This window comes from Maribacter huludaoensis (assembly GCF_029350945.1).
Taxonomy (GTDB): domain Bacteria; phylum Bacteroidota; class Bacteroidia; order Flavobacteriales; family Flavobacteriaceae; genus Maribacter; species Maribacter huludaoensis.
The window spans coordinates 816,718-874,388 of sequence record NZ_JARKMS010000002.1; the positions used below are offsets into that span (position 1 = coordinate 816,718).

Sequence of the window (57,671 nt, forward strand, 5' to 3'; positions counted from 1 at the left end):
GAACACGACCTAATTCATAATCAACATAACTGATACACGCTAAATATGCCTGTACTATTTTCTTCCACTCTCCGTTTTCTTTTGCCCAATTTGTAGTAGGCATCATAGGTAAATCGTTTATTTGAAGCCCTACAGGTGGTATGTCATCTAGATCGTTTGCCTTGTATGGAGGTGTTTTAATATCGTCTAAAGGATATAGATCAAACCATTTTTGTGGTACGTATAAGGGTACATGTACCCTTAAAAACCCTAGACCCATAAAAAATGGTTTCTCATATTTCTTATGTAACCGATCAATAACCCAATCAACGGATTTGTGGTCTGGCATTAGTGTGTCATTCTCAGGAAAGGCGCCCCAATCTGTGCTAGTTCTACCATATTTTTTTCTGTCTGCCGCACCAAATCCATCCCAAACAAATCTTTTTTCTGGATAGGGCCCAAAGCCTTTTACACGACCTCCAGATTCATTAAAAGTACTGTCTGGAGCATGTATGTGAAATAACTTACCAATCCCCATGGTGTGGTACCCGTGGTTTTCAAAGTACTCTTGTAGAAATGTAATATCTTTTGTGGTAGGATTTCCTTCTCGTCGAATTTCATTATCCGGAGTCATCCCGTAAATTCCTGTGGTAGAAGGTCTTAATCCTGTCATTAATGATGCTCTTGATGGGCCGCATAATGGTGCTTGACAATGCGCATCTGTGAAGGAAACTCCCATGGCTGCAAGCCTATCTATATTTGGTGTTTTTGCAGGGCCGTCAAAACTACCTATCATCGTATTTAGATCGTCTACGGCTATAAAAAGAATATTTGGCTGCTTTTCTTCTAAAGTATCTGTACGATTTTTTTTCTCGTGACAAGAAGGTAGTAGCATTGTACCCAATATCAAAAAAACATAGTTATAAATTTTCATTTATCTAGTTTGTAAGGTGCCGTAAATTTATAAGTGCCCGGTTGAACTTCAATTTCAACATAATTATCAGTGGTGCTCAATAACTTAATTTTTTTAATTTCTTTTAGTGGTTGATTATTGATCAAAATATCATTATTTCCGGATTTTGGTACCGTAATATTTGCCGTTGTGTTTGGCGGTATTTGAGTTTCCATTTTAAGTTGATTATTGGAAATTTCCCAAGAATTTGATACCGTGCCAAATGGAGTTTGCAAAGTTGCCGAGGCATTGGTTAAGTAATCTGAGTTGGGTAAAGGGGCAATTTTTATGACTTTGTAACCAGCCTTTAAGGGTGATATACCTGCAATTCTTTCATACATCCACTCACCGATAGCACCATAGGCGTAATGATTTAAACTGTTCATGTTCTGTGGATTGAATCCTTCTTCTTTGCTATAACTGTTCCAACGTTCCCAAATAGTTGTAGCACCTTGATTAATAGAGTAGAACCATGACGGGTACGTTTCGTTAAAAAGTAATTTGTACATCATATCTATCTCGCCGGTTTCATCTAAAACTTTTGATAATAGTGGGGTTCCTAGAAATCCTGTGCGTAAATGATCATCAGCTTTAGAGATTTCTTCCATTAAATACTTTTTGGCATTTACTATTTTGTCTTCGGATAGCAAATCAAAAGCCAAGGCCAACAAATAAGATGTTTGTGTAGATGATACTCCCTTAACTTTGCCGCTTTCGTCAAAAAAAGTGTTTTCAAATGATTTGGCTACTGTTTTATATATCTCTTCATATTTTTTTTGTTCTTCTATTCTCCCTAATACGGCAGCACTTTTAGAAGCAAGTTTTGCCGAATGGGCATAAAAAGCAGTGCCAATAAGATTAAGTGAAGTGTCTCCTCTATTGTCACCGTTTTCTGGATAGGGCTGTAGCCAGTCTGAAAAAGACATCATATTGGAAATATTGTCTTTTGATTTCAGTTTATGATATTTTAACCATTCTTCCATCATTTCAAAATTATCTTCCAATATGCTCTTGTCACCTGTACGCATATAAATTTTCCAAGGAATAATGGTACAAACATCACCCCAACCGGAACTACCAATTTTGTTGCCACGTGCATCTGGCACTGTCCAAGGGATACCTCCATTTTCAAACTGAGCTTCTTGAACACTTTGTAACCAGCTTGCCCAAAATTTATAGACATCGGCATTGAACATAGATGTTGGTCCAAAAACTTGGGCATCACCTGTCCACCCTAAACGTTCATCACGTTGAGGACAATCTGTAGGAATATCAAAGAAATTACCTCTTAACCCCCAGACAATATTATTTTGTAGTTGGTTTAATTTGTCACTAGATGATGTAAACGTACCATTGTCGTCAAAATCTGAATATTGTACAATACCTTTTACCCAATCTTTGTTAGGTTGTTTAGATGTATCAAATCCACTTAATTCAATATATCTGAAACCATGAAAAGTAAATTTGGGCATATACTCAATTTCACCATCTTTGGCAGCAATGTAATAATCTGTTGATTTTGCCGAACGATAATTTTTTGTATAAAAATTGCCCTCTGGTGATAACATTTCAGCAAACCTAATTTTTAGTGTATCACCCTTTTTCATAGGCACATTTACATGCGGTACGCCAACCATATTCTGCTTTAAATCAAAAATTACGGTATCATCTCTTTTTGTCATTTCTTTTGGGTTCAGCGCTATTTTTGCTTTTACCGTTGTGTGTCTTTTTGGTTCTAAAGCAATGTGGTGGTCAAGGTTCATGGTTTCTACACTGTGCCATTTATCATCAGCAAATTCATTGGTAGTCCAATTGGGCATTTCCAAATTGGCATTGTAAATTTCACCATCATATATTTCAGAAAATTGAATTGGTCCGTTGGTTGTTCCTTTCCAACTATCATCTGAAATAATGATTTTTTTAGAACCATCTTCCATATTGATTTCTAATTGACATAGAATTTTAGGTGAAATAGAATTGTCCCATGGTGTTTTTCCCCACAGTAACCTACCGGAATACCAACCGGATGCCAGCTCCACGCCAATAGTATTTTGATCAGTTTTTATTAAGTTGGTAACATCATAGGTTAATGTTTCAATTCTTTTATCATATGTAGTAAACCCTGGAGACATTACATCAGTACTTACATTTTTACCATTTACAGAAACATCAAAAACCCCCTTGGCGGTGATATACAACCTAGCGGATGAAATTGTATTTGTCAGCTTAAATTGTTTTCTCAGATATTGCGGTTTATGAATAAGTACGTTGTCACGACCACGTATGCTATCTTTTGCAGTGTTTAGTCCTATCCACTTTGCTTGCCAATCACTATTGTTAAGTAATCCTAATTCAAGATTTTGAATTTCACTCCAGTCAGAATCTTGGTCCGCTTGATTCCAGTATTTTATTTGCCAATATGCTTTTTGACGTGAATTTAGTGGGGCTCCTTGGTATTTTACCCAATTAGATTGGTCCGTTAGTTGTTTTTTTGAATCCCACAAATCTGCTTGGTCCGGTAATAAGTCTGGTCTACTGGCAACTACAATTCTATAGGCAGATTGTGCAGTAATAGCCTCATCAACTGGTAGTTTCCAAGAAAAAGTAGGTTCGTTATCATAAAAACCTAAAGGGTTTTTAAAACCTTCAGAAATTATTAAGTTCTGTGCGGCCGTTAAGTTATGCTTTTCATTACATGCCGTATGGCAGATTACCACCACACAAATGAATGCTTGAACAATATGTTTAGATATCAAGTTATAATGCATTTTATTTAAAATTATATAGATTAAGATACTTGAATTGTTATTTCCAATTCATTAGTATTAACCTTGAATACCGCCATGATAGGAATTGCTTCTGCTCCAGGAACCATATTGAAAATACGATTTTTAGGAGTTTCTTTTATTACAAGTGCTGCGCTGGAAGTTATACTTACCACGCCTTCTGGTTTATTCACTATGATTTCATTAGAGCTAACTTGTGTAATCACTTCATTAGATGGAGAAATTATAGGTAAAACAAATGTTGTCTTATTGGTAATTTTTTTATCTGTTTTTGCGATAACCCGTACGTTGTTTTCTGAAACGTGATAGCTTAAATTAAAATCAGAGGCTGTTTCTTGAACAACATCATTATTATGGTCCTTTAAGGTGCATTGAGCATCTACGCTTATTTTTCCGTTGGTATCTTTGGAAGTAATAATTGCTGTACGGTCAAATATATTAGAATACCATTTGCCATTGAGCCTTGTTTCTACTCTAGGTGTAAATGGAAAATCTTCTCCTGGGTTGGGTTGTTGATTTAATGATTCTACCAATTTGTATTCTGCCATACTTGCAGCTAATAAAAGACCAACTTTATTATGGTATAATAGGGACATTGCCCCACCTGTGGCTTGGCGGTAATGACCGTCTTTATAAATTGCATCATATGCAGTAATGGTTCCCCTCCAATCTCCACGGGCAAATAGGGTAGTATCAATTTCTTTATAGTGTTTTATGCCGTTGGCGATACTTCTAGGTAACGGGGTAGAGGTACTTATTTTTGGTAGGTTATCCCAGTTATCCAATAGATGTGCCAATGGCTTACTATGGGCAAAAGTATGATGTATACAAGGTTTTATGCCATGTGAAACATAGTGCAACCCGCCATGTAGCAATCCGTTATTGGTACACCTTTTTAATAGTTTTGTGTATTTTACCGCTGCCGTACCCAATGCCGGATTTCTATCTGCCATTAAGACCAAAGCAGGTTGGCTACCATCACAAGTTCTGCTTCCCCAATACGTCCATTTAAACATACGGGTGCCCCATCCATTGTCCCAACCACCGTCAGGTAGCATAAATTCTAAATGTGTGCTTAACGATTTATCCAGTAGTTCAAGTAACTCTTTATCATTTTCATGTACGGCATATAGAACAATATTATTTAAGGACTCCTCTACATTATACCCTAAATCAATACCAGGTAATTTTTTAGCACTTAGTTTGTGAGCACTTGGTTTAATTTCTCCGTAAAGAAAGTGATTAGGATTGGTAAAATATGGTTTTATTGCATGCGCAAGTTCTTTGCTGCGGGTAATGTATTCCTGTTTATTGAGCATCTTACCAATAAGGTTCAATGCATATATGGTGGTTGCCCCGTAGTTAACATTGGTGACATCCATTGAAGGAAACTTTTTGTATACAAAATCTGCGGCTTTTGCTAATCTATCTGTCCATTGTTGACGTCGGTCGCTATCAAGAAGATCACCGTGATAATGTAATGCTTCTGCAAGCGATATGGCTCCAAAAACCGTGATTCCGTTCCATGATTTTGGATTTAGATCATTAGACCACGCTCCACTAGGTAATGTAACATTTTTTGCCCACTCCATTACTGCAATACCTGATTCTAGATATTTTTTATCACCTGTATATTTTGCCATTGCAAGTAGAGGGTAAACGGCATCCATCATTCTACCATGTACTTTATTACAAGCAGGGCATATAAACATACCATGTGTTTTGGGATCACTAGGATTCATGACCTGCGTTTGTATAAGGCCATTGCACCAATCTCTCAGTAAATTGAATGTAAGTGTTCTAAATTCTGTTGAATGTGGTTGCGGGGACGAATTCTCTTTGCATGAATTTAAAAAGGTTGTAAATGGTAATGTTAAACCTACACCGCCCATGGCAGATAGTTGAATGAATTTTTTTCTTTTCATGCTATTAAATTTGACTCCATTAAGAAGAAACGGAAAAAGCCATCGGTCTTTTCACAAGTATAACCGAGTTTTAGAGAAAAGGCATCCTGTACTGTACTGAGACAAATGTTTAAAGATTTTTTAAAACTATATAATCTATTTTTATATGATCATCTGTAAAAAAAAGATGTTCAAAGCCATATTACTTACATAGTAAAGTCATGGTTACTACTAAGACCAAAGTCAGAGGCTGATGCGAGGAGTATATGTTAGGCATATCTACCCAAAAGGATAAACCTTTTTTAATTAAACCATGAATGACATTTAAATCAATTGCTCATTCACTTAAACGGCAATGTCATCTTCTAAGGTTTTATTTTCGTTGTTGGCTACGGACCTAGACCAAATTGCAAGTCCAAAGGTAAGAACGCCCAATCTGCCTATAAACATCAATAGAATAATAGTGATTTTACCAACGGAGCTCAAGTCTCCTGTTATTCCCATACTGATACCTACGGTTCCTAGGGCAGAAGCAACTTCAAATAGTATTTTATCTAAACTAAATTCCTCTGAGAAGGTGAGAATAAATAATCCTAAAAAAATTAGCGAGGTATAAAAAATAAAAGAGGAGGTTGCAATATATAGACGTTCAAATGGGATTGTTCTACCCCAAAAAGTAATCTGATGACTACCCCTTAATCGACTTTTAATTATGGCAAATACGGCAGTAAGTGTAGTTATTTTTAATCCACCGGCGGTTCCTGAGGGTGATGCGCCTATGTACATCAAAAAAACGGTAGCTATTAATATAGGAGTGGAAAAATTTCCAAAATCCAAAGTATTGAAGCCAACCGTGGTCATAGCGGACATTGCTTGAAAAAAGGCTGCATATATTCTGGTTGATCCGTTTAAAGTAGTAATCGTAGACTCGTAAAAATAAAAGAATAGGAAAGCAATACTTAATAGAATTGATAAGCCTATTAGAATTATTTTGGTTGTAAAGCTAAGCTTATGTGTTTTGTTTTTGATTAAAAGAACAAAATCGGTCACCACAATAAACCCGAGTGAGCCACCAATGGCCAAGAAAGAAATTATAAAGTTTATGAAGCCATTGCCCATGTACTCTGTGAAACCTGAATTAAAAAGACTAAAACCTGCAGTGCAAAATGCACTTATGCTATGAAATATGGCATTCCAAAGAGCTTGGGGAGTTTCCATTCCATCTATTCTAAAGGCTATAAAAAATAAAATGGTTCCTATTAGCTCCATAATAGAAGTATAAATAATTACCGATTTTAAAAAGTCTTTTATTTTAATAGAAGTGGGTAAGGTAAATTCAGAGTTTAAAATGGCCTTATGCCATCTAGTTATTCTTTTAGTAGTTGATAGTAGCATGAATGTAGTAAAGGTGAGATAGCCAATACCACCTAATTGAAATAACAACATAATTATAAATTGACCTCCAAAATTGTAGCTGTCAAAAATACTGATAGTGACCAAACCTGTAGTGGATACTGCTGATGTTGCTATAAATAGATTATCTAGAAATGATGTTGAGGTTTTCTGAAAAATAGGTAAGGATAGTAAAAGAAAGCCTGCAACTATATAAGTCAAAAAACCATAAAATAAGTTCTGCTGTGGAGAGTGTCTTAGTTTAAATTTGAGGTATTTATTATTCCATTTCTTTAAGTATTCCATGTCATCTAAGCTAAATGTTAGGCAAGTTATAAAATTTTATTATCTGCCAATTAATAGATAGTTTATTTAAAATTTAGATCACCATATGGTATTTATGATGTTTTGATGGATTTGATATTTTAGGTTTTGTAATATGGTATTGAGTTCTGTATTGTTTTGGAGTATACTTTTTAATATGAAGTCTTTATTGTTTTAATTACAGCTAATGTACTTTAACTTGAATTGCCATTTTTATCATTTTCTGGAGTATAAAAAGAAAATGTTTGTAAAATGACCAAATTTATTTAGAAGGTGACACTTTAATTGAAAGCAAAAAACCCTGCAAATTTTAATTTGCAGGGTTTTTATTTTCAGTGACCTCGACAGGATTCAAACCTGTAACCTCTTGAGCCGTAATCAAGTGCGCTATTCAGTTGCGCCACGAGGCCTTTTTAATTTTTCCCTTAACGGGGTGCAAATATATTTCTTTTTACATTTACCACAAAATAAAGAACATAATATTAAATGGATTTTAAAAGCTTTATTAGAGATGTGCCAGATTTTCCTAAAGAAGGAATCATTTTTAAGGACATAACCTTATTACTTCAAAACCCTAAGGCACTTAATGAAACTGCAAATGCTTTATATGATTTGCTTGATGGCCAAAATATTAACAAAGTCGTTGCAATGGAAAGCAGGGGATTTGTTTTTGGTCCTTTGTTGGCTCAAAAGCTTGGTGCAGGATTTGTACCTGTGCGCAAACCAGGTAAGTTGCCATCTGCTACTTTAAGTGAGACTTATAATTTAGAATATGGTACAAATACTTTAGAAATTCATACGGACAGTATACAAAAAGGTGACAAGGTATTGGTGCATGATGATGTGCTGGCAACCGGTGGTACCGCTAAAGCTACTTGTAATTTAATAGAAAGGCTAGGCGGGGAAATTGTACAATGTAATTTTTTAATAGAACTTACCTTTTTAAAAGGCAGCTCTAAAATAAATGAGTACGCAATAAAATCTTTGGTCAAATATTAATCTAATGCTTTTTTGGTGATAAAATAGCGCCAGCCAATAAGAGCTAATTGTAGTTTGCTAGCTTTAGATAAATCTAACTGCTGTTTACTGAAAGAAGGTAAGATAGCTTTGTTCAGCTTCGCTATTAATTTGTAGAACTTCTTTTTCAATTTTACTTTTTTATAAAAATACACAAATAACTTAACGCGTGATCAAGTCGTTAAGTTCGCATATGTATTTGGACAAAAAAGTCTAATGATAGATTAAGGTTACGATTATACTCAATATTAAGACAACAAGCAGTTTTATAATAGATATCATGTGTTAAGGTTTTAGTGGTTCGTACTTTTGTTTGATTGTTTTTGAAAGATATCATTGTAGTCGTGTTCTGACAAATGAAATCTGTTAAAATAATGCATTTGACTGCTAATGTGTAAGTGTTTCAATGCTATGTGTTATAATTGATAATCCTTTGTCTATAAATTTGTTTGATTATGTAAGTTTGTATGGTGTTTTAGATAGTGGTATGTTATTAATGAAGGCTGTTTTTGAACATAATATGAAAACTGTAGACTAAAAAAATAAAGAAATAGAAGGAAAATTAGCATTCCGTTCTACTTTAAAAAAAATATTCACTTTTTTAAGGAATCTAGAATCAATGTATGGTTAGTGATAATTTATGATTGCATATGATATCAATTGTCATATGTTGTCACATATGTTCTGTATATATTTGCCAAAATTCATTTCATGCAAGATTTCTTATTTATTGTTGGAGGGTTAGTATTGCTCATAGCAGGTGGTAACTGGCTGTTAAAAGCTGCGGTCGATTTATCATTAAAACTTAAAATTCCCAAAATAGTTATAGGAATGACGGTGGTGTCCTTTGCTACATCTGCCCCGGAGTTAATTGTAAGTATCAATGCCGCTTTAGATGGTTTTCCTGATTTAGCTCTTGGTAATGTAGTTGGCTCAAATATCGCCAATCTAGGTCTGGTGTTGGCTATTACTATTTTGCTAAGTCCTATAGATGTTAGTAAGAGTTTTTACACTACAGATTGGCCTGTAATGATGATAGCTTCTTTATTGTTCTTCTTCTTTATTTATTTTGATGGAGAAATTCAGCAGTATGAAGGTATTGTTATGGTGGTGTTTCTGTTTTTGTTCTTAGTATATCTATTGCGTTTTCAAAAGCCAGCTGTAATAGATGAAGAGGATGAGCCAGATGTTATTTTGCCAACCTATAAGACCGCATTGTTTTTAGGATTGGGGGGCGGAGCGCTATGGGGTGGTTCTGAGTTGTTAATTAATGGGGCTGTTGGTTTGGCTACCTTATTTGGTGTTAGTGAGCGTGTAATAGCAATTACGATAGTTTCCGTAGGTACCAGTATTCCTGAACTGGCGGCATCTATAATTGCGGTAATAAAAAAGGAAAAAGCTATTTCATTGGGAAACCTTATAGGTTCTAATATTTTCAATATTCTTGCGGTATTAGGTATAACCTCTATTATTACCCCAATATCCGTAATGGACGAAGGTCTTTTAACAAATGATATTTTTTGGATGTTAGGCATATCTTTCCTTATTCTTCCGTTGGTCTTTATTCCAAAGGGATTGCGATTGGGTTGGAGGGATGGCCTAATCTTGGTAAGTGTTTATTTAGCCTTTATATATGTGACTATTGGATAGGCATGGTAATTTAAAATTTATAAATAAAAAACGCCTTGAATATATTTCAAGGCGTTTTAGTATAATCAACAATTAATTTGGTACTTAGATTTTTGCAGACTTAACTGTCTTGATAATTCTAGCTGCAATTTTGTATGGATCACCGTTAGAAGCTGGTCTTCTATCTTCTAGCCATCCTTTATATCCTTTTTCAACAGCAATCAATGGAATACGGATAGATGCACCTCTATCTGAGATACCCCATGAGAAATCATTAATTGAAGCTGTTTCATGTAAGCCTGTTAAACGTTGGTCGTTAAATTCACCATAAACAGCAATATGTTCTTTTACGTATGGTCTAAAAGACTCACAGATTGCAGCATAAACTTCTTTACTACCACTAGTTCTTAATGCAGTGTTAGAGAAGTTGGCGTGCATACCTGATCCATTCCAATCCATATCTTTTCCTAATGGCTTTGGGTGGTAATCTATGTAGTAACCATATTTTTCAGTTAATCTGTCAAGTAAATATCTAGCGATCCAGATTTCATCACCTGCTTTCTTAGCCCCTTTTGCAAACAATTGAAACTCCCATTGTCCAGAAGCAACTTCTTGGTTAATACCTTCAAAGTTTAGACCGGCGTCTATACATAGATCGGCGTGCTCTTCAACTAAACCTCTACCGTGTGTATTTTTACCACCAACAGAGCAGTAATACATACCTTGTGGAGCAGGGTAACCACCAATAGGGAAACCTAATGGTAATTGTGTTTTGGTATCCATAATGAAATATTCTTGCTCAAAACCGAACCAGAAATCTTCATCTTCGTCATCAATAGTAGATCTACCGTTAGAAACATGAGGTGTTCCATCGGCATTCATTACTTCGGTCATTACTAAATAACCATTAATTCTAGCAGGGTCTGGGTAAATTGCTACAGGTACTAACAAACAATCTGAAGACCCACCTTCGGCTTGTCTTGTAGAAGATCCGTCAAAAGACCAGTTGCCTAATTCTTCAAGAGTTCCTTTAAAATCTTCATGCTCTTCAACCTTGGTTTTGCTTCGCATGTTTTGAGTTGGAAAGTATCCATCTAACCAGATGTATTCTAATTTAATTTTGGCCATAATATGTTCGTTATTTTTTAATAAAAGACAAACAAAAATATGTTTTTTATCAATCTGTATGAATTTTTGAGGGTGTTAATGTGTAAAAATTAAATTTTTTGTTATCTACCCCTATTTTTTATCGGGTATTTTGTCATATTTATATTTATTGATCGTAATTTTGTCAAATTAACAATGTATTTATATATGAAGTCATCACGTTTTGCTGCTATTAATGCAAGTCAGAAAAGAAATAGTATTGCTGTTGAAGAGAAGGGAAGACGTTCCGATTTGTTCGGTATCAATGTGTTCAATGAAAAAAAAATGTTGCAATACTTAACGAAGGACGCTCTTGAAAGTTTAAAGGGTGCTATGGTGTCGGGATCTAAGATCGATCGTAAAATTGCAGATCAGGTAGCAGAGGCCATTAAAGGCTGGGCCATTACAATGGGCGCTACACACTATACACATTGGTTTCAGCCATTAACAGGGTCTACTGCGGAGAAACACGATGCATTTTTTGACCTTTTACCAGATGGTACTGCATTGGAAAAATTTGGTGGCGGACAATTAGTGCAGCAAGAACCGGATGCTTCTAGTTTTCCGAGCGGTGGAATTAGAAATACGTTTGAAGCTAGGGGATATACTGCATGGGATCCTTCTTCACCTGCTTTTATTTATGGCACTACTTTATGTATACCTACCATTTTTGTATCCTATACAGGTGAAGCCTTGGACAATAAAGCTCCATTGTTAAGAGCTTTGGGGGCTGTTGATGAGGCTGCTACCGCCGTTGCCAAGTATTTTGATAAAACGGTAAGTAAGGTCAATGCAACTTTAGGTTGGGAGCAAGAATATTTTTTGATAGACAAAGCTCTTGCCCATTCTAGACCGGATATTATGATGACTGGCCGTACCCTGGTGGGTGAGACTCCTGCAAAAGGCCAGCAACTTGATGATCATTATTTTGGCGTAATACCAAGTCGTGTTTTAAGTTTTATGAGCGATTTGGAGCAGGAATGTACCAGATTGGGAATTCCTGTCAAGACCAGGCATAATGAGGTAGCTCCCAATCAGTTTGAGCTGGCTCCTGTTTTTGAGGAGGCCAATCTTGCTATTGACCATAACTTGTTGTTAATGGATGTTATGGATAAGATTGCTGATAAGCATCATTTTAAAGTGCTTTTTCATGAAAAACCATTTGCAGGTATTAATGGTTCCGGTAAACATAACAATTGGTCTTTGGCCACAGATACGGGTGTAAACTTGTTGAGTCCGGGTTCTACGCCAATGAAAAACCTTCAGTTTTTAACCTTTTTTATTAATACGATCAAAGCCGTAGATACTTATGAGGAATTATTGCGATCCTCAATAGCATCTGCCGGTAATGATCATCGCTTGGGTGCAAATGAGGCTCCACCTGCTATTTTTTCAATTTTTGTCGGTTCGCAATTAAGTAATGTTCTAGATGAATTAGAAGGGGTTTCTAAAGGGAAATTATCTCCCGAAGAAAAAACGGAACTAAAACTGAACGTGGTAGGTAAAATTCCAGAGATTTTAATGGATAATACCGATCGTAACAGAACATCGCCTTTTGCCTTTACAGGAAATAAATTTGAAATGCGCGGTGTTGGTGCAAAAATGAACTGTGCCAAACCAATGACTGTTTTAAATACCATAGTAGCAAAGCAGTTAAGGGATTTTAAAAAAGAAGTGGATGTTTTGATCGATAAAAAAAATCTGAAAAAAGATGAGGCCGTTTTTAATGTACTTCGTGAATATATAAAAACATCAAAACGTATTAGGTTTGATGGTGATGGTTACAGTACTGATTGGGAAAATGAAGCTAAAAGAAGAAAACTAAGTAATAATAAAAATACGCCTGATGCTCTTGAGGTCTTGACATCAAAAGATAGTATAGCATTGTTTGAATCTATGGGCGTAATGAGTGCTGTTGAGGTAAATGCCCGCCATGAAGTCGATTTGGAAAATTATATCATGCATTTACAGATAGAGGGTAGGGTGTACAATGAACTGGTATACGGTTACATTGTGCCGGCAGCTTTGGAGTATCAAAATAATTTGATTAAAAATGTAGCCGGTTTAAAGGAAATATACGGTGCTGCACATAAAAAATTCTCTGAAGGGCAATTGACAATGATAGAAGATATAGCCGAGCATGTTGTAGGTATTAAAAAAATGGTAGATGCCATGGCCGATGCGCGTAAAAAAGCAAATGCCTTAAAGGATACCAAAAAGAAGGCCATTGCATATTGCCAAAATGTAAAGCCATATTTTCTGGAAATTAGAACACATAGCGATAAGCTAGAAAAATTAATGGACAACAAATTGTGGCCGTTGACAAAGTATAGAGAATTGTTATTTATAGAATAATCTTTTAATTAATTTTAAAAATAAGGGAATATTAAGCTGTTCAACGATTGCAGTTTTAATGATTCCCTTATTTTTGCGACAAATTTAAATTATGTCCACATCAAGCAGTGAAAGGTATCAGCAACGCGGCGTTTCAGCCTCTAAAGAGGATGTACACAACGCAATTAAAAATATTGACAAAGGTCTTTTTCCAAAGGCATTTTGTAAAATAGTTCCTGATTATTTGACCGGAGATAAAGATTATTGCTTGGTAATGCATGCTGATGGCGCCGGCACAAAATCTTCCTTGGCTTATATGTACTGGAAAGAAACAGGAGATATTTCTGTTTGGAAAGGTATTGCACAAGATGCTTTGATCATGAATATTGATGATTTGATCTGTGTTGGTGCTACAGATAATATTATGCTTTCTTCTACCATTGGAAGAAATAAAAATAAAATACCTGGCGAAGTGCTTTCTGCCATTATCAACGGTACGGAAGAATTGATCAATGACTTAGGTGAATTCGGTATTACTATTCACTCTACGGGTGGTGAGACCGCAGATGTTGGAGATTTGGTCAGAACTATAATAGTAGATTCTACGGTTACGGCAAGATTGAAAAGGAGTGATGTTATCGATAATGCCAATATTAAGGCCGGTGATGTTATCGTTGGCCTAGAATCATTTGGTCAGGCCAATTATGAAAAGGAATATAATGGGGGAATGGGAAGTAACGGATTAACCTCTGCCCGTCATGATGTCTTCTCTAACTATTTAGCCGAAAAATTTCCAGAAAGTTTTGATGCCGAAGTACCTGATGATCTTGTTTACTCCGGTAATGTGAAGCTTACAGATGCTGTCAAGAACTCACCTTTAGATGCAGGTAAATTGGTGTTGTCACCAACAAGAACTTATGCACCGATCGTCAAAAAAATTCTTTCTAAATATAGCTCAAATGAAATTCACGGAATGATTCATTGTAGTGGAGGGGCGCAGACCAAAATTCTTCATTTTATAGATGAGCTGCATGTAGTTAAGGATAATTTATTTGATGTGCCGCCATTATTTCAATTAATTCAAGAACAATCTGGTACAGATTGGAAAGAGATGTATAAGGTGTTCAACTGTGGGCACAGACTAGAGTTTTATCTTCCGGAAAACGTAGCTGATGATATTATTGAAATTTCTAAAAGTTTTGGGGTAAATGCCCAAATAATTGGAAGGGTAGAAGCTTCTGATTCAAAAAAACTTACAATTTCAAGCAAGTACGGCACCTTTGTGTATTAGTACATACGATTAACGTAAATAAATCGTTCTTTTTGTATAAACCTATCTTGCTATGGAAAGAAAAGAATTTTTACGAACATTAGGTGCCGGTGCTGCCTTTGCCATAACTTTTCCCTGTCTTGGAAGTTGTTCAAAAGACAGTGATGTAGAAGGGGATATTGTAACTGCACCAACAGATGTAGATTTTACAATTGACCTAGAATCTTCAGAAGCTGCAAAACTTGCTAATAATGGCGGCTTCATACTAAAGAACCTAGTTGTAGTAGTTAGAAATTTAGAAGGAGAATTTGTTGCGGCTACACAGATTTGTAGTCATGAGCAATATGATCAAGTACGTTTTGTAGATCAAGATGGCGGTATATTTTATTGTGATGTTCATGGGTCTAAATTTTCGCAGACCGGAGCACCGTTAAATGAGATTCCCAATAGCACTTCTAAAGTATTGAAAATTTATAACACATCTTTAGAGGGTTCCATATTACGTGTTTATGAATAAGTAAAATAAAACTATTCAAGCATAAACTACACCAACCTAACTTATTATTCTTTATGACCATATTTACCCCCAATTAGAGAAGTAAGTGAAAAAGATTTTTGCCTTATTATTATGTTTTATGACCTGCTATATGTATGGTCAAGAGCAGAGGTACGTAACGGTTAAAAAGTCTTACGATGTAATGGGCGGTGAATTTGATATTACCGTAATCTCCGAAGATGAAGAGTTAGGATACATTTATATTCAAGAGGCCTTGGCAGAAGTACTAAGAATAGAAAAACTTATATCTTCTTGGGATGCTGATTCTGAAACCAGTCTGATCAATAAAAACGCCGGTATAAAACCCGTAACGGTTAGTTGGGAGCTTTATAAATTAATAGAGCGTTCTATATTGCTGTCAGAAATAACCAATGGTGCTTTTGATATTACTTTTACTCCCTTAAATCATATTTGGAAGCTTGATGGTACTTTGCAAACCATGCCGTCTTCAGCAGCTGTAAAAGAGACAAAAAGCAAGGTCGGTTACAAAAATATAATACTAAATAGCAAGGATCAGTCTGTATTTTTGAATAAGAAAGGTATGCGAATTTCATTTGGTGGTATCGGTAAAGGTTTTGCCGCGGACAAGGCAAAGGCATTATTGGTCTCTAATGATGTAAAGGCAGGTATTATTAATATAGATGGTGATATTACCACTTGGGGTACAAAAGCTACGGGAGAAAAATGGTTGATAGGTGTGGTGAACCCTGATCAAAAGGGCGGCATAGCATCTTGGATACCTATTTTGGAGTCGTCTGTGGCAACTACTGGTGGCGATGGCAATTATATAATGTCTGGAAACAAAAAGTATACCCACATCATAGATCCTAGGTCTGGATATCCATCTACGGGTATAAACAGTGTATCCGTCTTTGCTAAAAGTGCGGAAACCTCAGATGCATTGGCTACTTCAGTATTTGTAATGGGACTTGATGCGGGACTTGCCTTAATTAATCAATTAGGAGATACAGAGGTTATCATTGTTGATAGTGCAAATAAAATGTACAAGAGCAACGGGGTCTTACTTGATTAGATTTCCATTTTTTAATCCTTACCGTAATAATCCCACTAGGGTGTCTCTAATTTTATTGTAAATTTGCCGTACAAGTGAAGTAAGCATATGATAGACAAGTTAAACATCGTAAAACAACGTTTTGATGAGGTTTCAGACCTTATAATTCAACCGGATATTATATCCGATCAAGAGAAATATGTAAAACTCACAAAAGAATATAAGGATCTTAAGGATTTGATGGATAAGCGAGAAGAATACCTTGAGCTTACCAATAATATTGCCGAAGCAGAAGAGATTATTGCCGATGGTAGTGATGCCGAGATGCTAGAAATGGCAAAAATGCAAATGGAAGAGGCCAAGGCAGGATTGCCGAAGCTAGAAGAGGATATTAAATTGATGTTGATACCTAAAGACCCTGAAGATGCCAAGGATGTAGTTGTTGAAATTAGGGCCGGTACGGGTGGTGACGAAGCAAGTATTTTTGCAGGTGATCTTTTTAGAATGTATACCAAATATTGTGAAGGCAAAGGATGGAAAACTAATGTAATTGACCTCAGTGAAGGTACTAGTGGGGGTTACAAAGAAATACAGTTTGAGGTTACTGGTGCAAACGTTTATGGTACATTAAAGTTCGAGGCTGGTGTGCACCGTGTACAACGTGTTCCCCAAACGGAAACCCAAGGAAGGGTGCATACTAGTGCAGCTACCGTTATGGTTCTGCCTGAAGCTGAAGATTTTGATGTACAGATAGATCCAAAAGATGTTAGAATAGATTTCTTCTGTTCTTCCGGTCCTGGTGGTCAGTCTGTAAACACAACATATTCCGCGGTTCGTCTAACCCACATTCCTACGGGATTAATTGCCCAATGTCAAGATCAAAAATCGCAACATAAAAATAAGGACAAGGCGTTTAGGGTACTTCGTTCTAGATTGTATGATTTAGAATTGGCAAAGAAACAGGAAGAAGACGCTGCAAAAAGAAACTCTCAAGTAAGTAGTGGTGACCGTTCTGCAAAGATTAGAACATACAATTACCCACAAGGTAGGGTAACCGATCACCGCATAGGTCTAACCTTATATGATTTGTCCAATATTATCGATGGTGATATTCAGAGAATAATAGACGAATTAAGTTTTGTTGAAAATACAGAGAAATTGAGGGAAGCCTCTGAGATATTTTAATTTATGACCACTCAAGAGCTAGTTGCCCAAATACATAAAAAACAATCTTTTTTATGTATTGGTTTAGATACAGATCTAGAAAAGATTCCTTCATTTTTACTGGAAGACGAAGATCCTATTTTTGCATTCAACAAAGCCATTATAGATGCTACGCATGATTTGTGCGTGGCATACAAGCCAAATATTGCTTTTTATGAAGCATACGGTGTTCAGGGCTGGTCTGCATTGCGTAAGACCATTAAGTACCTGAATAAGAACTATCCTGATATTTTTACTATTGCAGATGCAAAAAGGGGAGATATAGGCAACACTTCTACAAGGTATGCAAAGGCATTTTTTGAAGATTTAAATTTTGATTCCATCACCATAGCTCCGTATATGGGAAGGGATTCTGTTGAGCCTTTTTTAGCGTTCAAGGATAAGCATACAATTTTACTTGCCTTAACCTCTAATCAGGGTGCTTTTGATCTGCAGACAAAAAAAATAGAAGGTAAAGAGCTCTATAAAGAAGTATTGTCTGTTTCTACGACGTACAAAGGTGCAGAGAACTTAATGTATGTGGTAGGTGCTACCAAAGCTGAATACCTTAATGAAATTCGTGAGATTGTACCAAACAGCTTCTTGTTGGTCCCTGGAGTTGGAGCACAGGGCGGAAGTCTAGAAGAAGTTTGTAAATATGGAATGTCCAAAAACGTCGGTTTGCTAATAAACTCTTCGCGTGGAATAATTTATGCGTCCGATAATGAAAATTTTGCAGATGCCGCCAGATCTAAGGCAAAAGAGTTGCAGCAGTCTATGAAAATTGAGTTGGAAAAATTAGACTAAATCCTCTAAAGTTTTTTTAATTCTTTGAGCTTTTAATTCGAAAAATTCTCCTAATTGAGTGTTTGACTGAATGTTTGAAGCTTTTTCCATAAATGTCTGATATTGATACTCTAATAGACTGATGATATCATTATTCGCCTCCATTGGCGTTACCGATCCTACCTTACAATACTGCTTGCTCATTATACTATGTTTTTGTTCTTACAAATATACGTTCAGATCAAAGTTTTAGACGTGGGTATAGGTAGCTGTACATCTAATTAATAGGTAATATGTCTTTTTTTTAACATTTGTGCAGATGAAAGCTTAAAAACATGTTCATTTTGTGTGAAATTTGATTATCCTAAATGTTATATCAAAAAGAATTGATACATTGTGGGTTAACCGCGTTCTAAAAGAAAATCAATTTGCTCCATTATATAACGTATCAACATAAAACATCTACTACGTGGGTTACATTTGTACATGGGGCAGGGGGCAGTTCTTCTATTTGGTATAAACAAATACGTGAGTTTAAGAAGCATTTTAATGTCTTATTGTTAGACTTAAGAGGCCATGGTAACTCAAAGCCTGGCCTTAAGAATGTTTTTGATGAGAAATATACTTTTGACGTGATTACCAATGATATAGTTGAGGTCATTGATCATGAAAAAATTAAGAAATCACATTTTGTGGGTATTTCCCTTGGTACCATACTAATTAGGAATTTAGCGGAAAACCATCCGGAAAGAGTAGAAAGTATGGTTATGGGCGGTGCAATAATGAAACTAAACTTACGCTCACAAATTCTTATAAAGCTTGGTGTTGTTTTTAAAACGGTTATACCTTATTTATGGCTTTATAAGTTTTTTGCTTTTATAATTATGCCGAATAAGAACCATAGAGAGTCCAGGTCGCTTTTTGTTCGTGAGGCAAAGAAATTATATCAGAAGGAATTTATTCGTTGGTTTAAGCTTACTTCAGAGATTAATCCGTTATTACGTTTTTTTAGATCTGCCGACATTAACATACCTACTTTATATGTAATGGGCGAAGAAGATTATTTGTTTTTACCGAGTATTCGTAAAATAGCAAAATCACATCAAAATTCTAGATTGATAGTGATTGAAAATTGTGGACATGTGGTAAATGTAGAACAACCCAATTTTTTTAATGAAAAGGTGGTAGATTACCTAGTAGGTCAGAAGTAATTTACAGACTTCCCTATTTAAAAACTAAATCACGGTTTTTATGATATACCGATAAAAAAGAAAAAGACCGATGTTTTAACATCGGTCCTTAACCATCAAACTAAACTATAACTCAACATTTAATTTACGTCCCAAAATAAAGGCGTAGTTAAATTGTCTCCTCCTATAGCACTAGAAGCTGCATCATAGTTGGCACCATTTACTGCAGATTCTTTTACAGGATATATCATTCTCAAAGGAACTTCTTGTTGTGTTTGAGTAGAAAGTGCCAATTGCGGCCAGTCTAATCTTCTGTACTCGGTCCATGCTTCAAAACCTCTATTGAATAAAGAAATCCATTTTTGAGTACCTATTTTTTGCTTGTAATCTCCGGTAGCGGTAGAATATGCAACAGATGGTTGTGCTAAATATGCATCTACTTCATCTTGTGTACCACCGTAATAAAGAATTGAAGCGGTAATTCCAGCGTTGTAAAACTCTTCTGCATCACCGGCTATAAAACCTCTTTCTACAGCTTCTGCCAGAAAGAAAGCCACTTCAACATAATCCATAATTGATCCTGGGTAAGTTGGATCACCAACAATGTCTAAATTAAGATGCGTGAAATTTGCATAGGAGTTGTTGCCACCGATCGGGCCACCAATATAAGGGTCTTTATTATCCGCAAAATAATCATCTAGACGGGGATCGTTCAATTCTACCAACTTGTTCAATGAAGTTTCACCCGCAATATAATCCTCACTTCTATTTTCAACTTCGAATAAATTGTAAATAGGGTTAATGTTCGTAGTTGGTGAAGATTCATAGTAAATGATGGTATTATCATCATTAGATGTAAAGACACCGGCATTTACCGCTTCGGAAACAGTTGTGCTAGCTAATGCCGAATTGAAGTCTGCCAAACGCATACCTAATCTTAATTTTATAGAGTTGGCTAGTTTTCTCCATTTAACAACATCGCCGCCATAAAAAATATCATTTGAGCCAAATGATTCCCCGCCACCGGCCAATGCAGCTTGGGCTGAAGAAATTCGGTCAATTAGATCTTCATATATAGTTTCTGCATCATCGTAAACTGGAAAAAGGTTATTGATGTCGGCAGATTCGCTATAAGGTATATTACCGTTCAAATCTACTAAATGTTGATAGGTATATACTTTAATGGTCTCTATAATGGCCAATTGATTACCTCTTGTTGTGGCGTCTAAAATTTCATCTGCCTCTATCAATGCAACGGCAGAATTTAGGTCGTTGATTACATTGTTGTAATATGTGGTCCAGTAGGCTTGTGACGGATCTCTACCTATAATTAGATAGTTAGATTCATCTACGTAAGTTGCCTGTGACCAGTGTTGTGACCAAAGGCGAAATACGTTAGTACCGCTAATAGTCGTTATTCTATCCGCTAAGTTCTTTTCGGCATTGGCAACAAGTGTCTCTGGCGGAACTGCAGTTGGTAATTTTGGATCATTGTTATAATCCGTTATATCTTCCGTGCAGCTAGACAGTAGCATACCTGCCGAAGCTAATATTATATATATTTTCCTCATTGTTATATTTTTAGAATTGTAGTTTAATGTTAAAGCCATATTCCTTAACAGATGGATATGCACCAATCTGGAAACCTTGTAAATTACCAGCTCCAAAACTCTGTTCTGGATCAGCGTATGGTAAATCTTTACTAATTATCCATAAGTTTCTACCTACTGCTGTAAATGAAACGGCATTGAACGGTAATTTATCTATGAATTTTTTAGGTAAAGAGTAACCTAACGTTACCTCTCTTAATTTTACGTAAGATGCATCATATACAAACTGTGCATCTGGCGCGTTACCATAACGGCCATAAGGGTTTTCATACGTTGTAAAGTCTGCTCTTACCGTATTTGCAGAGCCATCTTCTTGTACACCTGGTAAAATTACACCACCAGATGTGTTGTCGTTGGTAACGGGATCCCTTAAAGGATTACCTAAGTCGTTTACACCTGCCGTAACGTCATAAATACCTGTAGCCATACCAAAGTATGTATCTCCACTGAATACGCTACCACCTTCTTGTATATCTATTAAAAAGCTTAAGCTGATGTCTTTGTATTTGAATGTATTTGAAAGACCCATTTTCCAATCAGGATTAATGTCTCCAAGCACTTCTTGTGAAGACTCTGTTTTAAGATAAAGTCCGTCGGCACCAACTACTCTCTCGCCATCTATGTAAACGTAATCTGTACCTTTTAAAGTACCATAAGCTTCACCTTTGGCGGCATTTAAACTAACGCCAAAAAAGCTATTTACAAGAATGTTCTGTGAATCTTGAAAAAGATCTAATACCTCACTTTTGTAAGCTGAAAAGTTTACATCTGTTCTCCATGAAAAATCTGGAGTTTTTATAGTAGTAAAATATAACTGTGCTTCCACACCTTTATTCGATACTTCCGCAGAATTTACAACTGTATTGGTAAAACCTGTTGAAGGTGTTATCTCTACAGGAATAATTGCATCACTGGTAATTTGTTCGTAAAGAGAAACATCAAAACCTATTCTTCTGTTCCAGAAATTCATTTCTAGACCCAATTCCTTACTTTCAGTTCTTTCTTCCTTAAGATTTGGGTTGTTAGAAGTTCCTGGGTTAGAATATAATGTAGCCCCGCCAAAACCTGCAATTGGGTTAAAAGTGTTCAATAACTGATAAGATGTGGCACCGTTACCAACTTCTGCATAACCTGCTCTGAACTTACCAAAAGAAACAATGTTACTTTCAAATAAATTAGAAAATACAAAACTGGCAGATATTGCAGGGTAGTAGAAGGAATTCTGACCATCAGGTAATGTTGAGAAAGTATCGTTTCTAATAGAGCCTTCTAAAAATAGCATGTTGTCATAATCTATACTTGCATTGGCAAATGCACCGAATACACGTACGTCTGCATCATATTCAGAATTTGCATCAAAAACGATCGGGTTAACCGAGTTTGAAAGAGCATAGATACCTTCAAGTTTTAACCCGCCATCTGTAGTTGCGGTAACGTAATTGTTTTTTGTTTGCCTGTACGTGGTACCTAATACACCTGAAATACCGAATTTATCAGAGATATCTCCATTAAAATTTAAAAAGAAATCATAGTTGTATTCAGAAAAATTAATATTTTTTCTAGAGTACTCAGGAGTATCGATACTGCCAATGTTATTTCTTTCTTCTCTTAGTTCTGCATAGGTATCAACCGTTGCTCTACCAAAAATTTCTAACCATGGTAGAACATCATATGAAATACTACCGTACCCAAATAGTCTGTTTCTTTCGTCGGTATTGAAGTTTTCAAATCTGGTAAAATATGGGTTGTCCCAGTATTTTGGACCTAAACTAGATGGTCCTGATGGGTTCCAGGAGATATTTTGTCCGGTAGAAAAGTAAGCATCACGCTGATCTTTAAGATCGGTACTGGTTGCCCACCATTGTCTAAAATTGGTCATAATGTTTTCGGCATCATACCCTGTACCATATCTACCTAATCCAGAACTTTTGGTATACGTGGCTTTACCTGTTACCGTTATTTTATCGTTCAGGTCCATAACACCTACTAAGTCAACATTATGTCTTCCTATTTCGCTATTTGGTAATATACCTGTTTGATCTAATTTGGTATAGCTCATTCTTAAGCTACCTGTTTCAAAACCTTGGCTAATGGCAATGTTCTGTGAGCTGGTTACACTATTTTGGAAGATGTATTCAGGGCCGTTTTCCGGTGCTACCCAAGGACTTTGCTGTAAATATGTGTCAAGTTGTGGAAAGTAAGAATCCCATTGGTAAAGCAATAAATTTGGGTCGTATCGTTGACCAAAAGATCCATCTTCACCTGTTGCCGGTGTAAGATCTGCAATACCGTCACCATCAACATCTATTGAATCTAAGTAACCTGCTCCATAAAATGGACCGTAACCTTGACCGTATTCCTGTTGAAAGATCGGGAAGGTGTCTTTATCATATTTACCAATATTTACGGAACTAGTGATAGATACGCCTAAGCCTTCTCCTTTTTTACCTTTTTTTGTGTTGATAATGATTACACCGTTCGCAGCACGTGATCCATATAATGCCGTTGCTGCCGATCCTTTTAAAACGTTGATGCTTTCAATATCATCTGGGTTGATATCACTTGCGGCGTTACCGTAATCATACCCATCACCACCTTCTGTCTGTGAGGTAGAGTTATTGGTGTCATTGTTAAGTGGTACACCATCTACAACAAAAAGGGCTTGGTTGTTTCCTGTAATTGAAGAATACCCTCTAATTACTACGTTGGCAGACCCCCCTAATGTTGAACTCTTTTTAATGTCAAGACCGGCAACTTTACCAGATAAGGAGTTTACAAAGTTTTGGTCTTTTGCTGTATTTACCTGGTCTCCCTGCACTTCTTGTGTAGCATACCCAAGTGATTTCTTTTCTCTTGAAATACCAAGTGCGGTAACAACTACTTCGTCTAATGCCTGAGCATCTTCTTGCATTTGTACGTTGATCGTATTGGTGCTACCTACTGTTTTAGAGGCCTCTTTTAAACCTATGTAGGTAAAAACCAAAACGTCACCTGTACTTGTTTTTATCGAATAATTTCCGTCAAAATCAGTTTGTGTTCCATTTGTAGTTCCTTTGATAAGAATATTTACACCCGGAAGGGGTAAACCAGTTTGATCTGTTACTGTACCCGTTATACTTTTGTCTTGGGCGAAACTGACGTACGCCACAAAAGAAAGTAACAGAGTAAGAAAATTTCTCGCGTTTGTTCTCATAAATTTAATTTGAGTGTTAGTTAGAAAAAGGTTAGTAAATATGGTGTAGAAGAGTCGGTCGATTTTTTAGATAGCTAATTCTTAAAAATGAGACCAAAAAACAATAATTTTTTTGATGCGAACCGACTCCTTATACCGGTAGCGAAAATAGAAGGAGTTGGCTGATCAATAGGTAGATTCCGACCTAAGTTAATGCAGATCTGACTTAAATTAACCTTTACTAAAACGGTAATTAATTGTTAACTAAGGTGTTGTAATATGTTAGGTGTAATTGTGAAAATTTTAGTAGAATTAAGTAAATATTACGATTACTTTTTATTTCTTCCTATTTTCTATAAAGTCTTTTGGGGTCATGTGCATTCTTTGTTTAAATGCCTTGTAGAATGAAACTTTATTATTGAAACCACATTCGTAAATTAAATCTATAACCTGTTTGTTGTTATCTGTTTCAATTATTTTAACGGCTTCCGCTATTCTAAAATCATTAATTAATTCGTAGAAATTTTTATTTAATTCTTGATTTATTACCTGTGATAGGCTGTAACGGTCTACATTGATTTTTTTGGCAAGTTTGGACAGTGTTAAAGTGTTATCCAAATATACTTTGTCAATATTCAGTGAATCTAATAACTGGTCTTTAACACGCAGACTCATATTCTCTGTCAAACTTGAGTTCTTGTACTTATTGTTTAATTTGTTCTTCTCTTCAAGGTTTATAGTACCTAAAATAATATTTGGTTGAATAATCAATAAAACTTCCAGCACAGAGATGAACAGTATAAGATATACTGCTATAAAATACTTTGAAATATAGTCAAATACGTAAATGTGTTCAAAAGCGGCTCTTGCAATAATAAATAGTATCAATATAATAATGAAGCCAATTAGTGTTAGCATCCATTTTTTAAACCCTTGGTCTAACTCTTTTCTTTTTAATTCAAAGTCTAAAATAATCAACATTAAATAGGCGGATAAGTGAATGGTTTTGATCCAATTATCGTTCATGACAAAATCTAACGCGTTCAAAAAAATATTATTTTCAGCATTTATGGTGTCATAAAAATTTCCAAAAATCAGTAAAGAAACCAAAACAAGAAAAAATGGTAGGTAGTGTAGCACAATTTCTTTTCTGCTAATATGTGTATCTGAATATTTGGTTTTTACATATAAATACAAAGAAGGGGCCCATAAGAAAAATAAGATCCTGTAAATTGAAACAGTAGGGGAGTAAGAGAAAAAATCTTGCCAATATAGTACCAGCTCTATCAATGCCAAGGATATGGCAAAAAGAAAAATGCCTAAATATATATTGTTGACTACATTTCTGTATTTATAGATTAAGGTAAAAGCTGTAATGAGTCCTATGAACGCTATTAGAACGAATATTATGTTTAATAGATAAACTTGTACTTTATGTTTGTAGTTATTGATGGCAACTTCATCTTCTTTCTCTAAATTTAATTCATCTTTCACTTCTAATTTAGTCAACTCGTTTCTAGAATCGTTTAGATAGTTTTGTAGGGTTTGCTCATCTGCAAAACCTAGAGATTTTGCCGAAATAAAATAATTGTACGCTTTGTTAAAGTTGTGGTTTTCGTATTCACATACCCCTAAAATGTAAAAATCTTCGGCGCTATATTCATCGATCTGTTTGGTAGAAATAGTAACAGATGCACGTTCACAATCTATCAAATTTCCTGCAACCGGTTGTGGAATTAGATAGTTGAAAAACGATAATAATAATACAAGTGTTAAGGAAAAGTAGTTTGAAAGCACAAAAGTATTTTAAGGATATAAATAACTCTTAATAATTAAGACAATCTCAAATTTAAAAGGTTTAACCGTAACCTCTAAAAAGTTATATTAAATGTAAAATTATTGATTTTTTGTGAGAATATAACAAAAAAAAACCGGTGCTCCCACCGGTTTTAACTAACTAACTAACTCAAAAAATAACTAACTCAAAAAATTGAAAATGAATACTTTAATACTGTTCTCTATTTTTTAACGTATAACTTTTTAAGTTATTGTAAGAACATTTTAAAATTCTACTTTTTATCTTGAAGAGCAAATACTTTTTTTAGGACATCTGTAGTTCTTGAGGAATATTTTGTTCTAATTTCTTCTTCCTCTATGGCTATCATTTTATAAACCCCGGATAATGCTTCTTCCGTAACATAGTCTGTTAAATCTGGATTAACGTTACTAGTAAGTGGTATAGAATTATACTTTGTTATGATAGAGCTCCAGATTTTATCGGCGCCTACTTTTTTGAACGACTCATTAATAACCGGATTGAATTTTGCGTACAATTCAGAATTTGTTTTAGTTTCTAAATATGTAGTAGCTGCATTATTGCTTCCTAATAATATATTCTTTGCATCTGCAAATGACATTTGTTTAACTGCATTCACAAAAATTGGTGTTGCCTCTGACACGGCATCTTCCGCTGCACGATTTAAAACTTTTAGGCCTTCGTCCGCTAAATTGCCCAGACCTATATCACGTAAAGTTTTATCTACTTTTTGTAAATCTTCTGGCAAAAGAATTTTTACCAAATCATTTTTATAAAAACCGTCCGTAGCCGTTAACTTGCTAACCTGTTTTTCAATACCAAGGTCTAGGGCCTCTTTTAAACCGTTTGCAATGGTTTCGTTACTTAAAGCGCCTTCTGTTGAAGTGGGTAGTTGATTTACAACTTGTTGTAATTCTGCACATGAAACCGCTAGTAACATGCATATGGCTAAGCTTACTTTTTTAATCATTTGTATAAAATTTATTTAGGGTCTACTGTACTTACGAGAATATTACAGTTTTATTGTTGTATACCATTGTTTTCCGTGCAATATGGAGTTTTACGCCCCTGGCGAGCACTATTTTTTCCAAATCCCTTCCTTTCCCAATAAAATCTTTGATGGAATGGGAATGGGTAACGGTGGTTACGTCTTGCTCAATAATAGGGCCGGCATCCAATTCTTCCGTTACATAATGACTTGTTGCCCCTATAATTTTCACTCCTCTTTTAAAAGCTGCATGATAGGGTTTTGCCCCGGCAAATGCAGGAAGAAAGGAATGATGTATGTTAATGATCCTATTGGGAAATTTATTGATAAGTGTACCGCTAACTATTTGCATGTATCTGGCCAGTACAATGAAATCAACATTGTATTTTTCTAGCAATGTCAATTGTTCTTTTTCTGCTTCAATTCTATTCTCTTTATTGAACGGAACATGGTAGAATGGAATATTAAATTGATTGGCTATGTCTTTAAGATCATTGTGGTTGCTTAAGATAAAAGGTATCTCAACAGCCAATTCTCCAGAACGGTATCTACTTAACAAGTCATATAAGCAATGTTTGTACTTAGAAACAAAAATGGCCATTTTAGGCAATTTATCATCAGTGTGTATGCTCCATTGCATATTGTACGTGGCAACCAGTTCTTTTTCAAAAAGAGATTTAAAATGATCCAGATCTTTGAAGTCATCTTCAAATTCAACCACGGTTCGCATAAAAAATACATTGGCAGGTTTATCTACATGCTGATCTAAATAAACGATATTGCCTTTGTTTTTACTGATAAATCCGGTTATGGTGCATATGATACCTGCTTGATCCGGACAATGGACTAGAATTGTTGTTTTCAATGGTAAATAATTATGGCTTCAAAAATAGCTCATAATTCTTTAAGTGCCCGCTATATCTTTTAATTTGAGAAGATTTGAAAAAGATTAAGAGTGTTCTGATTTCCAAGCTTTGTAAGATTTTCTAAAACTCTTTATCTCTTTTCTAAGAAGATTAATGTACTCGGTTTCTTTTACACCATGCTTCTCAAGACCCATGCAATAAGAATTAATGTTTCTTATAATAATATTAATATAAGAAATAGTCTCTAGCCGCTCATTGCTACAGTTGGAATATTCTACCTGTGCAATTTTCTGAGGTATCAAGATAGAATCCGTTAAAATAGAATTGGCCATTATATCCCTAAGACTGGTAGATTCGCAAAGGCGCATCAGATCTTTATTAAATGATACATATGAAGCGATCTCTCTGCTCATTGTGCAGAGTTCCAATGCTTTTCTGTAAATAGGTAAATGTTTTAAACTTCGGTATGCCATTATGTGGGATGTAATTAGCGTATTATAAAATTACGTTAGTTATTTGTAAATTTTCTATTGAATAGAAACGTAATTTGTATTTTTACCTTTGATAATAAATATTTAAATAGAAATACTTTTGAATCCAAAGATTGATGAGCTTAATTGGAAAATACTGAAACAATTGCAGGATAATGCGAGAGAATCATTTGCAAATATTGGACGTGTTGTGGGGTTGACGGCACCTGCGGTTGCTGAACGTGTTAAGAAAATGGAAGACCTTGGTATTATACAAGGTTACAAGGCTACCGTGTCTCATGCATTAACCGGACACCAATTAAAGGCAATAATAACATTAAGGGCCTTTATGGGAAAATTAAAGCCTTTTTTAGCAGTGGTGCCGTCATTACAAGAAGTCATAAATTGTTATAGAATTACCGGAAACGAAAATATTGTAATGGAGGTAGTTTTAAAGGATCAATTCCATTTAGAAAAGTTTATTGATCAACTTATTCAATATGGTGAGACAAGAACACATATTGTGTTGTCTCAAGTAATTTCAAATGCGCCTATGCATAAGATTAAATAGAAATTTATATAATTGTTTTACTTAGTTTTAAATCTTGTATATAAAGTACAATTAATAACTATTGTTGAAAATTATTTTGGCTAGATTTTTGATGTGAAATAAATGATGAAAAAAATACTACTTCTTACGTTCGTTTTAATTTCTTCTATAGTTTATTCTCAAGAGCTTAGACTTCTTAAAGGTGCTATTACAGAAAATTTAATAGTAAACGATTCTGTCAACGAAACCTTTTCTCTTTATTTACCTACTAATTTTGATGTTAATAGGCCATGGCCGGTTACTTTTGTTATGGACTTGGAAGGAAAGGGCAGAGCATCTCTTTCTGTGTTGAGTAGTGCTGCAGAACAAGAAGGTTATGTATTGGCCAGCTCTAATAACTTGAGCGATTCTCTTCCAATTTCCCAAAATGTTCTTATTGCAAATAGGATGTTAAATTCTGTATTTAAGTCTATACCTACTGCAAAATATAGAGTGTATACCGCGGGTTTTGAAAATGGGGCTATGTTCGCTTCCCTTTTACCTGCTTTTATAAGTGAACTGAAAGGAGTTATTTCTATAGGTGCTGCTATTGGTAGTTTTGAAGTTCTAAATCCCAAAAAACCTTATCAATTTATTGGCGTGGTCAACAGGGCGGATTTTAATTTTGCATCTATGTACCAGTCCAGATCGGAACTTAATAAATTGAAATTTCCTAATGAATTGTTGGTATTTGATGGTGAGCGAAATTTACCGGAAAAAAATATTATTGCAAAAGCATTTAGAATGTTGACATTGAGCAGTATGGCCAAAGGTCATTTACAACGAAACGATAGTTTGATCAATAGTTCTTACAATGAATTTTTGGTAGATGTAAATGCAAATGTGTCAAACCAAAAACCACTATTGGCTACCTATCAAATGTTGGATATGGAGAAAATATTCTATCCGTTAATGGAATTGGATTCATTAAAGGCTTCACAAAAAATATTAAGAAGAAGTACTTCGTATAAGCAGGCCAATAGAAGCCAGAACAGTTATTTTTTAAAGGAGTCGTTTACCAAGGAGGATTATAGCTACTATTTAGAAGAGGATATCATTTCTTATAACTATGCCAATTTAGGTTGGTGGAAATATCAAATGGAAGAACTGAATAAGTTGGATAAAAGTAGTAATCTGTTTGAGCGTCAAATGTCCTCTAGGTTAAGAGGTTACATCAATGCTTTGGTCTCCGATAATATAGATTTTATAGCTGCCGATGAAATAATAGATTGGGAAGCCTTGAATTTACTATATATGATAAAGACCATTACCGCTCCAACTGAAAGCGAGGGGTATTTAAATGTAATGTCTGCCAGTTCAAAAATGGAGGATTATGGTACGGCTTTATTTTATTTGGAAGAGCTATTAAAAATGGGGTATTCAGATAAACAAAAGCTATATTCAATAGAACATACTTCGTTATTAAGAATTATGCCAGAGTTTAACGAGCTGATCGAAAAGTACTTAAAAGGCGCAAGATATGATGTTATTGAGCGGTAAGGTGTGGCACCTTGGCCAAATCCCAATCTATGACGAGACCTTTTGCCAAAGATTTGGTAATTTCCTTTCCATATAGCACTTCGCAAAGATATAATGCTGCTTCAAAACTTTTTGCACCACCTGCCGAAGTAATGTATTTTCCATCGTGAACAAAAAGTACATTGTCCTTTATGTTTAAATTGGGGAACATGTTTCTGTAATTTTCAACATCACTTGGAAAAGTGGTTGAAGCAACTGAATCTAGAATACCAGCTTTTGCCAAGAGGAAGGCTCCGTCGCAATGACTGGTCATGTACAGTGCGGTTTTGTCAATTTTTTTAATAAAATCCAGCATTAATGTGTCTTTCAAATCAGAGTCCATTGAATGCTCCGCGCTAGGTACTACCAAAATATCTATTTTGGGTAAATCATCTTTGGTATAATCATAGTCTGGCAGTATACGAACGCCTTCAAAAGTAGTGATAGGTTCTAGTGTGTTGGCAACTGAAAAAGTGTTCATTGCCTTAATATTCTCTCTATATTTTGTATGCTGAAAAATATCAAACGGTGCCGTAAACTCTGTGTTGAAAGTGCCTTGCATAATTAGAAAGGCAACATTATAGTTTTTAGGATTTAGTTCTGGTAGTACTCTAGCTTTTTCTGTTATGACCTCTTTTTTTACAGCTGTATTGTTTTCTTGACAACTGCATAAGGTGATTAGTAAAATGGGTAAAATATATATAAACTTCATGATCATAAATGTATAGGGTTCTAAAGTACGATTATATGTTAAAATAACTTAAGGTGAATAAATTGTATTTTTGAAATATAAAGAATGAACTATGAGATTATGTATTGCCGTTTTGGTTTTGGGTATGTTCGTTTCATGCGGACAAGAAAAGAAATATCACGATGTAAAAGATCAGGTCAAGTTAGCGGTAACATCAGATAAGATAGCGGATATTCTAAAATTTCAGGAAGAATTGAACGCTGAGTTTAAAGATCCGGAAACTTCTCCATTGGCAGATCGCTTTCGTATTAATTTTGAGTCGTTAGATTTCTTTGAGCCGGATACCAGCTACGTTGTTCAGGCAGAATTTATAAGAACGCCTGAAGCTTTACCTTTTGCAATGCCTACTACAACAGATAGAGAATCAACAGAGGTGGTCTACGGTATAGCTAAATTTACCTTAAATGGAAAGGAGCATGAATTAGAAATTTATCAATCTCCAGAACTAATTAAGCAAGCAGAATATGAAGATTATTTGTTTTTGCCTTTTACGGATAAAACAAATGGAGAAGAGACCTATGGTGGAGGTAGGTATTTAGATTTAACAATACCCAAGGGAAATAAGATAATTTTGAATTTCAATAAAGCCTATAATCCTTATTGCGCTTATAATAAGAAGTTTAGTTGTCCAATTGTTCCTAAGGTCAATAATTTGGATACAGAAATTAAAGTAGGGGTGAAAGCCTTTGAACATTAATGGGGAAAATAAAAAACCTCGGCAGGTATTGCCGAGGTTTTAAAACTTAAACTATAAAATCAACCATTAATTTTGTAAACAACTTAGAAAGAGTAAACAGCTGCTACTAAGAAAGAAGATAAGCTTTTAGAAGCTGCACCGTCTGCATCAAAGTAAGGCTCTACATCATTACCCCAAGAATCTAATCTGATCTCAGGCTTAATTGTTAAGTTTTCTACCGAGTAACTTCCTGTTAGAGTCAATCCTAATACACTTGGGTTGTCAATACCAGGTGTATCTAAATCAACAGCAAAGTATTCACCTCTTAAACCTATTGAGAAGTCATCTGAAGTAGCGTATTGAGGGTAAAGCGCTACACCTGAAAATCCTGCACCGTCGTTATCTGCATAAGCTGCATTTATTCCTAAGAAGAAATCTTCAGAAAGATCAAAACCACCTGTGTAATCAATTTCGAAACCTAATGCTTCACCACCATCGTAGTAGAAGTTAAGGTACTGACCTGAATACCCTAATTGAGCACCTGCAGAGTAAGCCCCGGTTAAGTTATTGTTCGTATCAGTTACGTTCATAATAGCTAACATTAAACTGAAATCATCAGAAAGTGCAAAATCAGCCTTTAAACCTACGTGAGAGAAAGGTCCATTAGAAAATAAGTAAGATGTGCTGTAGTTAAAATTGCCTACAGGAGAAATTACTTCGTATCCTAAATAGGTATTAAACCTACCCATTGTTAAAGTAGTACCTTCGGATACATTCCAGTAAGCATAAAGTTGGTTTAAGTTATACCCGCCAACAGCTTCATCTCCTCTTGGTCCAAAAACTACATCTGCAACTACACCTGTTTTTTCGCCTTCGTAGGCAGCAATTATATTTGCCATACCTAGAGCAAAACCTAATTCATTGGCAAATGAACTGCCGAATGATTGTGCTGTTGCGTCTGATGCACTTAAGTTAGTTTGATAGTAAGCATCAACAGAACCACTAATACTTATTTTTTTCTCTTCTTCCTCTTCTTGAGCTACTACACCAGCCGCTGCAAAAAGCATAAGCCCTGTTGCGAAAATATTTTTTACGTACTTTGTATTTATAATCGTTTTCATAAGTTTTGATTTAATCCCTAATGGGATGAATTAATTTTGAGAAATTTATTTATTGAAAAGGTTATGTAACGGAGCGTTCTGCAAAACGCTCCGTATTTTTTTAGTGTTGGTTCATTCTAAAATCAGCATAAGCATCCATACCGTGCTCATGAATATCTAGACCTTCAACTTCTTCTTCTTTAGAAACTCTAAGTCCAATAGTAGCTTTAAGTACTCCTAAGATAATACCAGAGGTAACTATACAGAACCCGCCTACAATCAATACACCGTATAATTGTGTCATGAACTGAGCTCCACTGGCCATGCTACCAAAGATACCTACAACCAATGTTCCCCAAATACCACAGATCAAGTGAACCGCTACGGCACCTACAGGGTCATCTAATTTTAATTTGTCTACCAAGGCAACACCACCTACAATGATAATACCGGCAATGAATCCAATGATTACAGCTTCGTTTGGTGACATTAAATCCGCTCCTGCGGTAATACCTACCAATCCACCAAGAATACCGTTCAAGAACATAGTTAAATCTAGGTTCTTATAAAGAATAGTAGAGGTAATCATTGCTCCAAATCCACCAGCGGCTGCAGCCAAACTTGTAGTCACCAATACTAAAGATGTCAATTCTGGATCTGCGGATAATACTGATCCACCGTTAAACCCGAACCATCCTAACCATAATATCAATACACCAGCCGTAGCCATTGGTATACTATGGCCCGGTATAGCTTTTGGTTTACCATCTTTACCGAATTTTCCAATTCTAGAACCTAAAAGATAAATTGCAACTAAAGCTGCCCACCCACCAACTGAGTGTACTAATGTAGAACCTGCAAAATCATAGAATCCCCATGAATCCAAGAATCCGCCTCCCCATTTCCAAGCACCTACTATAGGGTATACCAAACCAACATAGATTACGGTAAATATCATGAAAGCTCCAATTTTCATACGTTCTGCTACTGCACCAGATACAATAGTAGCCGCTGTAGCCGCGAACATTCCTTGGAAAAGAAAGTCTGTCCACCATGTGTAGCCACCATCTGCATAGTCTGGTGTCATACCACCTTCAGGGGCACCTATACCAAAACCTGCAAATTTTAAAAGACCCATATCTCCTTCTTCAAAACCTGGGTACATTAAATTGAATCCCCATGCATAGTAAAGAAGTAATCCACCTGTTATAATGAAGATATTCTTGAACAATATGTTGATCGTGTTCTTTTGTCTTGTTAAGCCAATCTCTAAAAAGGCAAAACCAGTATGCATGAAGAATACCAATGCGGTAGCCACCATCATCCATACGTTATTTGCTGTAAATAATCCTGCGTCCATTTCGTTTAGTTTTTTAGTTAGTTAGTTATTTTATTTAGTTAATACCGGCCAAACCGTCTTCTTTAGTTCTTATTCTATATGCTTGAAGAACTTCGGATACAAATATTTTACCGTCACCTACATTGCCAGAGTAAGCTGCCTCTAGTATTTTATTAACTGTTTTTTCAAGAAAGTCATCTGATACTACAATGGTTAGGTACCTACGTTGAATATCTGTAGTACTGTAAGAGATACCACGGTACACGTGACCTTCTTTTTCATTACCTACACCTGTTACATCCCAGTAACTGAAGAAATTTACTTCAATACTGTGCAACGCTTCTTTGACATCGTCAAACTTTGATTTTCTAATAATTGCCTCGATTTTTTTCATTTGAATAAGTTTTTGATATTGCCAAATATATGTTAAAAACATTGGCACCCTAAAAATATGAGGGTATCTGTGTATATTTTTATGAGTATGACAATATATACCCCTAAAATTTTAGGGTATTGTTATTTATAGATAAAATTATTGACGATATGAAGAAGTGGGATAGGTTGATTATCTTAAATCATAGAATAATCGTTAGAAAAAAGAGTGATTATCTAACGATTGTTTAATAAAACGGCAAATACCTAAAAAAATGTATAAAAATAAAATAGTACCTAATGAATGTTAGTTCTATAACATTTTACAGATCCACAACCCAAATGATATGGCCAATATACCTACGGCGACACTTGATCCCATGTAAAATGATGTTTGTAGCAAAGAAGATTCTTTAAATAGTATATTACTTTCTAGTGCGAATGTAGAGAAAGTGGTAAAGCCTCCGCAGAAACCGGTGGCTAATAATAAAGTTTGATTTTCTGAAATGTAATTGTTCTTGAGGGAGAGTCCTATTAGTATACCTATTAGTAAGCAGCCAATTATATTGACCAAAAATGTACCTAAGTAGAAATTTGAATAGTAGGCGTTTAGGTTCTTGGATATATAGTATCTTAAAATACTACCAAAACCGCCGCCTAAAAAAACCAGTATTAATTGTTTCATACCTTATAAAGGTATAAACTAAACTGCTTTCTTGTAACTTGTGGTAAGTAAATCTAACGGGTAGATTACAGATGTTGGTTGTTTGGCTGATTTCTGGGAAGGTGTTTTGGCCTTTTGAGAAACACTGATCAAACTTACTACCACCAAGGCGATGTTAATGCCTACTAATACTGAAAAAATTGTAAGAAATGTCATCATAATTTATTACATCTTATAGATGAATAACGCAAAATTACGGTATTTGGTATATATAACGGCGTTTATTACCGTTTTGTTGTGAAAACGATAATTTTTGTGGTGTAGGAAAAAATTTAACTATTCTTTTAGGAAAAACTTGATAAATAATAGTAGAATTAAGAATAGTGTAAAGAAAACACCTATCCATTTTACACCTTTAAAATTCTTTTGATGTAATTTAAGGTCCTTTTTATATGAAATAACAATTATTATGGCAAAAACTACAGCAAATGCTATTGCAAAAATGATTTGTCCGGTGCTGAACATATTTTATATTTTTACGCAAAGCTAACCGAAAACAATATAATAAGGATGAAAAATAAAATCAAAGCGGTAGAACAGTTTCATAATTCTTTTGGTCTTGGCGTTTCAGAGCAAATGATCGCAGATTTAGGAGAGGCAAAGAATACTTTACGTTTTAATTTGATGGATGAAGAAAACCAAGAGTATTTGGAGGCTGCTATGAATAATGATATGGTGGAAGTGGCAGATGCTTTGGGTGATATGTTATACATATTATGTGGAACTATATTAGAACACGGTATGCAGCATAAAATTGAAGAGGTGTTCAATGAAATTCAAAGAAGTAATATGAGCAAACTTGGTGGTGACGGTAAACCAATTTATAGAGAAGATGGAAAGGTGCTTAAAGGACCCAATTACTCCAAGCCAAATATTGCGGCTATTTTAGATAAATAAAACACCTTGTGGCAAGCCCATAAGGAAATAAGTTTTTAAATAGGCAAGCCTCGGGGGAATTATACCCTTTTGCCGTGCCAATAAAAAAAAAGGGGCTATATGCCCCCTTTTTTATGCTTTTACCTTATATCTCCATCCAAACTTATCTTCAGATTTGTTGTACTGAATATCGGTAATGATTTTCTTTAATTGTTGTCCAAAACTATTTTCTAATTCTGGTAGGTCATAATCTGTGTCTCTATAGCCAAAACCGGCTATAGGAGAAATTACGGCTGCGGTACCGGCACCGAACATTTCTTTTAATGAACCGTCTTTTGCGGCTTCAACAACTTCTTTTACCGTAATTTTTCTAACCTCCGTTTTAATACCTTGGTCTTTGGCGATATCTAAAATACTTTTTCTGGTAATACCATCCAGGATACGGTCACTGGTAGGTCCTGTTAATAGGGTGTCGTTTATTCTTATGAATATGTTCATGGCACCGGCCTCTTCAATAAACTCGTGGTTGGTGTCATCTGTCCATATTACTTGATTATATCCTTTTTCAACGGCTAGTTGCGTGGGGTAGAACTGACCGGCATAATTTCCACCGGCTTTAGCATAACCAACACCACCATTGGCAGATCTAGAATATTTCTCTTCTATAAGTACTTTTACTTTGCCAGAAAAATAGGAGCCGGAAGGTGCACAAGCTATTATAAATGTGTACTCATTTGCTGGCGATGCATGAAATCCATTGCCAGAGGCGAACATAAATGGTCTAATATATAGAGAACTACCATCTTTGGTAGGTATAAAATCTTTGTCCAAATTTAAAAGTGTGATCAAACCTTCCATAAAGTAATCTTCAGGAATTTCTGGAATACACATTCTTTTGGCAGAAATATTAAAACGCTTATGATTTTCTAACGGCCTAAATAAATAGACATCGTCATTTTTATCCTTATAAGCTTTCATACCTTCAAAAATAGACTGTCCGTAATGAAAAATCTTTGATGAAGGGTCTAATGTAATTGGTTGGTATGGTGTTATTTTAGGGGTTTCCCATGCACCGTTCTTATACTTGCATACCAACATATGGTCCGTAAATACTGAACCAAAGGCAAGATTATCGAAATCTACTTGGTCAATTTTTGACTTTTTTACCTTCTCTACTATAATATCTTTCGTTGCAATACTCATGAAATATGTAACTTTAGTTGATTAAAATTAAACAAATATCCATACTAGCACTTCTTTTTTAGTTTTAAATTGATGAGTTTTGCAGGTATATCAACATTTTTAGGATTTATGAAAGGATTTAACATATTACTTGCTTTTTTATTTGGGTTTTTTACGTGCCTCGCCCAACAAGAAGCTGAATTGGATGCAACTGAATTTTATGGAGAAAAGTTTAAAATCACTTCTTTAAGCGATAAAAGTGAAGTAATGTCACAATTTGCATCCCTACCGGTGTCAGATTCTTTAAAACTTCAATTTAAGACCAAGGTTAAAGAAGTTTGTAAGGTAAAGGGGTGTTGGATGATCGTTGAGTTGCCTGAAGGTGAACAGGCAATGGTTCGTTTTAAGGATTACGGTTTCTTTATGCCTGCCGATATTCTTGAAAAAGAAGTCGTTTTGAACGGAATGGCATTTGTTGAGGAAATGAGTGTTGGTGATCAACAACATTACGCCAAGGACGGTGGTAAAACAGCAGAAGAAATAGCAAAAATAACAGCTCCTAAAAGAACTTATAGTTTTGAGGCAAGTGGAGTAATAGTTCCTAATTAATTGAAAAGAGAAATTATTACCACGGGCGATGGTTCCAAGACCATTCAAATCATGGATTGGCAAGAGCAATACCATTCCAAACACGGCGCTATTCAAGAAGCTTACCACGTCTTTATTAAATCTGGCTTGGATTTATTCAATGATCAAGAGTTGAATATTCTTGAAATAGGTTTTGGTACTGGTTTAAATGCTTTCATTACATTAATTGAATATGAAAAGCGAAACCTTCAAATTAAATACACTGGTGTAGAGGCATATCCTGTTTCTCCAGAAGAGCTTGAACAATTAAATTATCTAGAGGAATTAGAGTCCCTTTCAAGAAAAGATAATTTTGATCTAATGCACGCTTCGGCATGGGGTAAAGAAATAGAAATCACTTCAAATTTTCACCTTACAAAGCAGCAAAAGTTTTTTAAGGATATTGATGAAACTGACAGGTTTGATCTAATTTATTTTGATGCCTTCGGTGCACGTGTTCAGCCGGAATTATGGACCGTCAAAATTTTTCAAATTATGTTCAATGCTATGAAAAGAGGAGGTGTTTTGGTTACTTATGCCGCTAAAGGTAGTGTTAGGCGTGCTATGCTAGAGGTTGGCTTTCTTGTGGAAAGATTACCTGGCCCGCCGGGCAAAAGAGAGATGTTGCGCGCCAAAAAACAATAGTCTTTTTTTGTTTTAGAGAAACTTTAACAGGTTGTAGGTCAATAGCTTTGGCAACTATGTTAAATCGGAATTAAATAGTATATGCAGAAGTATCAAAAAGTATACCTTTAGTCCATGAAAGTATTGATAACAGGTGCAACAGGTTTAGTAGGTAGCGAGTTGGTGTCTCAATGCCATGATATAGGTTATACGGTAAACTACCTTACAACCCGTAAAAATAAAATTGTTTCAAAAGTTAATTACCAAGGCTTTTTTTGGGATCCAAGCAAAGGAGAGATAGATGCTAAATGTTTAGATGGTGTCTCTGTAATTATAAATTTAGCTGGGTCCAGTATTTCTAAGAGGTGGACAAGCAGTTATAAAAAAGAAATTGTTGATAGTAGGGTCAATTCTTTGGATTTATTGAAGAAAGCCTTACTTGAAAAAGAAAATCATTCCGTTACTTCTTTGGTTTCCGCTTCGGCAATAGGTATCTATCCAGATTCTTTTAGTAATTATTATACAGAAAATGAAGAGAAGGTAGATGATAGCTTTTTAGGGGAAGTAGTTAAAATATGGGAAAAGAAAATCAATGAATTTAAGGCGTTGGGTCTGTCTGTCGCAAAAGTCCGTATTGGTCTGGTTATGTCAAAAAACGGGGGTGCGTTGCCAGAAATGGCAAAACCCGTTAACTATTATGTAGGTGCCGCTTTTGGTTCCGGAGAGCAGTGGCAATCTTGGATTCATGTTGCTGATTTGGCAGCCATTTTTCTTCATATAACTAAATACAGGTTAAAAGGTATATTTAATGGTGTTGCGCCTAACCCGGTTACCAATGTAAAATTGATTAAAGAAATAGCCAAAGTTTTGGATCGGCCATTATTTCTGCCCAATGTTCCAAAATTTGTAATGTATACGGTACTTGGTAAAATGGCATATATATTATTTGCCAGTCAGCGTGTCAGCAGTAAGAAAATAGAAGAAGAAGGTTTTGTATTTCAATATGCCAATATTTGTCAAGCCCTTAGCGCTATTTATGATACGGATTCTGACTGTGTAGATACTAATAATAAGGTGACAAAACAGTTTGTTTCGTGAAAACCGGTCAAAATATGAGATATGATTAATCCGCTATTTGGCGGATTTTTTTTAAACTTTTGTGACATTTTGACATTTTTAAAGAATTGGCAGTACTTTTGCCTGCTTTTAACCAGCGATTTAAATTACGATAAGTTATGAGTGATAAAGAAAACACTTTGGATGATGAATTCTTGGATGATGCGCTATTGGAAGGCGAAGAGCAAGAACAAAAGCTAGAGAATGAAGAGGGGGAAGAAGAAAAGTCAGTAGAAGAGACACTTAGTGAAGAGTTAGCAAAAGAAAAAGATAAGTTTTTAAGATTGTTTGCAGAATTTGAGAATTATAAAAGACGTACTTCTAAAGAACGTATGGAATTGTTCAAGACTGCAGGACAAGAGGTAATAGTTTCATTATTGCCTGTATTGGATGATTTTGACAGGGCAATGAAAGAACTGGCAAAGTCAGAGGATACAGAAGTATTTAAGGGAGTAGAGCTAATTAATGTAAAGCTTAGGGAGACCCTTAAAGGCAAAGGTCTGGAATTGGTAGAGGCAAATGCCGGTGATGTATTCGATGCTGAAATACACGAGGCAATAACTCAAATACCGGCTCCTGATAAAAAGATGAAAGGTAAAATTATCGATGTCATCGAAAAAGGATTTAAGTTGGGAGACCGTATTATCAGGCATCCAAAAGTAGTAGTAGGAAATTAAAAGATTGGAATGAAGGAAGATTATTATGAAGTATTGGGCATCAGTAAGAATGCAACTGCTGCAGAAATAAAGAAAGCATACCGTAAAAAAGCTTTGCAATATCACCCGGATAAAAATCCAGGAGATAGTTCTGCCGAAGAGAAATTTAAAAAATCTGCTGAAGCTTATGAAATCTTAAGCGATCCAGATAAGAAAGCTCGTTACGATCAGTTTGGTCATTCTGCCTTTGAAGGCGGCGGTGGCGGCGGTTTTGGCGGCGGTATGAATATGGATGATATCTTCAGTCAGTTCGGTGATATTTTCGGCGGCGGCTTTGGCGGCGGCGGCTTTGGTGGTTTTGGCGGTGGCGGTGGCCAGCGTAGGGTTAAGGGAAGCAATCTTCGTATTAGGGTTTCTTTGACCTTGGAAGAAATTGCCAATGGCGTTGAGAAAAAGGTTAAGGTTAAAAGAAAAGTTCAGGCAGAAGGTGTAACCTACAAAACATGTTCTACTTGTAATGGTAGAGGTCAGGTAACAAAAGTTCAGAATACCATACTTGGTAGAATGCAAACTGCTGCGGTATGTAGTACTTGCGGTGGTAGTGGCCAGATTTTGGACCGTAAGCCTAACGATGCTGATGCGCAAGGTCTTAAAATTGCAGAAGAGACCGTTTCTATTAATATACCTGCCGGTGTAGAGGAAGGTATGCAGTTAAAAGTATCGAACAAAGGTAACGATGCTCCAGGAAACGGAGTACCGGGAGATTTGCTGGTAGCCATAGAGGCACAAGAGCATAGTACTCTAAAAAGAGAGGGAGATAACCTTCACTATGATCTTTATATAAGTATTTCTGATGCTGTTTTGGGTACTTCTAAAGAAATAGACGCCGTTGGTGGTAAAGTTCGTATTAAGTTAGAAGCTGGTATACAGTCCGGTAAAATATTAAGGCTTAGAGGTAAAGGTATTACCAGTTTAAATGGTTACGGTGCCGGTGATATATTGGTACATGTAAATGTTTGGACGCCCAAGGAGTTGAATAAAGAACAACGGGAGTTCTTTGAGAAAATGCAGGGCAATGATAACTTTGAGCCAAGACCGGAGAAATCGGACAAGTCATTTTTTGAGAAAGTAAAAGATATGTTCTCTTAAATTCTAATTGATTAGTTTTTAAATAAAAAACGTATATTTGAGATAATATTGGGCAACCAATATTAATTTTCTTTTTCATAGCAATTTTTTTCCCATCCTTGATTTATCAAGGGTGGGTTTTGCTTTTTATAACTTATTTGATTGATGGAATAGCGCTTTTAAAGTCCTGTTCTATAAAGGAATCATAAAGAGTGTAGCTAGTCGAAACATTTCAATATCTTTGTAGAAATTGAGTACATGAGTCACATTTTGGTAGCTAGTGATGTCACCAAACAGTTTGGAAGCCATACGGCGTTGAAGAACGTTTCCCTTGAAATACCTAAGAATAGTATTTATGGATTGCTAGGTCCTAACGGGGCAGGTAAAACCACATTGATACGTATCATAAATCAAATTACTTTTCCCGATCAGGGAGCTGTCTATTTTGACGGTGAGCTGCTTAAATCAGAGCATATAGCGCAGATAGGTTACTTGCCAGAAGAACGTGGTCTGTACAAAAGCATGAAGGTAGGTGAGCAAGCTCTTTATCTTGCACAGTTAAAAGGCCTGTCCAAGGCAGAGGCAAGAAAGAGATTGAAATATTGGTTCGAAAGATTGGAGATCGGTGATTGGTGGAACAAGAAAATACAAGAGCTTTCTAAAGGAATGGCACAAAAAATACAATTTGTGGTCACTGTACTTCACGAGCCTAAGTTGCTTATTTTTGATGAACCGTTTAGTGGTTTTGACCCAATAAATGCCAATATCATAAAGGAGCAGATTTTAAGTTTAAAGGAAAATGGAACTTCTATTATTTTTTCTACACATAGAATGGAGTCTGTTGAAGAATTGTGCGAATATATTGCATTGATTCATAAATCTGAGAAGATATTGGACGGCAAATTATCGGATATTAAGAGAGCCTACAAGAATAATATTTTTGAAATTGGTTTAGAAACCGATAATCAACAAGGGCTAATACATGAAATGGAAGATAAATTTCACATTATTTCGCAAGATTACGATAGTATTGAAAATCAGCTAAACCTTAGGGTACAACTACCTTCTAATCAATCTGGTGAAATTTTATCCTTTTTGGGTTCTAGGGCAAACGTAAATGGCTTCGTTGAAACTATACCGTCTGCCAACGATATATTTATTAGAACCATCCAAAATAAAAATATCGATAATGAATAAGTTACCGTTAATAATTAAAAGAGAATACATAGCCAAGGTAAGAAACAAGTCTTTTGTGGTTATGACTTTTTTGAGTCCTATTTTAATGGTGGGTATGGTATTGTTGATTGCTTATTTGACCCAATTAAACGATACTGAAAAGAAGGTAATAGGGGTTTTGAACGAAAGTGGCTATTTTGCAAATGAGTTTGTAACCACAGAAGCCACCTCGTATATTAATTTTCAAGATATAACGCTGGCACAGGCAAAGGATTCTACTATGGGGTTGGGCTTTTATGGTCTTATATATTTGCCAGACGAACCTAACCTTGAACAAGTTGCCCAACGTGCCTTTTTTTATAGTAAAGATGCGCCAAGTGCCACGGTCCTAAATAAGTTGGAAAAATCAATCACCGGTAGACTGCGTCAAGAGCGGTTACGTGAACTTGGGGTATCGCCTAAGGAGTATGCGGAAATGGACCGCGATTATACCATTAATATTGAAACGTTCGATGGCCTCCAGAACGTTAAAGGGATTAACGAAATTAAAGCTATTATTGGGGGCGCATTCGGTTATCTGATAATGATGTTCATCATTATATATGGCGGTTTTGTAATGCGCAGCGTCATAGAAGAGAAGACAAGCCGAATTATTGAAGTCATTATATCATCCGTAAAACCTTTTCATTTGATGATGGGCAAGATTATAGGTACTTCATTGGCGGGTATTACGCAATTTGGAATTTGGATCATCTCTGGAGCAATTTTGCTATTTATAGGTCTGGCTATTTTTGATATAGACCCGGCAAGTCTTACTAAAGGTAGTGGTATGGCGCCGGGTATGGGCAATACTACGAATGTAGATGTAGATGCGCTTACCCAAAACATTCAATTATATACCCAAGAAATCTTTGAGTTGCCCATTTTTGCAATGCTTTTCTTTTTTATTGTGTATTTCATGTTAGGGTATTTAATTTATAGTTCTATTTACGCAGCTATTGGTGCGGCAGTTGATAATGAGACAGATACCCAACAGTTTATATTTCCTGTAATATTACCTTTAATGTTGGCTATCTATGTTGGGTTCTTTTCAGTATTTAGTAACCCTAACGGACCAATAGCTGTTGGGTTCTCACTTTTTCCGTTGACGTCTCCTATAGTTATGTTAATGCGTTTACCTTGGGGCATAGGTGAAGGTGGTGTGCCGGTTTGGCAATTGATTGCGTCAATTCTAATATTAATAGGTACTTTTATTGGTATAGTATGGGTAGCCGCAAAAATTTATAGAGTAGGCATTTTAATGTACGGTAAAAAACCAAGTTATAAAGAACTGTATAAGTGGCTTAAATATTCGTCATGATTCAAGAAGGCACAGAAACGATAAAAGAGATAATTGAAGATGATATTTGGGGTACTATAAAAAAGTTTTTAGACCTAGGTTATCATTTTGGGGAAGGTGACAAATCTATTCACATAACCATAGGATTGCTATTGTTATTAACAGTGGCATTTTTACTTACCAGTACGGTTTTACAGGCTATCCGTAGATTCTTTACTAGAAAAATGGAGGTCGATGATAAACTTAAGTTCATCAGCATTTTCAAATTTATAAAGTATCTGGTCTATGTTGTAGTCATTCTCTTTACCATGAGTGCCGCCGGTATTGATATTACAATTTTAATAACGGCATCCGCAGCACTTTTTGTAGGGCTTGGTTTGGCTTTACAAGAAATTTTCCAAGATATCATTGGGGGTATATTCATTATAGTGGATAAATCTTTAAGAGTTGGTGATATTATTGAAATAGACAATAAGGTAGGTAAGGTATTTGAAATTAAATTACGTACCACAAGAGCCATTACAAGGGATGATAAGGTTATTATAATACCAAATCATAAGTTTATTAGTGATATAGTTTACAACTATACCCAAAACCATAAGACTACTAGGGAATTGGTGCGTGTGGGCGTTGCATATGGTAGTGATGTTGAATTGGTAACGAACATTCTTATAGATGTGGTAAAATCGCAACGAACTATTTTAAAGAGCCCTAAACCTTTTGTAATTTTTGAAGACTTCGGTGATTCGGCACTCATTTTTGCCGTTAATTTTTACATTACAGATAGTTTTACCGATCCCCGTGTTAAAAGTGCGATAAGATATAGAATAGATGCTGAATTTAGAAAGCATAAAATTTCTATCCCTTTTCCTCAAAGAGATGTACATTTGTTTCAACAGGGTACAATTCAAAACAACAACGTCTCAAATGCAGAGGGTGATGAAAAAGCATAGATTACTTGTTCTGTTTTTATGCTTTATTTTCTTCACTTTGTCCAAAACTACAGGGCAAACACCAGATGTATTTAGACTGGAATATATGTTAATGCCAGAAAATAGCGGAGATGTTGAAACATCACGTATTAAACTGGTTTTAAATGTACCCGTTGCAGTTCGTGATAAAAAAGATTTTCTGGTTCTTGGTGCAGAGTACAATCGATATAATTTTGAAGTTCCTGATGATCTTTTCCCTAATTCAGGTGATTTGAGCAAGTTTCATGTGTTGGATGTGAATTTGGCATATATGTACAAATTGACGGAAAATTGGAGGCTAATAGGTGTTGTTACCCCTAGATGGTCTACCAATTTTGTACAAGAATTGGAGAATGACGATTTTAATATGAACTATACCTTGGGTGCCTATAAGAATGTCAAAGATGTAGATAAGCCTTTTATATTGGTTTTGGGTATTTCATATAATGGTACATCGCCCATAGATGTTCCTTTGCCTTTTGTATATTATGAGAAAAGATTTCATCCCAACTGGGCATATACCTTGGGCGCACCAAAATCAGGTATGAAATATTTTACCAAAAAGGGTCATTTCTTTCAAACGGAAATTTTCTTGGATGGGTATTATGTCAATATTCAGAACGATATTTTATTACCAGGTAATAATTTATCTACCGATGTTTCTTCTACGGCATTATTATTGACTTTAGGTTATCAGTATAAAATAACTAAGGATATGTCCGTTTATTTAATAGGTGGTCGTTCCATTTATCAAAATAGTGCGTTACGTAATGCACAAAGAGATGATATATTTACGTTGAACGATGCATCTGGTCTATATTTTAGAACAGGAATAAGAATAGGAATTTAAAAAGCAGTTATGTCAAAGATATTAGTAATAGAAGATGAGGCGGCAATTAGAAGGGTATTGGTAAAAATTCTATCCGAAGAAAATGATACCTACTCCGTAGATGAAGCAGAAGATGGATTGAAAGGGATTGAAATTATAAAGAACAATGATTATGACTTGGTATTATGTGATATAAAAATGCCAAAAATGGATGGGGTAGAGGTTCTTGAGGCTGCTAGAAAAATTAAACCGGAAATTCCGTTTATCATGATTTCCGGACACGGAGATTTAGATACTGCGGTAAATACTATGCGCTTAGGGGCATTTGATTATATTTCCAAACCGCCAGATTTAAATAGGTTGCTTACCACGGTAAGAAATGCTTTAGATAGAAAGGTTCTGGTAGTGGAGAATAAAAACTTAAAGAAAAAAGTTAGTAAGAATTACGAGATGATCGGTGAGAGTAGCGAAATTGGTACGATCAAGGAAATGATCGAAAAGGTTGCGCCTACTGATGCCCGTGTTTTAATAACCGGTTCTAACGGTACGGGTAAAGAATTAGTTGCACATTGGTTGCATGAAAAAAGTGCAAGAAGTTCCGGTGCTTTTATAGAGGTCAACTGTGCCGCAATACCGTCAGAATTAATTGAAAGTGAACTGTTCGGTCATGTAAAAGGTGCTTTTACATCTGCTGTCAAAGATAGGGCAGGAAAGTTTGAGGCTGCCAATAAAGGTACCATATTCCTAGATGAAATAGGTGATATGAGCCTTTCTGCACAGGCAAAAGTATTAAGAGCGCTACAAGAAAGCAAAATTTCGCGTGTAGGTACGGATAAGGATATAAAAGTTGACGTTCGTGTGCTTGCCGCTACCAATAAAGATTTAAAGAAGGAAATTGAAAAAGGTAACTTTAGAGAAGATTTATACCACAGACTTGCGGTTATACTTATTCAAGTTCCTAGCTTGAACGATAGAAGAGATGATATACCCTTGTTAATAGAACATTTTTCCAAAAAGATTGCAGCGGAACAAGGTATGGCCGGTAAAACGTTTTCAGATAAAGCCATTAAGTTGTTAAAGGCATATGATTGGACGGGGAATATTCGTGAACTAAGAAATGTTGTTGAAAGACTTATTATTCTTGGAGGTCAAGAAGTGTCAGAAGATGATGTAAAATTGTTTGCAAGTAAATAAGTATTGTAATTACTTTTTGCTGTTGCAATTGCCAATTTTATTTAATGCTTCTTGGGTAATCTCTTTGGTACGTAAGTTATAGTATTTACTACCTTCAGAGATATTGGGTTTTAATAATTGCGCTTCGCATTCATCAAAAATTCGGGTAGCAAAAGCTGTTGCGTCCTTACAATTAACACTTTCAACCACCTTGTTCAATGAAATACGATACTTTTCCAAGGAAGTGTCTATAGTTTTAAACAGGTCTTTTTTCTTTGTTATTTTTTTTGATGAAGAATTATTGGCAGAAGCATTCGTATTAATAGAGAGTGATTCGTTATCGTATGCACTTTCATGAGTTTCGTGAGACTCTAATACCAATATGGTGTTGTTGGTTAATTCTATAGATTTGTTCAAATAGCTTAAAGTACCTTCCAAAGTTGTAGATTTTGTGGCAAGTGACAATACTTCCATATTTTCTAACATACTTTCCTTTGCTAATTTACAACCACAAATATTTAATTGGTTCTTAGACTTTTCTAGGGCTCCTAATGCTCTGTAGGCGTAAAAACGTGCTTGGTTTATATCTTGGGTAAGTAATGCGGCATCTATCTGAGACTTGGCATAACCCATATTAGAATTGGCATATTCACACTCAACATTTTTACCGAAAGAGGATAGGGACAGTAGTGCGATGGCACAGAAAAAAAAGAAATTTTTCTTCATAAGTAGGTTATTTAGGTGTAAGATTTGGGACCTTACACGGGTAAATTTAGATGCTTTACCTTGTCGATAATATTATTTTCGATACAATACACATCAATCACGATAAACGGAATTTGTGAGAAATGTATTACTTATATTTTACTCCCCAATTAGTAAACATTAATATTAAATTTTATATTTCAGTATGGATAAAATAAAAATAGACAATTATAGAACCAATAAAAATTTTAAAATAGCTGATTATGAGACTTTTGAAGATTTTGGTAAATCTGAGAAAGAGCTCAAAAAAGAGTTATCGAAAATTAGAAGGGACCTAGGTGAATTTCAAGACACTATTTACGCCCACGGAAAATATAGCATTTTGGTCTGCTTACAAGGAATGGATACTGCAGGCAAAGATAGTTTAATACGTGAGGTATTTAAAGATTTCAATGTTAGCGGTGTTGAGGTGCATAGTTTTAAAGTTCCTACAGAATTAGAGCTTAGTCATAATTACTTGTGGCGACACTATTTGGTGCTGCCCGCCAAAGGAAAATTTGGGGTTTTCAATAGAACGCATTATGAAAATGTTTTAGTGACAAGAGTACACCCGGAGTATATTCTAAATGAACATATACCGGGTATACATACGGTTGATGATATTGATCAAAAATTTTGGGACAAAAGATTTGAACAGATCAATGATTTTGAAAAGCACCTTGCCGAGAACGGTACTTTAATCTTTAAGTTCTTTTTAAACTTGTCTAAAGAGGAACAAAGGCAAAGGTTATTAAGACGACTAGCTATTAAAGAAAAACATTGGAAATTTTCACCAGGAGATTTAAAAGAACGTAAGTTATGGGACAAATATCAAGATTGTTATGAAGAAGCAATATCTAGAACTACGCATGATCATGCACCATGGTTTGCGGTACCTGCGGATAACAAAAAGGCAACGCGCATTATAGTGGCATCCATTCTACTGGAATCGTTAAAAAAATACAAAGATATTAAGGAGCCTATGTTGAGCGAAAAAATAATGGCTAATTTAGACAGCTATGAAGAACAATTACAAAGTGAAAAGTAAGCTTGTTTTATGTTTTGTCATCGCTTTCACATATGTGGGGCTTTCTCAGAATACGGATCAAGATCAAATAAAGAAGCTTTATAATACGGCTCTTACTGAAGGGGACGGTTACAATTGGTTAAATTATCTATCTAATCAAATAGGAGGGCGACTTTCAGGATCTATACAGGCTCAACAAGCTGTAGACTATACAAAGGCGCAATTGGATTCTTTGGGCCTGGACAAGGTTTGGCTTCAACCGGTTATGGTACCTAAATGGGTAAGGGGTACGCCAGAGTTTGCCTATTTTGAGACTTCGCCCGGTACTACTACTAATGTGCCTATATGTGCTATAGGTGGCTCTGTAGCAACTCCGTCCAATGGTGTAAAGGCAAATATAATTGAGGTGCAAGGTATTGAGCAGCTGGCGGATATTGGGAAAGATAAGATCCAGGGTAAAATAGTTTTCTTTAATAAACCGATGGATGCTACCCAAATTAGCACCTTTACGGCTTATTCTAATTGTGTAGACCAACGTTATGCAGGCGCATTGGAGGCTTCAGCATATGGGGCGGTTGGTGTTATTGTGCGCTCCATGAACCTTCGTTTAGACGATTATCCACATACCGGGTCAATGAATTATGGGGAGCAACCACTATCAGAAAGAATTCCTGCGGCGTCAATCAGTACCAATGCCGCAGAATTATTGAGTACTTCGTTAAAATTAAATCCTGCGATCAATTTTTATTTTAAACAGAATTGTAAGCAATTCAATGATGTGGAATCATATAATGTTATTGGTGAAATTACGGGGGCAACAAATCCGGAAGAAATTATCGTTGTTGGCGGCCATTTAGATTCTTGGGATCTAGGCGATGGTTCCCACGATGACGGGGCAGGTTGTGTTCAAAGTATGGAGGTTTTAAATCTTTTTAAGAAAACCGGTTACAAGCCAAATCGTACGGTTAGGGTGGTCCTTTTTATGAATGAGGAAAATGGTTTAAGAGGCGGTAAAAAATATGCTGAAATAGCAAGCACCAAAAATGAAAAGCACATTTTTGCTTTAGAAAGTGATTCTGGCGGCTTTTCTCCTCGTGGGTTTTCATTTGAAAGTTCTGATGAAGATTTTGAAAAGGTATTGACCTGGAAAAGTCTGTTTAAACCATATTTAGTGCATTATTTTGAAAAAGGGTTCAGTGGAGCCGATATTGGTCCGTTGAAAAAAGATGGGTTGGTTTTGGCAGGTTTAAGACCGGATTCTCAACGTTATTTTGATCATCATCATGCAGAGAACGATACGTTTGAACATGTTAACAAAAGAGAGCTTCAGTTAGGTGCCGCTTCTATGGCCAGTTTAATATACTTGGTAGATAAATACGGATTTTAATATCTTTTATAATTACGATAGTGGTCAAGTTTTCTACTTGGGCTTTTAAAGATGATGAAATGTACAAATGGTTAAATTTATTTACCTTTGCCGGATACTAAAAAAATAAAAATGGAAGACGGAATTTACGCCAAGTTCAATACAAGTAAAGGCGAAATACTAGTAAAATTAACTCACGATAAAACGCCAGGTACGGTAGGTAACTTTGTAGCTCTTGCTGAGGGCGATAAGGAAAATAGTGCCAAGGGTAAAGGAGAACCTTATTACAATGGTCTAAAATTTCATAGGGTTATTCCAGATTTTATGATTCAAGGTGGTTGTCCTCAAGGTAGAGGAACTGGTGACGCCGGTTATAAATTTGATGATGAATTTCACCCAGAATTAAAACATGATGCACCTGGTGTACTTTCAATGGCAAATTCTGGCCCCGGTACCAACGGTAGTCAATTTTTTATAACTCATGTACCTACACCTTGGTTAGATAACAAACATACCGTTTTTGGTCATGTTGAAGCTGGCCAAGAAGTAGTTGATGCCATCGCACAAGATGATGTAATAGATTCTTTAGAAATAGTTAGGGTCGGTGATGCTGCACAGCAGTGGAATGCATTAAAAGCTTTTGAAGATTTCAACGCTTCTGGTGAGGCAAGGTTGGCGGCAGAAAAAGCAAAGCAGGAAGCTGAACTTGATAAAGTAGCTGCCGGTTTTGATTCTACACCATCTGGTCTTCGTTATAAAATGATTCAGAAAGGTGATGGCGCCAAAGCTGTTAAAGGTGATAAAGTTTCTGTACATTATGAGGGGTCTCTTTTAAACGGACAGGTTTTTGATTCATCTTACAAACGTAATTCTCCTATAGATTTTCAATTGGGCATAGGTCAAGTAATACCAGGTTGGGATGAAGGTATTGCTCTCTTACAAGTAGGTGATAAGGCACGTTTTGTAATCCCTTCAGATTTGGCTTACGGATCAGCTGGTGCTGGTGGGGTAATACCGCCAAATGCCACACTAATTTTTGATGTAGAGTTAATGAAAGTAGGTTAATACCTAATTTCTTTATATAAAATAGAGCACCTATATCTCTTCTGATATAGGTGTTTTTTTTTGATGCTTATTTTTTTCGGGTTACGAAGCTGCCTAAAAGCAAAATTACGTTCACTGCCATCAAAATTAAAAATACGGTCAAAAATGTGGTCATAAATACATAGTATTAGGTCGGGGAACCGTTCTTGTTTAATCAATAGATATGTATTTATATAAAAGGTTGCGTTTAGGTTCAACATTTTTTTTGAAAAATTGGGCAAAAAAAAACCCGAACCAATGGTTCGGGTTTTTAACTATAAAAAAGTTAAATCTTTACCTAGTCAATTACTTTCACATTAACGGCGTTTAATCCTTTTTTACCTTGTTGTAGTTCAAATTCTACAACATCACCTTCACGAACTTCATCGATTAAGCCAGAAATGTGTACAAAATGATCTTCGTTTGAACCATCTTCAGTGATAAATCCGTAACCTTTAGAATCATTGAAGAATTTTACTGTTCCTTTACTCATAATAGAAAAATTAAATATTAATTAAAGAGCGAAGATAGTTTTTTTTTGTTTAAAAACTTAAAATCTTGTACGTTATCTTATGGTTAACAAATATCTTCTAAAGTATTGAGAATGAACTTGTTTTTATTGCTATGCACTAGGGTCTGGTGTCATTCTTAAATACGGTTTTACCTCGGTAATTCCTTTTGAAAAAATGCCCTTTGCATCTTCGGTAGATATTGCCGGACTCACCACCACATCCTTGCCATGCTCCCAATTTGCTGGTGTGGCAACCTTATGATTTGCGGTAAGTTGTAAGGAATCTACTACTCTTAATAGCTCATAAAAGTTTCTTCCTGTAGATGCCGGGTAGGTCAAAGTAAGTTTTACGGTTTTATCTGGTGCAATAATAAATACAGAACGAACGGTTAAGTTATTGTCTGCATTTGGGTGGATCATATCATATAGGTCAGAAACTTTTTTATCCTCATCTGCAATGATAGGAAAATTTACTACCGTGTTTTGAACTTCGTTAATGTCTTTGATCCATTCTGCGTGAGAAGCGGCACCATCAACACTTAATGCGATCATTTTTACGTTACGCTTGTCAAATTCATCTTTAAATTTAGCTGCCGTACCCAATTCTGTAGTACAAACTGGAGTAAAATCTGCCGGGTGTGAAAACAAAATTCCCCAACTATCGCCTAAGTAATCGTAAAAGTTAATAGTTCCCATTGAACTGTCTGCCGTAAAATTAGGTGCTTTGTCACCTAAGCGTAATGTTGCCATATTTATATTTTTTAATGTGTTTTATTTTATATCCTATAAAATTAGTAGATTATTTAGCGAAGCCTAAAGTTTTAGGGTTAAAAGTCTATTAAAATTTTCTACTTTTAGTTTATGGAAGATTTAGAAAAATTAAAGTACCCAATAGGGCATTTTGAGTGTCCTGAGGATATAACTAATGCGCATATTGAGCAGTGGATTTTAGATTTGGAAACATTGCCTAACAGATTGACCAGCTTGGTAAATGATTTTTCTGAAACGCAACTGGATACTCCTTATAGAGAGGGTGGCTGGACGGTTAGGCAGGTAATTCATCATATGGCGGATAGTCACCACCATAGTTATACCAGATTTAAATGGGCATTGACAGAAAATAGACCTCTTATTAAGGTCTATGAAGAAAAGTTGTGGAGTGAGCTTATAGATGCTAAAACGGCACCGATTTCTCTTTCGCTTTCATATTTGACGGCTTTGCATGCTAAATTGGTCTATATGTGTAAAAGGCTAACGCCTGAGGATTTGAAGAAAAGTTACATTCATCCGGAAGGCAATGTCAATGTTTCTGTAGCGGAAAATATTGGCAAATACGCTTGGCATAGCAATCATCATTTTGCACATATTAAAACTTTGGCCCAGCGAAAAGCCTGGTAGGCATATTATAAATCTTTCTTTAACAGGTACATTGGTTTTTCGTTTTCAATAACGTTGCTGAACGGTACTTGGGTACTAGCTACTATCCCAAATGAATTGGATTGGTAAAAATGTAGTGCGGAACCCTTCTGCATAGCTTCTAAAAATATTGCTTTTTTAGAATTTGCCCTGGCTATTTTTTCAACAAATTCTAAGCTTTTGGTTCCTATACCTTTGCCGGAGAATTCATTTAAAATATAAATTTTGTCAAGATATAGGGCTTCGGTCTTGTCATAGCCCTGTATTTTTTTGTGTAACGTAATTTTTAATATACCTATGTATTTCGTATCTGTTTTTATGATATATAACAAGGTGTTTTTGTCCTTTTCTTCATGCAATAAAACCTCTTTGGTAAAACTATTTTCTATATAGGTACTTGTGTCCCCATAAGGCCAAAGATGTGTATAATGTTGATTATAAGCTTTGGTGCCTATTTCAATATAGGTGTCGTAAAGTTCCGGTTTCAGTAGTATAAACTGAATTTTATACTGCATTTTAAAAAGTTGATTTCAATGAGGTCAATTGTTAGATTTCCATTTAATATTGCAGCCAATACTAGGCTTTTGGTCAGGGTCAATTAGATTTCCTTTTAAAAGATTGTCCATTGCATTTCTTAAATCTTTACCTGTCAATGGCAATCCATTTCCAGGTCTGGAATCATCCAATTGGCCACGATATACTAATTTTAAATCTTCATCAAATAGATAAAAATCTGGTGTGCAGGCGGCATCGTATTTTTTTGCAACAGATTGGTCTTCATCATATAAATATGGAAAAGTGTAGTTTTCAGCTTTTGCCTTTATTCGCATATATTGTGGAGAATCTTCAGGGTAATTTTCTATATCGTTACTTGAAATGGCTATAAAGTGAATTCCTTGCTTTTGATATTCCATAGCCAACTTGGTAATTTCCGGATTAACATGAATTACAAATGGGCAATGGTTACAGATAAACATAATCACTGTTCCCTTGTCACCGTTTAAGGAATGAAGGTTCATCGTTTTTTTACTGACAGTGTCCAACAGACTAAATTCTGGAGCAACAGTACCCAATGCTAACATTTTACTTTCTGTTCTTGCCATATCGACTAATAATTTATGGTACTAAGTTAAGGAATATATTAAGCCTGTCTTTTCTTTATACTACAGATGAACCTATAAAAATAGTAAAAATGGAAAATTCATATATTTCTTTATCTCATGCAATAAAAGCGTTACAGGAAGAGGGGTACACGGAGGATTACAATTTGTGTGATGCCGGTGTAGAAAATAAAGGCAAAAAGAATATACACATTGCAACAGAATTAGAGGTGGTAAAGTTTTATCGTTTTGAAGGAATGAGCAACCCAGATGATAATACCATTTTATATGTTATAGAAACAAATACAGGTGAAAAGGGGCTATTGGTAGATGCGTATGGAATGTATGCGGGCAATGTACCAAAAGATATGATAGAAAAGCTTAAATTGAGCTAATGAAAGATACGATTACTTGGCAAGACTTTAGTAAAATCGATATGAGAGTGGGTACAATCATAGATGTGCTAGATTTTCCAGAGGCTAGAAATCCGTCATATAAGTTGCATGTTGATTTTGGTGATGAAATTGGAATAAAAAAAACATCTGCTCAACTAACGGAAAAGTATAAAAAAGAAGAGTTAATTGGACTTCAAGTAACGGCTGTCGTCAATTTCCCTAAAAAACAAATTGCCAATTTTATGAGTGAATGTCTTATCTTGGGAGCTGTAGAAAACAGTTCAGTGCTACTACTTCAACCACATATGAAAGTGCCTAACGGATTAAAAATTTCTTAAATTTTTGACTGATAATATTTTAGATACTATTCATATTAATTTTGATTCGGGTTCACTTTGGATTATGAACCTTGTTTTAAGTTTGGTCATGTTTGGGGTAGCTTTAGAGATTTCAGTTGCGGATTTTAAGCCCTTATGGAAAAAGCCCAAAGCATTATTGTTGGGGTTGATCAGTCAGTTTATTTTACTACCTGCTTTTACATTTATTTTGGTTCTTTTCTTAGAACCTTTGCCAAGTTTAGCCTTAGGCATGTTCATGGTAGCAGCTTGCCCAGGTGGTAATATTTCTAACTTTATATCTTACTTGTCCAAAGCAAATACTGCGCTGTCTGTAAGCCTTACCGCCATTGCTACTATGTTAGCGGTGGTTATGACTCCCTTGAATTTTCATTTTTGGTCAGTGTTATATGAGCCTAGTGCTGGTCTAATTCAAGATATTTCAATATCACCCTTAGAGATGATCAAACTGGTCTTTTTATTATTGGGTCTGCCTATAATATTAGGTATGTACGTAAATTATAAAAAGCCGAAATTGGCATTAAAAATTGCCAAGAAACTAAAAGTGGTTTCCTTAGTGTTTTTCATCTCGTTAGTTGTTATAGCATTGTACAATAACCGTGTCATTTTTATGGACTATGTATTATATGTTTTTTGGATTGTATTACTTCATAACATAATAGCATTTGCTACAGGATATAGTCTTGGGAAATTGTTTAATGTACCAGAAGATAATCTGCGCTCCATAACCATTGAAACTGGAATTCAGAATTCCGGATTAGGTTTGTTATTGATTTTTACCTTTTTTGACGGATTAGGGGGAATGGCACTACTTGCTGCATTTTGGGGTATATGGCATATTGTGTCAGGCTTAATTTTGGCTGCTTTTTGGAATAAAAAGACGATTACAAAAAAGACCGTAGTATGAGTGGTATTTTCTACTCCTTAGTTAAGATAGTGGTGAAAGCCGGATTGTATGGCTATCACAGGAAAATAAAAATCACAGGACTTGAAAATATTCCAAAAGACGTACCTGTCATGTTTCTGCCAAATCATCAAAGTGCTTTGATTGATGTATTGTTGATAGCTACAGATTGTAATAGAAAACCTTACTTTCTAACTCGTTCAGATGTTTTTAAAGGTAAGTTTTTAAAACGAGTGTTTTCTTATTTTCAAATGCTGCCCATTTATAGAATGCGTGATGGTAGGAATACACTGGCCAACAACGACGCTATATTTAACTCATGTGCACAAATTCTAAGTAGGGGAGATGCTTTGCTATTGTTTCCAGAGGCAAACCATAGTCTTAAAAGATCGGTTCGTCCATTAAGTAAAGGTTTTACCAGAATTTTAATAAGAACTTTTGAGATGTACCCAGAGCTTGATGTTCAACTTATACCGGTAGGGTTAAATTACAAGCATGCAGCTCATTTTCCTGATGAGGTTGCAATACATTATGGCGCACCAATATCAGCTAAACAGTTTTATGATTCAAAAGACTTAAGCAAAACAAGTCTTGATATTAAGGGAAAAGTTTCTGAACGATTGAAGAAATTGACCGTTCATATCTCTAATGAGCAGCAGTACGACATGATTTTGAATCGATTGAATGTAAAGAACGTAGACTTTCTTAATCCTACTTCAATTAATGAAAAAATTAAATCGTATACTCATGAAAAGGCAATATTATCCGACAATTCAATATCTAGTGAACAACATTTAAATACCATCAATTGGTTATTTACTGTGTTAAATTTTCCAATTGTTTTTTCTTGGAGAACATGGTTAAAACCAAAAGTTCCTGAAGATGAGTTTATGGGTACTTTTAGATTTGCATTTGCGATAGTCACTTATCCTATTTACTTGACTTTTCTTTTACTTATATTGTCATTGAGCTTTTCTGTGTACATCGCATTTATTGTAATAAGTGCGTTGACATTGGTAAATGTTGGGTTGGTAAAGTATGGCTTTAGTAGGTAATTGATCGCAAAATAAAAACGGCCCTTTAAAAAGGACCGTTAAATTTTTAAAGAAAGTTTAGCGCTTAGATATCTTCAAAACTAACATCTGTAAAGCTAGATGTACTTGTAGTTGTATTTTCTACTGGAAGTTCAGCAGCAACTTCTTCTTTCTTAAAATCTTTTTGATGTCTTTCAGAAATAACTTCTGAACCTTTTTCGTTGATGATGAAATCCATCATTTCTTCAACATTTTCTTTGAAGGCATCAAAGTCCTCTTTGTATAAATAGATTTTATGCTTTTTGTAATGGAAGGATCCATCGTCATGTGTAAATTTCTTACTTTCTGTAATCGTTAAATAATAGTCCCCAGCTTTTGTACTTCTTACATCGAAAAAATACGTTCTTCTACCTGCGCGTAAAACTTTGGAGTGAATTTCTTCCTGATCTGATAAATCTCTTTCGCTCATTTCTAATGTTTAGTGTCGTTCTGCTATCAAAAATGAAAAAAAAAACACTATCCTACAACAATTTTCTAACTTTCTTTCTCTGAGAGCTGTTTGTGGTA

General features: G+C 35.4%; 58 protein-coding genes and 1 tRNA gene (2 of these 59 only partly in view). 31 read left to right on the top strand and 28 right to left on the bottom strand.

The window, feature by feature from the left end:
• The 5 genes from PXC01_RS08560 to PXC01_RS08580 form a co-directional block, all read right to left on the bottom strand.
• Positions 1–913, bottom strand: partial view of a sulfatase gene (locus PXC01_RS08560; RefSeq protein WP_276471867.1) — the 5' portion only. The gene continues 578 nt to the left of window position 1, outside the view; the window shows 913 of its 1,491 coding nt (coding positions 1–913); the start codon lies at positions 911–913; the stop codon falls past the left edge of the window.
• A complete protein-coding gene (locus PXC01_RS08565; protein ID WP_276471868.1) occupies positions 910–3,699 on the bottom strand; it encodes an alpha-L-rhamnosidase in 2,790 nt (929 codons plus the stop codon). The genes PXC01_RS08560 and PXC01_RS08565 overlap by 4 nt, the downstream gene beginning before the upstream one ends.
• Before the next feature lie 20 nt (positions 3,700–3,719).
• Positions 3,720–5,642 (bottom strand): ulvan lysase-like protein, encoded by a 1,923-nt coding sequence (locus tag PXC01_RS08570; RefSeq protein WP_276471869.1) that lies wholly within the window; start codon positions 5,640–5,642, stop codon positions 3,720–3,722.
• Positions 5,643–5,966: 324 nt separating this feature from the next.
• On the bottom strand, positions 5,967–7,319 hold the full coding sequence (locus PXC01_RS08575) for a TrkH family potassium uptake protein (RefSeq protein ID WP_276471870.1): 1,353 nt from the start codon (positions 7,317–7,319) through the stop codon (positions 5,967–5,969).
• A gap of 354 nt (positions 7,320–7,673) precedes the next feature.
• A tRNA-Arg gene (locus tag PXC01_RS08580) sits at positions 7,674–7,747 on the bottom strand.
• A gap of 76 nt (positions 7,748–7,823) precedes the next feature.
• On the opposite strand from PXC01_RS08580, the gene PXC01_RS08585 reads away from it, so the two are divergent.
• Positions 7,824–8,336, top strand: coding sequence for an adenine phosphoribosyltransferase (locus tag PXC01_RS08585; protein ID WP_276471871.1), 513 nt, complete (start codon positions 7,824–7,826; stop codon positions 8,334–8,336).
• Here the strand turns inward: PXC01_RS08585 and PXC01_RS08590 are convergent.
• Positions 8,333–8,485: an SsrA-binding protein gene (locus PXC01_RS08590; protein ID WP_276471872.1), complete on the bottom strand. Its 153-nt coding sequence runs from the start codon at positions 8,483–8,485 to the stop codon at positions 8,333–8,335. The genes PXC01_RS08585 and PXC01_RS08590 overlap by 4 nt on opposite strands.
• Before the next feature lie 580 nt (positions 8,486–9,065).
• Between PXC01_RS08590 and PXC01_RS08595 the strand changes: the two genes are divergently transcribed.
• Positions 9,066–10,004 (top strand): calcium/sodium antiporter, encoded by a 939-nt coding sequence (locus PXC01_RS08595; RefSeq protein ID WP_276471873.1) that lies wholly within the window; start codon positions 9,066–9,068, stop codon positions 10,002–10,004.
• Positions 10,005–10,088: 84 nt separating this feature from the next.
• Here the strand turns inward: PXC01_RS08595 and PXC01_RS08600 are convergent, their stop codons facing one another.
• Positions 10,089–11,111 carry a glutamine synthetase beta-grasp domain-containing protein gene (locus PXC01_RS08600; protein ID WP_276471874.1) on the bottom strand — a complete coding sequence of 341 codons (1,023 nt, stop codon included), beginning with the start codon at positions 11,109–11,111 and terminating at the stop codon, positions 10,089–10,091.
• Positions 11,112–11,297: 186 nt separating this feature from the next.
• Between PXC01_RS08600 and PXC01_RS08605 the strand changes: the two genes are divergently transcribed.
• From PXC01_RS08605 to pyrF, 6 genes are all read left to right on the top strand, one after another.
• Entirely contained in the window at positions 11,298–13,484 is a 2,187-nt protein-coding gene (locus PXC01_RS08605) for a glutamine synthetase III family protein (protein WP_276471875.1), read from the top strand.
• Positions 13,485–13,575: 91 nt separating this feature from the next.
• Positions 13,576–14,754 carry an AIR synthase related protein gene (locus PXC01_RS08610; RefSeq protein WP_276471876.1) on the top strand — a complete coding sequence of 393 codons (1,179 nt, stop codon included), beginning with the start codon at positions 13,576–13,578 and terminating at the stop codon, positions 14,752–14,754.
• A gap of 52 nt (positions 14,755–14,806) precedes the next feature.
• Positions 14,807–15,250, top strand: coding sequence for a QcrA and Rieske domain-containing protein (locus PXC01_RS08615; RefSeq protein WP_276471877.1), 444 nt, complete (start codon positions 14,807–14,809; stop codon positions 15,248–15,250).
• A gap of 118 nt (positions 15,251–15,368) precedes the next feature.
• Positions 15,369–16,322, top strand: coding sequence for an FAD:protein FMN transferase (locus tag PXC01_RS08620; RefSeq protein ID WP_276471878.1), 954 nt, complete (start codon positions 15,369–15,371; stop codon positions 16,320–16,322).
• A gap of 87 nt (positions 16,323–16,409) precedes the next feature.
• A complete protein-coding gene (gene prfA, locus PXC01_RS08625; RefSeq protein WP_276471879.1) occupies positions 16,410–17,486 on the top strand; it encodes a peptide chain release factor 1 in 1,077 nt (358 codons plus the stop codon).
• A gap of 3 nt (positions 17,487–17,489) precedes the next feature.
• Positions 17,490–18,311, top strand: a complete 822-nt coding sequence (gene pyrF / locus PXC01_RS08630) for an orotidine-5'-phosphate decarboxylase (protein WP_276471880.1) — start codon at positions 17,490–17,492, stop codon at positions 18,309–18,311.
• Here the strand turns inward: pyrF and PXC01_RS08635 are convergent.
• Positions 18,303–18,494, bottom strand: coding sequence for a hypothetical protein (locus PXC01_RS08635; protein WP_276471881.1), 192 nt, complete (start codon positions 18,492–18,494; stop codon positions 18,303–18,305). The two genes, pyrF and PXC01_RS08635, sit on opposite strands and share 9 nt — an antisense overlap.
• Positions 18,495–18,718: 224 nt before the next feature.
• On the opposite strand from PXC01_RS08635, the gene PXC01_RS08640 reads away from it, so the two are divergent.
• On the top strand, positions 18,719–19,501 hold the full coding sequence (locus tag PXC01_RS08640) for an alpha/beta fold hydrolase (protein ID WP_276471882.1): 783 nt from the start codon (positions 18,719–18,721) through the stop codon (positions 19,499–19,501).
• Positions 19,502–19,620: 119 nt separating this feature from the next.
• Here PXC01_RS08640 and PXC01_RS08645 read toward each other — a convergent pair whose 3' ends face one another.
• The 6 genes from PXC01_RS08645 to PXC01_RS08670 all read right to left on the bottom strand — a co-directional run bounded on the left by PXC01_RS08645 (position 19,621) and on the right by PXC01_RS08670 (position 28,405).
• Positions 19,621–21,051, bottom strand: coding sequence for a SusD/RagB family nutrient-binding outer membrane lipoprotein (locus PXC01_RS08645; protein ID WP_276471883.1), 1,431 nt, complete (start codon positions 21,049–21,051; stop codon positions 19,621–19,623).
• A 10-nt stretch (positions 21,052–21,061) separates the two neighbouring features.
• Positions 21,062–24,283, bottom strand: coding sequence for a SusC/RagA family TonB-linked outer membrane protein (locus PXC01_RS08650; RefSeq protein WP_276471884.1), 3,222 nt, complete (start codon positions 24,281–24,283; stop codon positions 21,062–21,064).
• Positions 24,284–24,598: 315 nt separating this feature from the next.
• Positions 24,599–26,059, bottom strand: coding sequence for a helix-turn-helix domain-containing protein (locus tag PXC01_RS08655; protein WP_276471885.1), 1,461 nt, complete (start codon positions 26,057–26,059; stop codon positions 24,599–24,601).
• A gap of 272 nt (positions 26,060–26,331) precedes the next feature.
• Positions 26,332–27,048, bottom strand: a complete 717-nt coding sequence (locus PXC01_RS08660; protein WP_276471886.1) for a DUF4197 domain-containing protein — start codon at positions 27,046–27,048, stop codon at positions 26,332–26,334.
• A 31-nt stretch (positions 27,049–27,079) separates the two neighbouring features.
• On the bottom strand, positions 27,080–27,931 hold the full coding sequence (purU, locus tag PXC01_RS08665) for a formyltetrahydrofolate deformylase (RefSeq protein WP_276471887.1): 852 nt from the start codon (positions 27,929–27,931) through the stop codon (positions 27,080–27,082).
• 84 nt (positions 27,932–28,015) lie between these two features.
• The gene (locus PXC01_RS08670; RefSeq protein ID WP_036152762.1) at positions 28,016–28,405 is read right to left on the bottom strand and encodes a hypothetical protein; all 390 of its coding nucleotides are present in this window, start codon (positions 28,403–28,405) and stop codon (positions 28,016–28,018) included.
• 118 nt (positions 28,406–28,523) lie between these two features.
• Between PXC01_RS08670 and PXC01_RS08675 the strand changes: the two genes are divergently transcribed.
• Together PXC01_RS08675 and PXC01_RS08680 are read left to right on the top strand one after the other, a co-directional pair.
• Positions 28,524–28,973: an Lrp/AsnC family transcriptional regulator gene (locus PXC01_RS08675; RefSeq protein ID WP_276471888.1), complete on the top strand. Its 450-nt coding sequence runs from the start codon at positions 28,524–28,526 to the stop codon at positions 28,971–28,973.
• A 102-nt stretch (positions 28,974–29,075) separates the two neighbouring features.
• On the top strand, positions 29,076–30,491 hold the full coding sequence (locus PXC01_RS08680) for an alpha/beta hydrolase family protein (RefSeq protein WP_276471889.1): 1,416 nt from the start codon (positions 29,076–29,078) through the stop codon (positions 30,489–30,491).
• On the opposite strand, the gene PXC01_RS08685 is transcribed toward PXC01_RS08680, so the two are convergent.
• The gene (locus PXC01_RS08685) at positions 30,478–31,221 is read right to left on the bottom strand and encodes a DJ-1/PfpI family protein (RefSeq protein ID WP_276471890.1); all 744 of its coding nucleotides are present in this window, start codon (positions 31,219–31,221) and stop codon (positions 30,478–30,480) included. The genes PXC01_RS08680 and PXC01_RS08685 overlap by 14 nt on opposite strands.
• A gap of 91 nt (positions 31,222–31,312) precedes the next feature.
• Here PXC01_RS08685 and PXC01_RS08690 point away from each other — a divergent pair, with 91 nt between their 5' ends.
• Positions 31,313–31,957, top strand: a complete 645-nt coding sequence (locus PXC01_RS08690; RefSeq protein ID WP_276471891.1) for a DUF1684 domain-containing protein — start codon at positions 31,313–31,315, stop codon at positions 31,955–31,957.
• A gap of 83 nt (positions 31,958–32,040) precedes the next feature.
• Here the strand turns inward: PXC01_RS08690 and PXC01_RS08695 are convergent, their stop codons facing one another.
• The 5 genes from PXC01_RS08695 to PXC01_RS08715 all read right to left on the bottom strand — a co-directional run bounded on the left by PXC01_RS08695 (position 32,041) and on the right by PXC01_RS08715 (position 35,630).
• Positions 32,041–33,057, bottom strand: a complete 1,017-nt coding sequence (locus PXC01_RS08695; protein ID WP_276471892.1) for an outer membrane beta-barrel protein — start codon at positions 33,055–33,057, stop codon at positions 32,041–32,043.
• 100 nt (positions 33,058–33,157) lie between these two features.
• Positions 33,158–34,396: an ammonium transporter gene (locus tag PXC01_RS08700; protein WP_276471893.1), complete on the bottom strand. Its 1,239-nt coding sequence runs from the start codon at positions 34,394–34,396 to the stop codon at positions 33,158–33,160.
• Between the two features lie 34 nt (positions 34,397–34,430).
• Positions 34,431–34,769, bottom strand: coding sequence for a P-II family nitrogen regulator (locus PXC01_RS08705; RefSeq protein ID WP_058104293.1), 339 nt, complete (start codon positions 34,767–34,769; stop codon positions 34,431–34,433).
• Between the two features lie 291 nt (positions 34,770–35,060).
• Positions 35,061–35,432 (bottom strand): fluoride efflux transporter CrcB, encoded by a 372-nt coding sequence (gene crcB / locus PXC01_RS08710; protein ID WP_276471894.1) that lies wholly within the window; start codon positions 35,430–35,432, stop codon positions 35,061–35,063.
• Between the two features lie 18 nt (positions 35,433–35,450).
• Positions 35,451–35,630 carry a hypothetical protein gene (locus PXC01_RS08715; protein WP_276471895.1) on the bottom strand — a complete coding sequence of 60 codons (180 nt, stop codon included), beginning with the start codon at positions 35,628–35,630 and terminating at the stop codon, positions 35,451–35,453.
• Between the two features lie 351 nt (positions 35,631–35,981).
• Between PXC01_RS08715 and PXC01_RS08725 the strand changes: the two genes are divergently transcribed.
• Complete coding sequence (locus PXC01_RS08725) at positions 35,982–36,368, top strand: nucleoside triphosphate pyrophosphohydrolase family protein (RefSeq protein WP_276471897.1); 387 nt, start codon at positions 35,982–35,984, stop codon at positions 36,366–36,368.
• Between the two features lie 111 nt (positions 36,369–36,479).
• Here PXC01_RS08725 and PXC01_RS08730 read toward each other — a convergent pair whose 3' ends face one another.
• Positions 36,480–37,550: a branched-chain amino acid aminotransferase gene (locus PXC01_RS08730; RefSeq protein WP_276471898.1), complete on the bottom strand. Its 1,071-nt coding sequence runs from the start codon at positions 37,548–37,550 to the stop codon at positions 36,480–36,482.
• A 108-nt stretch (positions 37,551–37,658) separates the two neighbouring features.
• On the opposite strand from PXC01_RS08730, the gene PXC01_RS08735 reads away from it, so the two are divergent.
• From PXC01_RS08735 to PXC01_RS08780, 10 genes are all read left to right on the top strand, one after another.
• A complete protein-coding gene (locus tag PXC01_RS08735; protein ID WP_276471899.1) occupies positions 37,659–38,138 on the top strand; it encodes a DUF4920 domain-containing protein in 480 nt (159 codons plus the stop codon).
• The gene (gene mnmC2, locus PXC01_RS08740; protein WP_276471900.1) at positions 38,139–38,801 is read left to right on the top strand and encodes a tRNA (5-methylaminomethyl-2-thiouridine)(34)-methyltransferase MnmC2; all 663 of its coding nucleotides are present in this window, start codon (positions 38,139–38,141) and stop codon (positions 38,799–38,801) included. It begins immediately after the preceding gene.
• A gap of 114 nt (positions 38,802–38,915) precedes the next feature.
• Positions 38,916–39,878, top strand: a complete 963-nt coding sequence (locus tag PXC01_RS08745) for a TIGR01777 family oxidoreductase (protein ID WP_276471901.1) — start codon at positions 38,916–38,918, stop codon at positions 39,876–39,878.
• Between the two features lie 137 nt (positions 39,879–40,015).
• Positions 40,016–40,573 (top strand): nucleotide exchange factor GrpE, encoded by a 558-nt coding sequence (locus tag PXC01_RS08750; RefSeq protein WP_276471902.1) that lies wholly within the window; start codon positions 40,016–40,018, stop codon positions 40,571–40,573.
• A 9-nt stretch (positions 40,574–40,582) separates the two neighbouring features.
• Positions 40,583–41,701 (top strand): molecular chaperone DnaJ, encoded by a 1,119-nt coding sequence (dnaJ, locus tag PXC01_RS08755; RefSeq protein WP_276471903.1) that lies wholly within the window; start codon positions 40,583–40,585, stop codon positions 41,699–41,701.
• Positions 41,702–41,938: 237 nt separating this feature from the next.
• Complete coding sequence (locus PXC01_RS08760) at positions 41,939–42,877, top strand: ABC transporter ATP-binding protein (RefSeq protein WP_276471904.1); 939 nt, start codon at positions 41,939–41,941, stop codon at positions 42,875–42,877.
• Complete coding sequence (locus tag PXC01_RS08765) at positions 42,870–44,216, top strand: ABC transporter permease (RefSeq protein WP_276471905.1); 1,347 nt, start codon at positions 42,870–42,872, stop codon at positions 44,214–44,216. The genes PXC01_RS08760 and PXC01_RS08765 overlap by 8 nt, the downstream gene beginning before the upstream one ends.
• Positions 44,213–45,148, top strand: coding sequence for a mechanosensitive ion channel family protein (locus PXC01_RS08770; RefSeq protein ID WP_276471906.1), 936 nt, complete (start codon positions 44,213–44,215; stop codon positions 45,146–45,148). Before PXC01_RS08765 ends, PXC01_RS08770 begins: the two co-directional genes overlap by 4 nt.
• A complete protein-coding gene (locus PXC01_RS08775; protein ID WP_276471907.1) occupies positions 45,135–46,016 on the top strand; it encodes a DUF6268 family outer membrane beta-barrel protein in 882 nt (293 codons plus the stop codon). Before PXC01_RS08770 ends, PXC01_RS08775 begins: the two co-directional genes overlap by 14 nt.
• 9 nt (positions 46,017–46,025) lie before the next feature.
• A complete protein-coding gene (locus PXC01_RS08780; RefSeq protein WP_276471908.1) occupies positions 46,026–47,189 on the top strand; it encodes a sigma-54-dependent transcriptional regulator in 1,164 nt (387 codons plus the stop codon).
• Positions 47,190–47,198: 9 nt separating this feature from the next.
• On the opposite strand, the gene PXC01_RS08785 is transcribed toward PXC01_RS08780, so the two are convergent.
• A complete protein-coding gene (locus PXC01_RS08785) occupies positions 47,199–47,894 on the bottom strand; it encodes a hypothetical protein (protein ID WP_276471909.1) in 696 nt (231 codons plus the stop codon).
• 184 nt (positions 47,895–48,078) lie between these two features.
• On the opposite strand from PXC01_RS08785, the gene PXC01_RS08790 reads away from it, so the two are divergent.
• The 3 genes from PXC01_RS08790 (at position 48,079) to PXC01_RS08800 (ending at position 51,370) form a co-directional block, all read left to right on the top strand.
• Positions 48,079–48,960 carry a PPK2 family polyphosphate kinase gene (locus PXC01_RS08790; RefSeq protein WP_276471910.1) on the top strand — a complete coding sequence of 294 codons (882 nt, stop codon included), beginning with the start codon at positions 48,079–48,081 and terminating at the stop codon, positions 48,958–48,960.
• Positions 48,932–50,326 carry a M20/M25/M40 family metallo-hydrolase gene (locus PXC01_RS08795; RefSeq protein WP_276471911.1) on the top strand — a complete coding sequence of 465 codons (1,395 nt, stop codon included), beginning with the start codon at positions 48,932–48,934 and terminating at the stop codon, positions 50,324–50,326. Before PXC01_RS08790 ends, PXC01_RS08795 begins: the two co-directional genes overlap by 29 nt.
• 111 nt (positions 50,327–50,437) lie before the next feature.
• Positions 50,438–51,370 carry a peptidylprolyl isomerase gene (locus PXC01_RS08800; RefSeq protein WP_276471912.1) on the top strand — a complete coding sequence of 311 codons (933 nt, stop codon included), beginning with the start codon at positions 50,438–50,440 and terminating at the stop codon, positions 51,368–51,370.
• Positions 51,371–51,686: 316 nt separating this feature from the next.
• Here PXC01_RS08800 and PXC01_RS08805 read toward each other — a convergent pair whose 3' ends face one another.
• Positions 51,687–51,881 carry a cold-shock protein gene (locus PXC01_RS08805; RefSeq protein WP_027064347.1) on the bottom strand — a complete coding sequence of 65 codons (195 nt, stop codon included), beginning with the start codon at positions 51,879–51,881 and terminating at the stop codon, positions 51,687–51,689.
• A gap of 129 nt (positions 51,882–52,010) precedes the next feature.
• Positions 52,011–52,649, bottom strand: a complete 639-nt coding sequence (locus PXC01_RS08810; RefSeq protein WP_276471913.1) for a peroxiredoxin — start codon at positions 52,647–52,649, stop codon at positions 52,011–52,013.
• A 111-nt stretch (positions 52,650–52,760) separates the two neighbouring features.
• On the opposite strand from PXC01_RS08810, the gene PXC01_RS08815 reads away from it, so the two are divergent.
• Positions 52,761–53,297 carry a YfiT family bacillithiol transferase gene (locus PXC01_RS08815; protein ID WP_276471914.1) on the top strand — a complete coding sequence of 179 codons (537 nt, stop codon included), beginning with the start codon at positions 52,761–52,763 and terminating at the stop codon, positions 53,295–53,297.
• A 5-nt stretch (positions 53,298–53,302) separates the two neighbouring features.
• Here PXC01_RS08815 and PXC01_RS08820 read toward each other — a convergent pair whose 3' ends face one another.
• A complete protein-coding gene (locus tag PXC01_RS08820; RefSeq protein ID WP_276471915.1) occupies positions 53,303–53,830 on the bottom strand; it encodes a GNAT family N-acetyltransferase in 528 nt (175 codons plus the stop codon).
• A gap of 24 nt (positions 53,831–53,854) precedes the next feature.
• Positions 53,855–54,418: a thioredoxin family protein gene (locus PXC01_RS08825; protein WP_276471916.1), complete on the bottom strand. Its 564-nt coding sequence runs from the start codon at positions 54,416–54,418 to the stop codon at positions 53,855–53,857.
• Between the two features lie 89 nt (positions 54,419–54,507).
• Between PXC01_RS08825 and PXC01_RS08830 the strand changes: the two genes are divergently transcribed.
• The 4 genes from PXC01_RS08830 to PXC01_RS08845 are packed head-to-tail and all read left to right on the top strand — an operon-like array spanning position 54,508 to position 57,125.
• A complete protein-coding gene (locus PXC01_RS08830; RefSeq protein WP_276471917.1) occupies positions 54,508–54,810 on the top strand; it encodes a phosphoribosylpyrophosphate synthetase in 303 nt (100 codons plus the stop codon).
• Complete coding sequence (locus PXC01_RS08835) at positions 54,810–55,148, top strand: tRNA-binding protein (RefSeq protein WP_276471918.1); 339 nt, start codon at positions 54,810–54,812, stop codon at positions 55,146–55,148. Before PXC01_RS08830 ends, PXC01_RS08835 begins: the two co-directional genes overlap by 1 nt.
• 4 nt (positions 55,149–55,152) lie before the next feature.
• Complete coding sequence (locus tag PXC01_RS08840; protein ID WP_276471919.1) at positions 55,153–56,073, top strand: bile acid:sodium symporter family protein; 921 nt, start codon at positions 55,153–55,155, stop codon at positions 56,071–56,073.
• Positions 56,070–57,125 (top strand): lysophospholipid acyltransferase family protein, encoded by a 1,056-nt coding sequence (locus PXC01_RS08845; RefSeq protein WP_276471920.1) that lies wholly within the window; start codon positions 56,070–56,072, stop codon positions 57,123–57,125. Before PXC01_RS08840 ends, PXC01_RS08845 begins: the two co-directional genes overlap by 4 nt.
• 64 nt (positions 57,126–57,189) lie before the next feature.
• On the opposite strand, the gene PXC01_RS08850 is transcribed toward PXC01_RS08845, so the two are convergent.
• On the bottom strand, positions 57,190–57,573 hold the full coding sequence (locus PXC01_RS08850) for a PUR family DNA/RNA-binding protein (protein ID WP_276471921.1): 384 nt from the start codon (positions 57,571–57,573) through the stop codon (positions 57,190–57,192).
• Between the two features lie 65 nt (positions 57,574–57,638).
• Positions 57,639–57,671, bottom strand: the end of a protein-coding gene (locus PXC01_RS08855; protein WP_276471922.1) for an ABC transporter ATP-binding protein. The gene runs 1,719 nt beyond the window's last position; only the last 33 of its 1,752 coding nucleotides appear in the window; its start codon lies off the right edge, out of view; the stop codon is at positions 57,639–57,641.

What these genes read in the sequence shown, in the direction of transcription:
- PXC01_RS08700 (WP_276471893.1), bottom strand. Translation starts at nt 34,396, where the DNA reads ATGGACGCAGGATTATTTACAGCAAATAACGTATGGATGATGGTGGCT.
- PXC01_RS08615 (WP_276471877.1), top strand. Translation starts at nt 14,807, where the DNA reads ATGGAAAGAAAAGAATTTTTACGAACATTAGGTGCCGGTGCTGCCTTT.
- PXC01_RS08690 (WP_276471891.1), top strand. Translation starts at nt 31,313, where the DNA reads ATGAGATTATGTATTGCCGTTTTGGTTTTGGGTATGTTCGTTTCATGC.
- PXC01_RS08825 (WP_276471916.1), bottom strand. Translation starts at nt 54,418, where the DNA reads ATGGCAAGAACAGAAAGTAAAATGTTAGCATTGGGTACTGTTGCTCCA.
- PXC01_RS08815 (WP_276471914.1), top strand. Translation starts at nt 52,761, where the DNA reads ATGGAAGATTTAGAAAAATTAAAGTACCCAATAGGGCATTTTGAGTGT.
- PXC01_RS08600 (WP_276471874.1), bottom strand. Translation starts at nt 11,111, where the DNA reads ATGGCCAAAATTAAATTAGAATACATCTGGTTAGATGGATACTTTCCA.
- PXC01_RS08800 (WP_276471912.1), top strand. Translation starts at nt 50,438, where the DNA reads ATGGAAGACGGAATTTACGCCAAGTTCAATACAAGTAAAGGCGAAATA.
- PXC01_RS08830 (WP_276471917.1), top strand. Translation starts at nt 54,508, where the DNA reads ATGGAAAATTCATATATTTCTTTATCTCATGCAATAAAAGCGTTACAG.
- PXC01_RS08575 (WP_276471870.1), bottom strand. Translation starts at nt 7,319, where the DNA reads ATGGAATACTTAAAGAAATGGAATAATAAATACCTCAAATTTAAACTA.
- PXC01_RS08725 (WP_276471897.1), top strand. Translation starts at nt 35,982, where the DNA reads ATGAAAAATAAAATCAAAGCGGTAGAACAGTTTCATAATTCTTTTGGT.
- PXC01_RS08685 (WP_276471890.1), bottom strand. Translation starts at nt 31,221, where the DNA reads ATGAAGTTTATATATATTTTACCCATTTTACTAATCACCTTATGCAGT.
- PXC01_RS08670 (WP_036152762.1), bottom strand. Translation starts at nt 28,405, where the DNA reads ATGGCATACCGAAGTTTAAAACATTTACCTATTTACAGAAAAGCATTG.
- PXC01_RS08780 (WP_276471908.1), top strand. Translation starts at nt 46,026, where the DNA reads ATGTCAAAGATATTAGTAATAGAAGATGAGGCGGCAATTAGAAGGGTA.
- PXC01_RS08750 (WP_276471902.1), top strand. Translation starts at nt 40,016, where the DNA reads ATGAGTGATAAAGAAAACACTTTGGATGATGAATTCTTGGATGATGCG.
- PXC01_RS08820 (WP_276471915.1), bottom strand. Translation starts at nt 53,830, where the DNA reads ATGCAGTATAAAATTCAGTTTATACTACTGAAACCGGAACTTTACGAC.
- PXC01_RS08645 (WP_276471883.1), bottom strand. Translation starts at nt 21,051, where the DNA reads ATGAGGAAAATATATATAATATTAGCTTCGGCAGGTATGCTACTGTCT.
- PXC01_RS08680 (WP_276471889.1), top strand. Translation starts at nt 29,076, where the DNA reads ATGATGAAAAAAATACTACTTCTTACGTTCGTTTTAATTTCTTCTATA.
- PXC01_RS08585 (WP_276471871.1), top strand. Translation starts at nt 7,824, where the DNA reads ATGGATTTTAAAAGCTTTATTAGAGATGTGCCAGATTTTCCTAAAGAA.
- PXC01_RS08795 (WP_276471911.1), top strand. Translation starts at nt 48,932, where the DNA reads ATGAAGAACAATTACAAAGTGAAAAGTAAGCTTGTTTTATGTTTTGTC.
- PXC01_RS08635 (WP_276471881.1), bottom strand. Translation starts at nt 18,494, where the DNA reads ATGAGCAAGCAGTATTGTAAGGTAGGATCGGTAACGCCAATGGAGGCG.
- PXC01_RS08595 (WP_276471873.1), top strand. Translation starts at nt 9,066, where the DNA reads ATGCAAGATTTCTTATTTATTGTTGGAGGGTTAGTATTGCTCATAGCA.
- PXC01_RS08790 (WP_276471910.1), top strand. Translation starts at nt 48,079, where the DNA reads ATGGATAAAATAAAAATAGACAATTATAGAACCAATAAAAATTTTAAA.
- pyrF (WP_276471880.1), top strand. Translation starts at nt 17,490, where the DNA reads ATGACCACTCAAGAGCTAGTTGCCCAAATACATAAAAAACAATCTTTT.
- PXC01_RS08745 (WP_276471901.1), top strand. Translation starts at nt 38,916, where the DNA reads ATGAAAGTATTGATAACAGGTGCAACAGGTTTAGTAGGTAGCGAGTTG.
- PXC01_RS08610 (WP_276471876.1), top strand. Translation starts at nt 13,576, where the DNA reads ATGTCCACATCAAGCAGTGAAAGGTATCAGCAACGCGGCGTTTCAGCC.
- PXC01_RS08765 (WP_276471905.1), top strand. Translation starts at nt 42,870, where the DNA reads ATGAATAAGTTACCGTTAATAATTAAAAGAGAATACATAGCCAAGGTA.
- PXC01_RS08715 (WP_276471895.1), bottom strand. Translation starts at nt 35,630, where the DNA reads ATGATGACATTTCTTACAATTTTTTCAGTATTAGTAGGCATTAACATC.
- PXC01_RS08845 (WP_276471920.1), top strand. Translation starts at nt 56,070, where the DNA reads ATGAGTGGTATTTTCTACTCCTTAGTTAAGATAGTGGTGAAAGCCGGA.
- PXC01_RS08805 (WP_027064347.1), bottom strand. Translation starts at nt 51,881, where the DNA reads ATGAGTAAAGGAACAGTAAAATTCTTCAATGATTCTAAAGGTTACGGA.
- PXC01_RS08775 (WP_276471907.1), top strand. Translation starts at nt 45,135, where the DNA reads ATGAAAAAGCATAGATTACTTGTTCTGTTTTTATGCTTTATTTTCTTC.
- PXC01_RS08785 (WP_276471909.1), bottom strand. Translation starts at nt 47,894, where the DNA reads ATGAAGAAAAATTTCTTTTTTTTCTGTGCCATCGCACTACTGTCCCTA.
- PXC01_RS08620 (WP_276471878.1), top strand. Translation starts at nt 15,369, where the DNA reads ATGACCTGCTATATGTATGGTCAAGAGCAGAGGTACGTAACGGTTAAA.
- PXC01_RS08660 (WP_276471886.1), bottom strand. Translation starts at nt 27,048, where the DNA reads ATGATTAAAAAAGTAAGCTTAGCCATATGCATGTTACTAGCGGTTTCA.
- PXC01_RS08605 (WP_276471875.1), top strand. Translation starts at nt 11,298, where the DNA reads ATGAAGTCATCACGTTTTGCTGCTATTAATGCAAGTCAGAAAAGAAAT.
- crcB (WP_276471894.1), bottom strand. Translation starts at nt 35,432, where the DNA reads ATGAAACAATTAATACTGGTTTTTTTAGGCGGCGGTTTTGGTAGTATT.
- PXC01_RS08850 (WP_276471921.1), bottom strand. Translation starts at nt 57,573, where the DNA reads ATGAGCGAAAGAGATTTATCAGATCAGGAAGAAATTCACTCCAAAGTT.
- PXC01_RS08810 (WP_276471913.1), bottom strand. Translation starts at nt 52,649, where the DNA reads ATGGCAACATTACGCTTAGGTGACAAAGCACCTAATTTTACGGCAGAC.
- PXC01_RS08760 (WP_276471904.1), top strand. Translation starts at nt 41,939, where the DNA reads ATGAGTCACATTTTGGTAGCTAGTGATGTCACCAAACAGTTTGGAAGC.
- PXC01_RS08565 (WP_276471868.1), bottom strand. Translation starts at nt 3,699, where the DNA reads ATGCATTATAACTTGATATCTAAACATATTGTTCAAGCATTCATTTGT.
- PXC01_RS08705 (WP_058104293.1), bottom strand. Translation starts at nt 34,769, where the DNA reads ATGAAAAAAATCGAGGCAATTATTAGAAAATCAAAGTTTGACGATGTC.
- PXC01_RS08835 (WP_276471918.1), top strand. Translation starts at nt 54,810, where the DNA reads ATGAAAGATACGATTACTTGGCAAGACTTTAGTAAAATCGATATGAGA.
- dnaJ (WP_276471903.1), top strand. Translation starts at nt 40,583, where the DNA reads ATGAAGGAAGATTATTATGAAGTATTGGGCATCAGTAAGAATGCAACT.
- PXC01_RS08650 (WP_276471884.1), bottom strand. Translation starts at nt 24,283, where the DNA reads ATGAGAACAAACGCGAGAAATTTTCTTACTCTGTTACTTTCTTTTGTG.
- PXC01_RS08735 (WP_276471899.1), top strand. Translation starts at nt 37,659, where the DNA reads ATGAAAGGATTTAACATATTACTTGCTTTTTTATTTGGGTTTTTTACG.
- PXC01_RS08730 (WP_276471898.1), bottom strand. Translation starts at nt 37,550, where the DNA reads ATGAGTATTGCAACGAAAGATATTATAGTAGAGAAGGTAAAAAAGTCA.
- PXC01_RS08770 (WP_276471906.1), top strand. Translation starts at nt 44,213, where the DNA reads ATGATTCAAGAAGGCACAGAAACGATAAAAGAGATAATTGAAGATGAT.
- prfA (WP_276471879.1), top strand. Translation starts at nt 16,410, where the DNA reads ATGATAGACAAGTTAAACATCGTAAAACAACGTTTTGATGAGGTTTCA.
- PXC01_RS08570 (WP_276471869.1), bottom strand. Translation starts at nt 5,642, where the DNA reads ATGAAAAGAAAAAAATTCATTCAACTATCTGCCATGGGCGGTGTAGGT.
- PXC01_RS08695 (WP_276471892.1), bottom strand. Translation starts at nt 33,057, where the DNA reads ATGAAAACGATTATAAATACAAAGTACGTAAAAAATATTTTCGCAACA.